This window comes from Flagellimonas algarum (genome assembly GCF_040513375.1).
In the GTDB taxonomy this organism is placed as follows: Bacteria; Bacteroidota; Bacteroidia; order Flavobacteriales; family Flavobacteriaceae; genus Flagellimonas_B; species Flagellimonas_B algarum.
The window spans coordinates 56917-114587 of record NZ_JBEVTG010000003.1; the positions used below are offsets into that span (position 1 = coordinate 56917).

General features: G+C 47.6%; 53 protein-coding genes and 1 other RNA gene (2 of these 54 only partly in view). 32 read left to right on the top strand and 22 right to left on the bottom strand.

Annotated elements, in window-relative coordinates:
* The 6 genes from ABV409_RS13955 to ABV409_RS13980 form a co-directional block, all read left to right on the top strand.
* Positions 1-744: the 3' end of an alpha-1,4-glucan--maltose-1-phosphate maltosyltransferase gene (locus tag ABV409_RS13955; protein ID WP_353878236.1), read on the top strand. The gene continues 1194 nt to the left of window position 1, outside the view; the window shows 744 of its 1938 coding nt (coding positions 1195-1938); its start codon lies beyond the left edge, outside the window; the stop codon is at positions 742-744.
* A gap of 2 nt (positions 745-746) precedes the next feature.
* Positions 747-2372, top strand: a complete 1626-nt coding sequence (locus tag ABV409_RS13960; RefSeq protein ID WP_353878237.1) for a maltokinase N-terminal cap-like domain-containing protein — start codon at positions 747-749, stop codon at positions 2370-2372.
* 9 nt (positions 2373-2381) lie between these two features.
* Positions 2382-4277 (top strand): 1,4-alpha-glucan branching protein GlgB, encoded by a 1896-nt coding sequence (gene glgB, locus ABV409_RS13965; protein WP_353878238.1) that lies wholly within the window; start codon positions 2382-2384, stop codon positions 4275-4277.
* 100 nt (positions 4278-4377) lie between these two features.
* On the top strand, positions 4378-6777 hold the full coding sequence (locus tag ABV409_RS13970; RefSeq protein WP_353878239.1) for a glycoside hydrolase family 31 protein: 2400 nt from the start codon (positions 4378-4380) through the stop codon (positions 6775-6777).
* Positions 6778-6810: 33 nt separating this feature from the next.
* Entirely contained in the window at positions 6811-7620 is an 810-nt protein-coding gene (locus ABV409_RS13975) for a M48 family metallopeptidase (RefSeq protein ID WP_353878240.1), read from the top strand.
* Positions 7621-7681: 61 nt separating this feature from the next.
* Positions 7682-9010, top strand: coding sequence for an MFS transporter (locus ABV409_RS13980; RefSeq protein ID WP_353878241.1), 1329 nt, complete (start codon positions 7682-7684; stop codon positions 9008-9010).
* A gap of 65 nt (positions 9011-9075) precedes the next feature.
* On the opposite strand, the gene ABV409_RS13985 is transcribed toward ABV409_RS13980, so the two are convergent.
* From ABV409_RS13985 to ABV409_RS14005, 5 genes are read right to left on the bottom strand one after another with little or no spacing between them, the layout of a single operon-like run.
* The gene (locus ABV409_RS13985; RefSeq protein WP_353878242.1) at positions 9076-9798 is read right to left on the bottom strand and encodes a head GIN domain-containing protein; all 723 of its coding nucleotides are present in this window, start codon (positions 9796-9798) and stop codon (positions 9076-9078) included.
* A gap of 24 nt (positions 9799-9822) precedes the next feature.
* Entirely contained in the window at positions 9823-10545 is a 723-nt protein-coding gene (locus ABV409_RS13990; protein ID WP_353878243.1) for a head GIN domain-containing protein, read from the bottom strand.
* A 22-nt stretch (positions 10546-10567) separates the two neighbouring features.
* On the bottom strand, positions 10568-11665 hold the full coding sequence (locus ABV409_RS13995; RefSeq protein WP_353878561.1) for a DUF4097 family beta strand repeat-containing protein: 1098 nt from the start codon (positions 11663-11665) through the stop codon (positions 10568-10570).
* Positions 11646-12206 carry a hypothetical protein gene (locus tag ABV409_RS14000; protein WP_353878244.1) on the bottom strand — a complete coding sequence of 187 codons (561 nt, stop codon included), beginning with the start codon at positions 12204-12206 and terminating at the stop codon, positions 11646-11648. The genes ABV409_RS13995 and ABV409_RS14000 overlap by 20 nt, the downstream gene beginning before the upstream one ends.
* Before the next feature lie 2 nt (positions 12207-12208).
* A complete protein-coding gene (locus tag ABV409_RS14005; RefSeq protein WP_353878245.1) occupies positions 12209-12766 on the bottom strand; it encodes an RNA polymerase sigma factor in 558 nt (185 codons plus the stop codon).
* Positions 12767-12988: 222 nt separating this feature from the next.
* Between ABV409_RS14005 and lon the strand changes: the two genes are divergently transcribed.
* Both lon and cmk read left to right on the top strand, forming a co-directional pair.
* Positions 12989-15439: an endopeptidase La gene (gene lon, locus ABV409_RS14010; protein WP_353878246.1), complete on the top strand. Its 2451-nt coding sequence runs from the start codon at positions 12989-12991 to the stop codon at positions 15437-15439.
* A gap of 68 nt (positions 15440-15507) precedes the next feature.
* Positions 15508-16200, top strand: a complete 693-nt coding sequence (cmk, locus tag ABV409_RS14015; protein WP_353878247.1) for a (d)CMP kinase — start codon at positions 15508-15510, stop codon at positions 16198-16200.
* Between the two features lie 47 nt (positions 16201-16247).
* On the opposite strand, the gene ABV409_RS14020 is transcribed toward cmk, so the two are convergent.
* A complete protein-coding gene (locus ABV409_RS14020) occupies positions 16248-16628 on the bottom strand; it encodes a LysM peptidoglycan-binding domain-containing protein (RefSeq protein ID WP_353878248.1) in 381 nt (126 codons plus the stop codon).
* Between the two features lie 258 nt (positions 16629-16886).
* Here ABV409_RS14020 and rpsA point away from each other — a divergent pair, with 258 nt between their 5' ends.
* The 8 genes from rpsA (at position 16887) to ppk1 (ending at position 24857) form a co-directional block, all read left to right on the top strand.
* Entirely contained in the window at positions 16887-18761 is a 1875-nt protein-coding gene (gene rpsA / locus ABV409_RS14025) for a 30S ribosomal protein S1 (RefSeq protein WP_353878249.1), read from the top strand.
* Positions 18762-18873: 112 nt separating this feature from the next.
* Positions 18874-19413 (top strand): bifunctional pyr operon transcriptional regulator/uracil phosphoribosyltransferase PyrR, encoded by a 540-nt coding sequence (gene pyrR / locus ABV409_RS14030; RefSeq protein WP_353878250.1) that lies wholly within the window; start codon positions 18874-18876, stop codon positions 19411-19413.
* Positions 19414-19416: 3 nt separating this feature from the next.
* Positions 19417-20343 (top strand): aspartate carbamoyltransferase catalytic subunit, encoded by a 927-nt coding sequence (locus ABV409_RS14035; RefSeq protein ID WP_353878251.1) that lies wholly within the window; start codon positions 19417-19419, stop codon positions 20341-20343.
* Between the two features lies 1 nt (position 20344).
* Positions 20345-20677, top strand: coding sequence for a ribonuclease Z (locus ABV409_RS14040; protein WP_353878252.1), 333 nt, complete (start codon positions 20345-20347; stop codon positions 20675-20677).
* Positions 20674-21582 (top strand): ribonuclease Z, encoded by a 909-nt coding sequence (locus ABV409_RS14045; protein WP_353878253.1) that lies wholly within the window; start codon positions 20674-20676, stop codon positions 21580-21582. The genes ABV409_RS14040 and ABV409_RS14045 overlap by 4 nt, the downstream gene beginning before the upstream one ends.
* A 59-nt stretch (positions 21583-21641) precedes the next feature.
* Positions 21642-22289 carry a pyridoxamine 5'-phosphate oxidase gene (gene pdxH, locus ABV409_RS14050; protein ID WP_353878254.1) on the top strand — a complete coding sequence of 216 codons (648 nt, stop codon included), beginning with the start codon at positions 21642-21644 and terminating at the stop codon, positions 22287-22289.
* A 2-nt stretch (positions 22290-22291) separates the two neighbouring features.
* On the top strand, positions 22292-22780 hold the full coding sequence (locus ABV409_RS14055) for a SixA phosphatase family protein (RefSeq protein ID WP_353878255.1): 489 nt from the start codon (positions 22292-22294) through the stop codon (positions 22778-22780).
* A 1-nt stretch (position 22781) separates the two neighbouring features.
* Positions 22782-24857, top strand: coding sequence for a polyphosphate kinase 1 (ppk1, locus tag ABV409_RS14060; protein WP_353878256.1), 2076 nt, complete (start codon positions 22782-22784; stop codon positions 24855-24857).
* Here ppk1 and ABV409_RS14065 read toward each other — a convergent pair whose 3' ends face one another.
* Positions 24858-25439, bottom strand: a complete 582-nt coding sequence (locus ABV409_RS14065) for a MiaE family protein (RefSeq protein ID WP_353878257.1) — start codon at positions 25437-25439, stop codon at positions 24858-24860. It abuts the gene before it with no gap.
* Between the two features lie 126 nt (positions 25440-25565).
* On the opposite strand from ABV409_RS14065, the gene ABV409_RS14070 reads away from it, so the two are divergent.
* The 7 genes from ABV409_RS14070 to ABV409_RS14100 are packed head-to-tail and all read left to right on the top strand — an operon-like array spanning position 25566 to position 32327.
* The gene (locus tag ABV409_RS14070) at positions 25566-26423 is read left to right on the top strand and encodes an EboA domain-containing protein (RefSeq protein WP_353878258.1); all 858 of its coding nucleotides are present in this window, start codon (positions 25566-25568) and stop codon (positions 26421-26423) included.
* 1 nt (position 26424) lies between these two features.
* The gene (locus ABV409_RS14075; RefSeq protein WP_353878259.1) at positions 26425-27333 is read left to right on the top strand and encodes a TatD family hydrolase; all 909 of its coding nucleotides are present in this window, start codon (positions 26425-26427) and stop codon (positions 27331-27333) included.
* Positions 27333-28220, top strand: coding sequence for a UbiA-like protein EboC (gene eboC / locus ABV409_RS14080; RefSeq protein ID WP_353878260.1), 888 nt, complete (start codon positions 27333-27335; stop codon positions 28218-28220). The genes ABV409_RS14075 and eboC overlap by 1 nt, the downstream gene beginning before the upstream one ends.
* 21 nt (positions 28221-28241) lie before the next feature.
* Positions 28242-29399, top strand: a complete 1158-nt coding sequence (locus ABV409_RS14085; RefSeq protein WP_353878261.1) for a 3-dehydroquinate synthase — start codon at positions 28242-28244, stop codon at positions 29397-29399.
* A 1-nt stretch (position 29400) separates the two neighbouring features.
* Positions 29401-30591, top strand: a complete 1191-nt coding sequence (eboE, locus tag ABV409_RS14090) for a metabolite traffic protein EboE (protein ID WP_353878262.1) — start codon at positions 29401-29403, stop codon at positions 30589-30591.
* On the top strand, positions 30592-31971 hold the full coding sequence (locus ABV409_RS14095; RefSeq protein ID WP_353878263.1) for an alkaline phosphatase family protein: 1380 nt from the start codon (positions 30592-30594) through the stop codon (positions 31969-31971).
* Positions 31968-32327: a transmembrane 220 family protein gene (locus ABV409_RS14100; RefSeq protein ID WP_353878264.1), complete on the top strand. Its 360-nt coding sequence runs from the start codon at positions 31968-31970 to the stop codon at positions 32325-32327. The genes ABV409_RS14095 and ABV409_RS14100 overlap by 4 nt, the downstream gene beginning before the upstream one ends.
* Here ABV409_RS14100 and ABV409_RS14105 read toward each other — a convergent pair.
* The gene (locus tag ABV409_RS14105; protein WP_353878265.1) at positions 32316-34115 is read right to left on the bottom strand and encodes a DNA polymerase III subunit gamma/tau; all 1800 of its coding nucleotides are present in this window, start codon (positions 34113-34115) and stop codon (positions 32316-32318) included. The genes ABV409_RS14100 and ABV409_RS14105 overlap by 12 nt on opposite strands.
* Before the next feature lie 106 nt (positions 34116-34221).
* Here ABV409_RS14105 and rnpB point away from each other — a divergent pair.
* Positions 34222-34539, top strand: an RNA gene (gene rnpB, locus ABV409_RS14110) — RNase P RNA component class A.
* Here rnpB and ABV409_RS14115 read toward each other — a convergent pair.
* From ABV409_RS14115 to ABV409_RS14125, 3 genes are read right to left on the bottom strand one after another with little or no spacing between them, the layout of a single operon-like run.
* Positions 34535-35068, bottom strand: coding sequence for an RsmD family RNA methyltransferase (locus ABV409_RS14115; RefSeq protein ID WP_353878266.1), 534 nt, complete (start codon positions 35066-35068; stop codon positions 34535-34537). The genes rnpB and ABV409_RS14115 overlap by 5 nt on opposite strands.
* 4 nt (positions 35069-35072) lie before the next feature.
* Positions 35073-35900 (bottom strand): DUF3822 family protein, encoded by an 828-nt coding sequence (locus ABV409_RS14120; protein WP_353878267.1) that lies wholly within the window; start codon positions 35898-35900, stop codon positions 35073-35075.
* On the bottom strand, positions 35881-36528 hold the full coding sequence (locus ABV409_RS14125) for a hypothetical protein (RefSeq protein WP_353878268.1): 648 nt from the start codon (positions 36526-36528) through the stop codon (positions 35881-35883). The genes ABV409_RS14120 and ABV409_RS14125 overlap by 20 nt, the downstream gene beginning before the upstream one ends.
* Before the next feature lie 102 nt (positions 36529-36630).
* Between ABV409_RS14125 and ABV409_RS14130 the strand changes: the two genes are divergently transcribed.
* Genes ABV409_RS14130 through ABV409_RS14155 form a run of 6 tightly spaced genes read left to right on the top strand, consistent with a single transcriptional unit; the run spans position 36631 to position 41784 of the window.
* Positions 36631-38070: an ATP-dependent DNA helicase gene (locus tag ABV409_RS14130; RefSeq protein ID WP_353878269.1), complete on the top strand. Its 1440-nt coding sequence runs from the start codon at positions 36631-36633 to the stop codon at positions 38068-38070.
* Between the two features lie 24 nt (positions 38071-38094).
* Entirely contained in the window at positions 38095-38661 is a 567-nt protein-coding gene (locus ABV409_RS14135) for a DUF4126 domain-containing protein (protein ID WP_353878270.1), read from the top strand.
* A gap of 26 nt (positions 38662-38687) precedes the next feature.
* Positions 38688-39401 carry a 3-deoxy-manno-octulosonate cytidylyltransferase gene (gene kdsB / locus ABV409_RS14140; protein WP_353878562.1) on the top strand — a complete coding sequence of 238 codons (714 nt, stop codon included), beginning with the start codon at positions 38688-38690 and terminating at the stop codon, positions 39399-39401.
* Positions 39392-40090 (top strand): HAD family hydrolase, encoded by a 699-nt coding sequence (locus ABV409_RS14145; protein WP_353878271.1) that lies wholly within the window; start codon positions 39392-39394, stop codon positions 40088-40090. Before kdsB ends, ABV409_RS14145 begins: the two co-directional genes overlap by 10 nt.
* Entirely contained in the window at positions 40091-41218 is a 1128-nt protein-coding gene (locus tag ABV409_RS14150) for an iron-containing alcohol dehydrogenase family protein (protein ID WP_353878272.1), read from the top strand. It abuts the gene before it with no gap.
* Positions 41218-41784, top strand: coding sequence for a 1-acyl-sn-glycerol-3-phosphate acyltransferase (locus tag ABV409_RS14155; protein WP_353878273.1), 567 nt, complete (start codon positions 41218-41220; stop codon positions 41782-41784). The genes ABV409_RS14150 and ABV409_RS14155 overlap by 1 nt, the downstream gene beginning before the upstream one ends.
* On the opposite strand, the gene ABV409_RS14160 is transcribed toward ABV409_RS14155, so the two are convergent.
* From ABV409_RS14160 to thrA, 9 genes are all read right to left on the bottom strand, one after another.
* Complete coding sequence (locus ABV409_RS14160) at positions 41771-42262, bottom strand: hypothetical protein (protein WP_353878274.1); 492 nt, start codon at positions 42260-42262, stop codon at positions 41771-41773. The two genes, ABV409_RS14155 and ABV409_RS14160, sit on opposite strands and share 14 nt — an antisense overlap.
* A 55-nt stretch (positions 42263-42317) precedes the next feature.
* The gene (locus tag ABV409_RS14165) at positions 42318-43028 is read right to left on the bottom strand and encodes a YebC/PmpR family DNA-binding transcriptional regulator (RefSeq protein WP_353878275.1); all 711 of its coding nucleotides are present in this window, start codon (positions 43026-43028) and stop codon (positions 42318-42320) included.
* A 46-nt stretch (positions 43029-43074) separates the two neighbouring features.
* Positions 43075-43362: a 4a-hydroxytetrahydrobiopterin dehydratase gene (locus tag ABV409_RS14170; RefSeq protein ID WP_353878276.1), complete on the bottom strand. Its 288-nt coding sequence runs from the start codon at positions 43360-43362 to the stop codon at positions 43075-43077.
* 17 nt (positions 43363-43379) lie between these two features.
* Positions 43380-44204: a sugar nucleotide-binding protein gene (locus ABV409_RS14175; protein ID WP_353878277.1), complete on the bottom strand. Its 825-nt coding sequence runs from the start codon at positions 44202-44204 to the stop codon at positions 43380-43382.
* 3 nt (positions 44205-44207) lie between these two features.
* Positions 44208-45122, bottom strand: coding sequence for a glutaminase (locus ABV409_RS14180; protein WP_353878278.1), 915 nt, complete (start codon positions 45120-45122; stop codon positions 44208-44210).
* A complete protein-coding gene (gene gcvT / locus ABV409_RS14185) occupies positions 45122-46207 on the bottom strand; it encodes a glycine cleavage system aminomethyltransferase GcvT (protein ID WP_353878279.1) in 1086 nt (361 codons plus the stop codon). Before gcvT ends, ABV409_RS14180 begins: the two co-directional genes overlap by 1 nt.
* A 90-nt stretch (positions 46208-46297) precedes the next feature.
* A complete protein-coding gene (gene thrC / locus ABV409_RS14190; RefSeq protein ID WP_353878280.1) occupies positions 46298-47593 on the bottom strand; it encodes a threonine synthase in 1296 nt (431 codons plus the stop codon).
* Entirely contained in the window at positions 47590-48519 is a 930-nt protein-coding gene (locus ABV409_RS14195) for a homoserine kinase (protein WP_353878281.1), read from the bottom strand. The genes thrC and ABV409_RS14195 overlap by 4 nt, the downstream gene beginning before the upstream one ends.
* Before the next feature lie 2 nt (positions 48520-48521).
* A complete protein-coding gene (thrA, locus tag ABV409_RS14200; protein ID WP_353878282.1) occupies positions 48522-50966 on the bottom strand; it encodes a bifunctional aspartate kinase/homoserine dehydrogenase I in 2445 nt (814 codons plus the stop codon).
* A 242-nt stretch (positions 50967-51208) separates the two neighbouring features.
* Between thrA and ABV409_RS14205 the strand changes: the two genes are divergently transcribed.
* Positions 51209-52753, top strand: coding sequence for an NAD(P)H-hydrate dehydratase (locus ABV409_RS14205; RefSeq protein ID WP_353878283.1), 1545 nt, complete (start codon positions 51209-51211; stop codon positions 52751-52753).
* On the opposite strand, the gene ABV409_RS14210 is transcribed toward ABV409_RS14205, so the two are convergent.
* On the bottom strand, positions 52750-53166 hold the full coding sequence (locus ABV409_RS14210) for an STAS/SEC14 domain-containing protein (protein ID WP_353878284.1): 417 nt from the start codon (positions 53164-53166) through the stop codon (positions 52750-52752). The genes ABV409_RS14205 and ABV409_RS14210 overlap by 4 nt on opposite strands.
* Before the next feature lie 177 nt (positions 53167-53343).
* Positions 53344-55893 carry an ATP-dependent Clp protease ATP-binding subunit gene (locus tag ABV409_RS14215; protein ID WP_353878285.1) on the bottom strand — a complete coding sequence of 850 codons (2550 nt, stop codon included), beginning with the start codon at positions 55891-55893 and terminating at the stop codon, positions 53344-53346.
* A 257-nt stretch (positions 55894-56150) separates the two neighbouring features.
* On the opposite strand from ABV409_RS14215, the gene gyrA reads away from it, so the two are divergent.
* On the top strand, positions 56151-57671 hold the 5' portion of the coding sequence (gene gyrA, locus ABV409_RS14220) for a DNA gyrase subunit A (RefSeq protein ID WP_353878286.1). Its footprint extends 1011 nt past the window's final position; 1521 of the gene's 2532 nt are visible here — the first part of the coding sequence; it begins with the start codon at positions 56151-56153; its stop codon lies off the right edge, out of view.

Genomic DNA, 57671 nt, shown 5'->3' on the forward strand with positions numbered 1-57671 from the left:
CCTGATGTGCTGTTCTTGGCCGAAGCCTTTTCGAGACCCAGGGTCATGCAACAATTGGCCAAGCAAGGGTATTCGCAATCGTATACCTATTTTACCTGGCGAGTGGGCAAGCATGAACTCATGGAGTACATGATCGAACTGACCCAATCGGAAATGAAGGAGTATTACCGTCCGAATTTTTGGCCCAATACCCCTGATATCAATCCATACCACCTGCAAGGCGCTAACGAGGCCATGCATTTGATACGCTATGCCTTGGCAGCCACCCTGAGCGGTAACCTCGGTATTTACGGCCCGGTTTTCGAATATATGGTGACCGATGCCATGCCGGGTAAGGAAGAATATTTGGATTGTGAGAAGTATGAAATCCGACACTGGGATTGGTCGATCGAAAACAAGATCACCCATTTGATGACCAAGATCAATTGGGCGCGCAAAAGCCATCCTTGCTTGCAACAGACCAACAACATCCATTTCTGCGCCATCGAAAACGAGCACATCCTTGCTTTTTACAAATGGGATGATGATCGAACCGATGAAATGCTGATCGTCATCAGCCTTGATGCCCATAACCGCCAACAGGGTATGGTGCAACTGCCCTTGCACTTGCTCGGCATACAGGCTGGACATACGGTGGTGGTCAATGATATGATTACCGAGACCGGATACCACTGGCATGACGAGTGGAACTTCGTTGATTTGAATCCGGCGCTACCGTTCCACCTATTCCAAATAACGAAATAAGCATGGCCAAAAAGGAAGACAAGGCCCCGAAAGGGACCACCTATGAATTCAATGTCGCTTGGGAGCAATTACTCGATGACGCCACCTTCGTCAAAGCCTTCCTTTCGGATGTCTTGGAATCGTACATCCAATCACAACGTTGGTATGGCGGTAAAGCCAGCAAGCTGAAGTATATCGAACTGCAAGAGTATTTCCGTATCCAACAACACGGTGAAGTGTACTATGGGCTGCTTTTGGAGGTCAATTTCGAAGAGGCCTTTTATCAGCATTACTTTTTGCCGATCGCTTTTGTGTCCGATGAGGGTTTTGCCAAAAAAGACCGTATCCTATCCTTGAAGTTGAATGGGCAAGACGGCTTTATCATCGATGCCCTCAACCTAGAATCGTTTCGGAAATTGGTCTTTGAACGGATCGCCACGGCCGAACCCCATGATATTACCAAGGTGCGTTACCACAAGAGTACCGAGTTCCATGAAAACGAATACCGATCTTCACGCTTCATGGGGCTGGAGCAGAGCAACACCTCGATCATCATCAACGATAGTTTGGTCATCAAGTTCTTCAGGCGCATCTATGCCGATAAGAACCCCGACTATGAGATGAGTCGTTTTCTAACTGAAAAAAAGGGCTATCGGAACACCCCTGCCTATCAAGGAAGTCTAAGCATCATCGATACGGATAACGCCAACATCACCATTGCATTGATGCAAAAATTAGTGTCGAACGAGGGTGATGCCTGGGAATACATGTTGAAGGAACTTGATATCATCTTCGGATGGTTGCAGAACAAACAGATCGCCATCGATTCGCTCCCCAGTGTGGGTTTGTTCGAACGATTGGAAATCAAGGACGTACCCCCTGAGATCATTGACTGGGCCGGGTTGAACATCTTCCTTAAAATGCAGAAACTCGCCCAACGAACGGCTGAAATGCACATCGCCCTGGGTTCTGAATTCGAAGATACCGCCTTTACCCCCGAGCATTTCAATGGGGACTATGAGGTTTGGTTGAAAAACCGCTTGTTGTACCAATTCCAAAATCGGTTGAATACCGTGGAGAACAATTTACACCGATTGGAAGGGCTCTCGTTGGAGTTGGCCAAGGAGTTTTTGGAACGCAAAAATGCCATACGGAAACGTTTCGTGAATTTCGATTGGACGAAATTGAAAGGAGAACGCTTGCGGGTACATGGTGATTACCATTTGGGTCAAGTATTGGTGCAGGGTGACGATTTCTTTTTACTCGATTTCGAAGGGGAACCTGAGAGTACAATCCGCGATAGAAAGGTAAAACAACCGCCCTTAAAGGATATCGCCGGTATTTTCCGTTCGTTCCATTACGCGGTTTATGCCACCATTTTCAACCATGGAGGGAAATACCCCTATAGCCAAGAAGAACTTTTCAGGGCAGGTGAAATCCTCTATGGATATTTCATAGGGGTCTTTTATGCGAAGTACGTATCGATGATCCAGGAAAACAACATCAACATCGGATACACCCAAGAGCGTATTTTCTTGTTGGAATACTGCATGCTTGAAAAAGCGGTGTACGAATTGGGGTATGAAATGAATTCAAGGCCCCAGTGGGCGGTGATTCCCTTACGGGGCATCATGAGTATTATGAACTAAAATCAAAGCATGGCAAACGTTGTACCACATAGTCTGTTTACAGATTTCGATATCGACCTGTTCAAAGGGGGTAAGCACTTCAGATTGTATGAAAAGTTAGGGTCGCACCTTATTGAGGTCGATGGGGTCAAAGGAACCTATTTCGCGGTTTGGGCCCCTTCGGCCAAAGCCGTCTCCGTAGTCGGTGACTTCAATTATTGGCTTGAAGGCGACCATAAATTGAATGTACGCTGGGATGAAAGCGGCATCTGGGAAGGATTCATACCCGGTATCGATAAAGGGACCAAATACAAGTACAAGATCCATTCGCACAACAATGATATCAAAACCGAAAAGGCCGATCCCTTCGCGCGATATTGTGAAGCACCCCCGAAGACTGCCTCGTTGGTCTGGGATGCCCCGCATGAATGGAAAGACGCTGCGTGGATGGACAGTCGCGAAAACCACAACGGACTCGATAAGCCCTATTCGGTCTATGAAGTGCATCTCGGTTCTTGGAAAAGGAAGAACGATGATAACTTCCTCTCTTACGTCGACTTGGCCGACGAATTGGTCGCCTATGTCAAGGATATGGGCTTTACCCATGTGGAGTTCATGCCGGTAATGGAATATCCTTACGATCCTTCTTGGGGGTACCAACTCACCGGTTATTTCGCTCCGACTTCAAGGTTCGGAAAACCGGAGGATTTCAAATTGCTGGTCGATAAATTGCACCAGGCCGGAATCGGGGTGATTTTGGATTGGGTTCCCTCACATTTTCCGGAAGACGCCCACGGTTTGGGCTTTTTCGATGGTTCGAACCTGTACGAACATCCCGATAGGAGACGGGGTTATCACCCCGATTGGAAGAGTTTGATCTTCAACTACGGCCGTAATGAAGTACGGGCTTTTTTGATCAGTAACGCGGCATTTTGGCTAGACCAATTCCATGTTGATGGCTTGCGGGTCGATGCCGTCGCTTCCATGCTATACCTTGATTACTCCCGTGAGGATGGCGAATGGGAACCGAACATCTATGGCAATAACGAAAATCTGGAGGCCATGTCGTTCTTGCGCGAAATGAACCAAGAGGTATATGCCAGTTTTAAGGGAGTCCAGACCATAGCCGAAGAATCGACGGCCTTTAATGGGGTGTCCAAACCCGTGCATTTCGGCGGACTTGGTTTCGGAATGAAATGGATGATGGGGTGGATGCACGATACCCTGGAGTACTTCAAGAAAGAGCCGGTATACCGCCGACACCACCAAAACGATATCACCTTCAGTCTCACTTATGCCTTTACCGAAAATTTCATGCTGCCCTTTTCACATGATGAGGTGGTCTATGGCAAGCAGTCGTTGGTGTACCGTATGCCCGGTGACGAATGGCAACGATTCGCCAACCTGCGATTGCTTTTCGGGTACATGTTTACACATCCTGGGAGCAACTTGATCTTTATGGGTGGGGAATTCGGACAGACCTCGGAATGGAATTTCCAGCAAAGCCTGGACTGGCATTTGTTACAGTACGACTTCCATTCAGGGATTCAAAATACCGTAAAGGCCCTGAATACCCTTTACAAAAAACAACCGGCATTGCATGAAAAACAGTTCAGTCCCGATGGGTTTCAGTGGATCGATTATGGCGATCATGAAAACTCGGTGTTGACCTACATTCGTAAAGGCTTGCAAACTAAGGACGATTTGATCATTGCGATCAATTTTACCCCGGTACCACGTGAGAATTACCGATTGGGCGTACCGAAGACCAAACAACTCAAATTATTGTTCAATAGTGATGCGAACGATTACGGGGGTAGTGGTGTCGGTAAAAAGACGGTCAAACCCGTAGCTAAACCTTCACACGGGTACGAAATGTCGGTTGAACTGAACCTTCCACCCCTAGGGATCCTGGTTTATAAATAGAAAGATCGATACTACAACGTTGTAGTGAAGGTTGTTGGGAAATCCGTTTCATTATTTGCCCCCAAAGTGTTTTTTTTGTGGGTCTTAAGAGTAGTGTACTATGATTACGAATACCGAAGTCGAACGGAGGGGAAATCTGTATCCCAACCAAATCGTAGACTTTAGACAAGATAAAGACCGGGTTTATTTTACCTCACAAAACGGGGTCATTTTAGAGATTACGGTATTGCGCGATAGCGCGTTGCGTTTCAGATATGCCACCGAACATGTGTTCGAACCTGATTTCTCTTACGCCCTGGATGACGATATCAGTTTAGGATACAACGAGCTAGAGGTTAAGGACGAGATCCCGGAATATGTCATCGTTACGGCTAAGCTGCGCATTTATGTGAACAAGGAAACGATGAAGGTGCAGATCGCTGATTTGGATGACTTGGTCATCAATGAAGATGAGACCGGTTTCCACTGGGAAGAAAACTTCGATTATGGCGGTAATATCGTCAAAATGAGTAAGGTCACCCAGTCAGGTGAAAGTTTCTATGGTATGGGGGATAAGGCTTCCCACACCAATTTGAAAGGAAAGCGGGTCAACAACTGGGTCACCGATTCTTATGCCTATGGCAAAGACCAAGAACCCCTGTATAAAGCGATCCCTTTCTTTGTCGGGTTGCATAGTGGGGCGGCTTATGGGATATTTTTCGACAATTCGTTCAGCACGTATTTCGACTTTGCCCACGAACGCAGGAACACCACCAGTTTCTGGGCCCATGGCGGTGAAATGAACTATTATTTCTTTTACGGTCCGAAGATCTCACAAGTAGTCGAAGCCTATACCGATTTGACCGGGGTTCCTGAGCTCCCTCCATTATGGGCCTTGGGTTTCCACCAATCGAAATGGAGCTACTATCCTGAGAAAAACGTACGCCAACTGGCGTCGAAATTCAGGAAACTTGAAATTCCATGCGATGCCATATACCTCGATATCGACTACATGCAAGGCTTCCGTTGCTTCACTTGGGACAACCGTAGGTTTCCCAACCCGAAGAAAATGATCGCCGAACTGCTCGAAGATGGTTTCAAAACGGTAACGATGATCGATCCAGGTATCAAGATAGATCGCGACTATTGGGTATACCAGCAAGCCATGGACAACGGATTTTTCTGCCGACGCGCCGACGGCCCCCACTTTAAGGGGAAGGTTTGGCCAGGGGAATGCAAGTTCCCTGACTTTACGAATCCGGAAGTCCGCGAATGGTGGGCCGGACTGTATAAGGAAATGATCGAGGAAATGGGGGTCAGTGGGGTCTGGAACGATATGAACGAACCGGCCGTTATGGAAGTTCCGACCAAGACCGCCAATTTGGATGTGCGCCATGATTACGACGGCCATCCGTGTAGCCACCGTAAAGCCCATAACGTCTATGGCATGCAAATGGTTCGTGCTACCTATGACGGCATCAAGAAATACACCTTCCCCAAAAGGCCGTTCGTCTTGACCCGTGCGGCTTATTCAGGCACCCAGCGGTATTGTGCCACCTGGACGGGAGATAATGTCGCCACTTGGGAACACCTTTGGATCGCCAATGTTCAAATGCAGCGCATGTGTATGAGCGGTTATTCATTCGTAGGTTCCGACATTGGTGGTTTTGCCGAGCAACCCAATGGGGAGTTGTTCGCAAGATGGATACAATTGGGAGTGTTCCATCCCTTCTGTCGCGTGCACTCGAGCGGCGACCATGGAGATCAAGAGCCTTGGTCTTTCGGGGAGGAAATCACGGATATCGCTCGAAAATTCATCGAATTGCGGTATGAACTGCTACCGTATTTGTATACCATGTTCTACAAATACATCAATCAAGGCCTGCCCATGCTACAGTCATTGGTGTTTTATGACCAAGAAGACGCTCAGACCCATTTCAGGACCGATGAGTTCCTATTCGGGGAACAGATCTTGGTGTGCCCGGTGCAAGAGCCCAACGCCAAAGGACGTCGTATGTACATCCCCAAAGGAAAATGGTACAACTATTGGACGGAGGAGCTTGTGGAAGGCGGCGTCGAAAAATGGGTATCGGCCGATATCGATAAAATCCCGTTGTTCATCAAAGAAGGGGCGATGATCCCAAAATATCCGGTACAACAGTATGTGGGTGAAAAAGAGATCACTGAATTGAAGATCGATGTGTACTACAAAGATGGCCTTGAGAATTCAATGATCTATGAAGATCAGCAAGAGGGCTATGACTATAAGAAAGGGCGTTATAGTTTGCGCAAGTTCCGTTTGAGGGGAAAGAAAAAAGACCTGATCATCCAGCAGTTCAAGGATGGAAGTTTCATTACCTCTTACAGCACTTTCAAACTGCAATTCCACGGACTTCCTTTTAAAATCGGTTCGATTGAAATCGACAATGAAGTAGTCGATTTGGCCGCTGTGAAATTCGATGGGGCGAACTCCATTGAGGTCACCAAGGATTTCACCTCACTCCACCTCATTGGCATATAATTTGTAATTTCAAGGGTGTAAACACTAGACATTATGAAAAAAATCAATTTGGCCGTCATCCTTTTTTTGGCCGTTGCCGCCTGTAAAACGAATCCGTTTACCGGAAAATCGGTGCTCAACTTTTATGGGAACCATCAATTGTTCCCCATGGCGTTTGCGCAGTATGATCAGTTTTTAACCGATAATAAGGTGGTGAAAGGCACGGCCGATGCCGAAATGATCACCAAGGTGGGACAGCGTATCGCTTCGGCCGCAGAACGTTGGTTGGACGCCAATGGATATCCAGGCTACCTCAAGGACTACAAATGGGAATACAACCTTGTTGACGACAAAACCGTTAACGCTTGGTGCATGCCTGGGGGCAAGATCGTATTCTATACCGGAATTCTACCCATTACCCAAACCGAAACCGGCGTTGCCGTGGTCATGGGCCATGAGGTCGCACATGCTTTGGCCGACCACGGGGCCCAACGGATGAGCGCAGGAACCTTACAGCAAATCGGTGCAGTGGCAGGTAATGTGGCCATTCAAGACCCAAAGGCACGTAATGCCTTTAACCAAGCCTATGGCATCGGATCGACCGTAGGGGTCATGTTGCCTTTCAGTAGGGGACATGAGACCGAAGCCGATCGCATCGGACTCCAGATCATGGCGATTGCCGGATACAACCCGGATGAAGCGGCCAACCTTTGGAGAAGGATGAAGGCCAATTCAGATGGCCAGGCCCCACCTGAATTTTTAAGTACCCACCCTTCAAACGACACACGAATCGCGAACCTGACCGCTTGGGCGCCCCAAGCCAAACAGGAAGCGGCGAAATTCGGGGTGACATCCTTCAGATAAGGAAGCTAAAAATAACCAATGGAAAGCTGCTTTTTAAGGCAGCTTTTCTATTTTTATGACTATGGTAAAAGCAATCGCACTCAAAGGAAGCAAGAAATTATTGAACGCTTGGGCCTTTTATGATTGGGCCAATTCGGTGTATAGCCTGGTCATTTCCTCCGCGGTATTCCCCATTTTCTATGGTGCCTTGTTCCGGGCAGCCGAAATCGAAAAAGTAAGCGTTTTCGGAGGTGAGATCGCCCGTGCCCCCTTGATCAGTTACGTGACATCGGCCGCCTTCGTCTTTATTGCCTTAGTGACCCCTTTGGTAAGCGGAATCGCCGACTATTTGGGCAACAAAAAGGTATTCCTCAAGTTCTTCTGTTACCTAGGTGCCGTCTCCTGTATCGGTTTGTATTGGTTTTCACTGGAAAATATTTATTTCGGCCTGATCTGTTATTTCTTCGGTTTGGTCGGATTCTGGGTAAGTTTCGCGATCAACAATTCATATTTGCCCGACATTGCCTATCCCGAACAGCAAGACGGCGTAAGCGCCAAAGGATTTTCATTGGGCTATATCGGCAGTGTGATCCTCTTACTGTTCAATTTGGCCATGGTCATGCAACCCGATCTTTTCGGGATTACGGATAATGGAGGTGAGGTCGCCGAGATCAAGGCCATGAAGTACTCTTTCGTCACCGTGGGTATTTGGTGGATCGTTTTCAGTCAGTACACCTTCAAGTACCTGCCTAAAGGAAACAAATCGGCTGGCGGACAATCGAACATCATCTTGAACGGTTTCAAGGAATTGCGTGGGGTTTGGCACCAATTGGGCAACGAACTGCGTTTAAAACGCTATCTAGGGGCCTTTTTCGTCTACGCCATGGCCGTTCAGACCATAATGTTGATCGCTACCTATTTTGGAGAGGAGGAAATCAATTGGGGTACCGACGGGGAGCGAACGACCGGATTGATCGTGAGTATCTTGGTCATCCAGGTGGTGGCCATAGCTGGTGCGACATTGACCGCAAAGGCCTCCAAACGTTTTGGTAACATCAAGACCCTGATCGTGGTCAATGTCATTTGGGTATTGCTTTGTGTGTACGCCTATTTTTTACAGACCCCAACGGATTTCTATATCGCGGCCGGATTGGTCGGTATCGTGATGGGCGGTATACAGGCATTGTCAAGATCGACCTATTCGAAATTTCTACCCGATACGGACGATACGACCTCCTTTTTCAGTTTTTATGATGTGGCCGAAAAAATCGGGATCATCATCGGTACCTTCCTTTACGGATTTATCGCCCAAGCGACGGGAAGTATGCGCAATGCGACCATAGTTTTAGGTCTCTTCTTCGTAGTTGGGGCCATCTTGTTACTGCGTGTGGAAAAACGTGAAAACGCATAAAAAAAATCCCGGTTTTCGCCGGGATTTTTTCATTGTTTACTTTTTGATTGGTGAATAACTCCTGTTCAGTAGCTGGTAATATCACCGGAACCTGAACTTTTGGTGTCTATTTTCTTTGGATTGCCCTTGTAGCTGATATCGCCGGATCCCGACACACGGGCTTTTAACGATTGCTTTGCGGTCACCCTGATATCGGCCGAACCGGATACTTGGGCATCGACGAAATCGGCTTCCAGTCCATACGCTTTGATATCACCCGATCCCGAAACCGAGACGGTAAAATCCGTGGCCTTTCCGGCCAAGTTGATATCCCCGGAACCCGACATGGAGGCTTTGACCTCGTTGGCTTCGACTTCAAGGCTGATATCGCCAGATCCCGAGATACTGGTTTTGAATTCATTCGATTTTAGCACGGTCTTTCCGACGATATCACCGGATCCCGAAAGCGAAACCCCACGCACGCTTTCTACGGGTACGATGATAAGGATGCCATCTTTCCAGTTAGAGGGCTTGAGGTTCACCCCACGCTTGGTCTTGATGGTCAATTTTCCGTCTTTGACCTCCGTTTTGATGTATTCCAATAGGTTTTCCTCTCCTGTTAGGGTCAGCTCCCCTTCTTGCCCCTCGACGAGTTCAACGTCGAACCATCCGGCCAAGGCGACGACATCGTAATCGCCTACGGAACGTTCGATGGTTACGACTTTTCCGTTTCCTTTAACCCTTTTGCCCCATTGCGCACAAGCTACGATAGTGCAAAGGACCATGCTCAGTGTCAGTAGTTTTTTCATGATTTCGTGTTTTGGTTTATGGATTTAATAACTTGATATGTCACCGGATCCAGCGGTTTTGCTATCGACTTTGCCCGGGTTGCCCTTGTAGGTAATATCTCCTGAACCTGCGACCCGCGCCCTGATGGCTTGGTTGGCCGTCACTTTTAAATCGGCCGAACCGGAAACATTGGCTTCGACGTTTTCCGCTTCAAGATCAAACGCCTTGATATCACCGGATCCCGCAACTGAAACTACGAAATCTTTGGCATTTCCGGTAAAGACCATGTCGCCCGAACCGGATAAGGAGGCCTTGAAATAATCGGCCTCTACCGAAAGATCCACATCGCCCGATCCTGCTAAGGAGGCATTGAAGCGTTCTGCTTTGAGCGTGGTCTTCGAAACGACATCACCCGATCCCGAAAGGCTTACCGAGTTGACTTGCTCGACGGGCACGGTAATGATGATGCCCCCTTTCCAATTGGATGATTTCAAGTTGACCCCTTTTTCCTTTTTGATGGTCAGGGTACCGTTTTTGACTTCGGTCTCGATGTATTCCAAAAGGTTTTCTTCACCTTTTAAGGTCAATTGACCTTCTTTGCCATCAACCAAGATGACATCGAACCATCCGGCGGCCGCAATGGCATCGTAGGATCCCACATTGCGTTCAATAGTGACGACATTGCCGTTTCCCTTGATTCGTTTTCCCCATTGGGCACTTGCCGAAATGGTGACTAAAGCTAAAATAAGTACTGGTAGTTTTTTCATGATCGATTCGTTTTTTGATGTATTAATTTTGATAGAAGGTGATGCCACCATACTCGCTGTTGATGGTCACGTTGTTACCGGAGTTCTGTTTGCCTCGGTAGCCCTTGTAATATTTTTCACTTGATTTTTCCTTGCTGATGTTGATCTCGAAATCGTCCTTACCGCTTACTCCTGCATATTCGGTGGTGATTTCAAAATCAAAATAGTACGATGGGTTGTAGCCGATCTTGATACCGGTGTAATCGGAACGTACGTTGATATTACCGGCATCAGAGGCCATTTCTGCGATTTTCAACGACCCGTAGTCGGAAGTCACATCGACATTACCGTGTACTTCACCAAGCTTGACACTGATGTAGTCACCCACACCCTCGACATTGCCGACATTGCTGATCTCCATAGACCCATAGTCAGAGGAATATTCCAAATTGGCCATTTCTTTGACGATGGCCGTGGTGTAATCGGCCTTGATGTTCAAGTTACCCGCCTTGTCGACGGTAAACCCAGAGTAATCGGCAATGATCTCGGCACTGTTGATATACTCGAAAGTGGAACGGGAGGTATAGTCGAACCGCAGTTCGTTGTTCCTACCGCGTAGTTCGCCGATTTCCATTTTTCCGTAATCGCAACTGATCTTGGCATGCCCGTCGATACGATCGAGAATGATGTTGCCGTAATCATTGCTGAGGTTGACGCTGTTCTTTACGGGCAATTTGACGGTGTAGTTGACCTGAACGCTGACATTGTTGCGTTTTCCCCAACTCCATCCCCAATTGCGCCCCCGATCACCGAACCTGGTGATGGCCGATACCAAGCTACTGCTGTTCTCGAAATCCACATCGATTTCGTTCAATCGATCTTGCACCTTGGTTTCATTGTTGCCATTGGTTTTGACATGCACCTCGATCATGATTTTGTCTTGATCCCATGAAGTGATGTTCAGGTTGCCATAGCTATTTCGCACTTTGAACAAGGCGTCGGCATTGACGCTGAATTCTTTTTTAATGGTTTTTTCTTTGGTGTACTTGCCTTTCATGCCACCTCCGGTGACACTTGCCGACAGGGCAAAGGGAACCAATAAGAGGCTCAGGGTGATATATTTAAATAGTAAAGTTCGCATCATTGTTGTTTTTTAGGTTTTTAATCGCTTCGATATTGGTCAATACTTCCTTCAAAAGGTCGATCCTGGTTTGGAAATTGGTGATCATCGCGTTCAAGATGAACTTGCTGTTGCCCCCGTTGATCAATTCTTGTTCCAATTGGCCGTAGTTGGTTTCGAGTTTGGCCAGTTGGATCAGGGCGTCGTCGACCAATTTCGCAGTCTCGGGCGTCCGTTCATCGTTCAAGAGCTGCACTTGTTCTTCGATCAAACTTGCGAAGTAGAATTCCGTTTCGGACACTTCAGGCGCGATTTCGACGACTTGTTCCTTGATATTCGGCCCTGGGCCGAACACTTGGAGGCCGACCACGCACAACAAGGCGATCGAGGCGGCGATGGACAATGGTTTCCACCAGTTCGTTTTTTTAGGTTGAAGGCCCACAACCCCGTTTTGTTGGTTCAGTTTCTGTAGAAATCGTTCTTGATGGCCGACTTGTGGCTCTTCAAAATCAAATCCATCTTGAAGTCTTTCAAACAGTTCGTTAATTCTATCCTTTTCCATAACTAAACATTTACGGTCAATTTTTTCCGAAGGCTTTCCTTTGCCCTTGAGATGGTCGTTCTACAATTCGCATAGCTCATATCCATGATTTGGCTGATCTCTTCGTAGTCGTACCCTTCGATTAGATGTAAGGTCAAAGAAACTCTGTAGTTATCTTTTAGACTTTTCATGGTCTCCATCACTTTTTGAGCCTTCAGTTCTGTGTAACCATCTCCATCCAAAGCAACCCCATCATTATCTTCGACCTTGTACATTACATCATCTAAATCAACAGCTTGGTTTTTTTGCTGCTTCTTGTAATGATAAATACTGTTGTTGATCACGATTCGTTTCAACCATGCCCCGAAGGTCACTTCACCCTTGAATGTATGCAGTTTCGTAAACGCGTTCAAAAACGATTCCTGCATGACATCCTCGGCTTCCGCAGTGTGCTTTACAATGCGTAAGGCGATGTTGTACATGGCCTTATAGTAGCGATTGTAAATCTCTAACTGTGCACTTTGTCTTCCTTCAAGACACCATTGCACCAAGGTGTCAGTATGTTCATTTTTGTGGCTCAAAAAGTGGAATGGTTTGTTCTATAGAGCATGCACTTTACCGATTGTTACAGTTTTGTCAACTTTTTTTTAGATCGCTGTGGCATAACAATTGCTTAAATTAAGATAAAATGAACGGTGTTTTCATGATAAGGCCCGATTTACAAGGGTTTGAACCGAAAAGGCCGCCAATGATGCAACCTAAAATGGCCTTGATTGAATGACAGAATGGCCGAAAACGAATGTATGGGAGAATTGAAGTTTACGAATTTTGACAATATGTCTTTACAGGGTATCGATGAAGAAGCCGAGTTGATTCCGTTGTTGACCCCTGAAGATGAAGAGGAAATGAACAATGAGGTGTTACCGGAGACCTTGCCGGTGCTGCCCTTACGCAATACCGTTCTTTTTCCGGGGGTGGTTATCCCGATAACAGCCGGCCGTGATAAATCGATCAATTTGATCAAAGACGCCAACAACGGTTCCAAGACCATTGGAGTGGTTTCACAAAAGGATGAAGAAACCGAGAATCCTGGGGTTAACGATATCAATACGCTGGGCACGGTGGCCCGGATCTTGCGGGTGCTGCAAATGCCCGATGGCAATACCACGGTCATCATCCAAGGAAAGAAACGGTTCGAGATCTCGCAGGTGATTACCGAAGAACCTTATATGACCGCGACCATCCGCGAAGCTGAAGAGGTGCGCCCCGATCAAAACGATGAGGAATTCATCGCCATCATCGACTCGATCAAAGAATTGGCCTTCAAGATCATCAAAGACAATCCGAACATCCCATCTGAAGCGACCTTTGCGATCAAGAATATCCAAAGCAATTCGTTTTTGATCAATTTCGTTTCCTCGAACCTGAATTTAGGTGTGGCCGAAAAGCAAAACCTACTTGAGATCCAAAACCTGCAAGAACGTGCGCTAACCACCTTGAAGTACATGAATACCGAACTTCAAAAATTGGAGTTGAAGAACGATATCCAATCCAAGGTGCGTCACGATATGGATCAGCAGCAGCGCGAGTATTTCCTGCACCAGCAGATGAAGACCATACAAGAAGAGCTAGGCGGTATTTCTTATGAAGAAGAGGTCGACGAGATGCGCGAACGGGGCCAGAAGAAAAAGTGGGGCAAGAAGGTGAAAACGCATTTTGAAAAGGAATTGGCCAAAATGCAACGGATGAACCCACAAGTTGCCGAATACTCCATCCAACGCAATTATCTGGACCTTTTCCTAGACCTGCCATGGAATGAATACTCCAAAGACAAATTCGACCTTAAACGCGCCCAGAAGATTCTGGACCGCGACCATTATGGATTGGAAGATGTCAAGAAACGGATTATCGAATATCTAGCGGTATTGAAACTGCGTAATGATATGAAATCACCCATCCTTTGCCTATATGGCCCTCCAGGAGTAGGGAAGACCTCGTTGGGGAAATCGGTTGCCGAAGCCCTTGGAAGGGAGTATGTGAGGATGTCTTTGGGCGGATTACGTGACGAAGCCGAGATCAGGGGCCATCGAAAAACCTATATCGGGGCGATGCCCGGCCGTATCGTGCAGAGCATCAAGAAAGCGGGCACGTCGAATCCGGTATTTATTTTGGATGAGATCGATAAATTGGGTGCCAGTCATCAAGGTGATCCTTCTTCGGCCATGCTCGAAGTGCTCGACCCGGAACAGAACAACGAATTCTACGATAACTTCCTCGAAATGGGATACGACCTTTCGAAAGTCATGTTCATTGCCACTGCGAACAATTTAGGTTCCATACAACCCGCTTTGCGTGATCGAATGGAAATTATCAATGTGACCGGGTATACCATAGAGGAAAAAGTGGAGATCGGGAAAAAACACCTGTTGCCAAAGCAGTTGGAAGAACACGGCCTCGATACGGCCCATTTGAAGATCGCAAAACCGCAGTTGGAAAAAATCGTGGAAGGCTACACCCGCGAATCGGGAGTGCGTAGTCTTGAAAAGCAATTGGCCAAAATGGTGCGGTACGCCGCCAAGAACATCGCTATCGAAGAAACCTATGATGTCAAGGTATCGAACGCTACCATCGACGAGGTGTTGGGCCCCCCGCGTTTAGAACGTGATAAATATGAGAACAACGAAGTGGCCGGTGTGGTCACCGGATTGGCCTGGACCAGTGTTGGGGGCGATATCCTTTTCATCGAATCGATATTATCGAAAGGAAAAGGGAGCTTGAATATCACCGGGAACCTCGGAAAGGTGATGAAGGAATCGGCGACCATTGCTATGGAATATATCAAATCGAACGCCAATGAATTCGGTATTGATCCCGAAGTATTCGATAAGTACAACGTACACATCCACGTGCCTGAGGGCGCGACCCCGAAAGACGGCCCAAGTGCCGGTATTACCATGCTGACTTCCTTGGTGTCGTTATTCACCCAACGAAAGGTAAAAAAGAGCTTGGCCATGACCGGCGAGATCACCTTAAGGGGCAAAGTGCTTCCGGTCGGTGGAATCAAAGAGAAGATCCTCGCCGCCAAAAGGGCACGGATCAAAGAGATCATCCTTTCCGAAGACAATAGAAAGGACATCCAGGAAATCAAGGCGGAATATTTAAAGGGATTGCAATTCCACTATGTATCGGACATGAGCGATGTCATCGCGTTGGCCATTACCAAGCAGAAGGTGAAAAAGGCCAAAACCTTGTAAAAACACCTTTTTTTAGAAAGGGGCGATCCAACACTGCATATTCGTGAAGCATTCCCTATTTTTGGACGATGCATAAAATCACTATTGCAATTGACGGATATTCCTCTACGGGGAAAAGTACCATTGCGAAACAATTGGCCAATGCCCTAGGCTATGTGTATGTCGATACCGGTGCCATGTACCGCGCGATTACCTGGTGGGTCTTGAACGAAAAGATCGCTATCGAAACGGAAGCCGGAGTAAAGGCATTATTGGAAGCGCTGCCTGACTTGAACCTTCAATTCAAACCGAATTCGAATACCGGGCGCTCCGATATCTACCTGAATGGGGAAAATCTTGAACCAAAGATCCGTACAATGGAAGTCTCGCGCTCGGTCAGTAAAGTAGCCACCATCGAAGCGGTACGCGAACAATTAGTGGCACAGCAACAAAAAATGGGACTGGACAAGGCCATCGTTATGGACGGTCGTGATATCGGCACCGTGGTCTTCCCGGATGCTGAATTGAAGATCTTTATGACCGCATCACCCGAGACCCGTGCACATCGACGTTACAAGGAACTGTTGGATCGTGGTGAGCAGGTCAGCTACAACGAAGTGTTGATGAACGTTAAGGAACGCGATTATATCGATTCACACCGCAAAGTTTCTCCCCTCCGCAGGGCCGATGACGCCATTGAATTCGATAATAGTGATATGGGGTTGGAAGAACAGTTCGAACGCATCCATAATTTCGCTTTACGGATCATCGATAAACAATAAAGGCATCCTAGTGGGATGCCTTGAATGGAAACGGTGTTTCTGGTAATTTATAAGTTCGGGATCACCAGCTCCTGGTCAGGATGGATCAAATCCGGATTCTTCAAAATATTCGTATTCGCCTCGAAAATCGCCTGGTACTTCATCGGATCGCCGTAGTAATGTTTGGCGATTTTGCTCAACGACTCCCCGCTTTTAACTGTGTGGCGGTGATAGACGGAGTCGTCCCCAACGGTAATATTGGCTTTGATATCGGAAGGACTATCGCCTCCGATTTCCTTGATTTTATCCCAGATGACGTTCTTTTCATATGGGGTGGCCGCTTCTCCTTTAATCTTCAATACGCCTCCGTCCTCGGAAACGTCGCCTCCTTTGATACCCAATTGTTGGCCAAGCTCCAATACGGCTTGATATTTTGCTTTTGCGCTCATAATGCTCTAAAGTTTTGTGTTTAATTCTTTGACACAAGATACTTATAAAAGTCACAATGACTCCTATTTTTTTCGGGAATGGGGTAGTGGGATAGTACCTTGTGTCCCAAAGGTTTGTAAACCCGGAAATTAGTTGTATTTTTGCACTCCTTTTCCGGTAAAACACGAGAGGAAAAGGAATTTGAAAAACAAGATGAATCACTTCTGCGGTCTTTTACCGACTCTCGTGAGCCCGTAGGATACAAAAAACGTCAGCACATGGCTGAAGAAAAAAAAGCAGCGGCAGCACCTGCAGCCGAAGAAACTGCAACACAGACCGCCGAAACTACTCAAGAAGGCGGTAGCACAAGCAAAGAAACCAAAGCAGAACCGAAACAAGACCCAAAAGAGTTTCTTGCCCAGTTTGATTGGGACAAGTACGAAGAAGGTATCGAAAAGGTCGATGACAAAAAATTGGACGAGTTCGAAAAGCTCGTCGAAGAGAATTTTGTCGATACGGCTGATTCAGAGGTTGTCAAGGGGAAGGTCGTACACATGACCGATCGTGAGGCGATCATCGATATCAACGCGAAATCGGAAGGGGTCATCTCATTGAACGAATTTCGATACAATCCTGACCTAAAGGTCGGTGATACCGTCGAAGTACTTATTGATATCAGGGAAGACAAAACCGGGCAATTGGTTCTATCGCACAGAAAGGCAAGAACCATCATGGCTTGGGATCGTGTCAACGATGCCCATGACAAAGAAGAAATCGTCCAAGGTTTCGTCAAGTGCAGGACCAAAGGGGGAATGATCGTCGATGTCTTCGGAATCGAGGCTTTCTTGCCAGGTTCGCAGATCGATGTCAAGCCGATCAGGGATTACGATCAATACGTCGGTAAGAATATGGAATTCAAAGTGGTCAAGATCAACCACGAGTTCAAGAACGTCGTTGTTTCGCACAAAGCATTGATCGAAGCCGATATCGAAGAACAGAAGAAAGAGATCATCAGTCAACTTGAAAAAGGACAGGTCTTGGAAGGGGTCGTCAAGAACATTACTTCTTACGGTGTCTTTATCGACTTGGGTGGTGTTGATGGATTGATCCACATCACCGACCTTTCTTGGAGCCGTATCAACCACCCGAACGAGGTTGTTGAACTTGACCAGAAGATGAATGTCGTTATCTTGGATTTCGATGATAACAAATCAAGGATCCAATTGGGTCTTAAGCAGTTGGAGAAACATCCTTGGGATGCCTTGGGTGATGAGATCAAGATCGGTGACAAAGTCAAAGGAAAAGTCGTGGTCATTGCCGATTACGGTGCCTTTATCGAAGTTGCCGAAGGCGTCGAAGGTTTGATCCACGTTTCTGAAATGTCATGGTCTACCCACTTGCGTTCGGCCCAAGATTTCGTCAAAGTTGGCGATCAAGTCGACGCGGTAGTATTGACCCTGGATCGTGAAGACCGCAAGATGTCTTTGGGGATCAAACAATTATCTCCAGATCCATGGACCGATATCACTTCTAAATATCCTGTAGGTTCACGCCACTCAGGTATCGTTCGCAACTTCACCAACTTTGGTGTCTTTGTTGAAATGGAAGAAGGTATCGACGGGTTGATTTACATTTCAGACCTTTCATGGACACGTAAGATCAAACACCCATCAGAATTCGTAAACGTAGGTGATACTTTGGAAGTGGAAGTATTGGAATTGGATGTTGATGGCAGAAAATTGAGTTTGGGCCACAAGCAGACGACCGAGAATCCATGGGATAAGTACTCGACCGAATTCGCTGAAGGAACCGTTCACAAAGCAGCGGTTTCCGAAATCGTTGACAAAGGGGCCACGGTTGCCTTTAACGATGACATCGTCGGATTCATCCCTTCCCGTCATATGGAGAAGGAAGATGGCAAGAAATTGACCAAAGGAGAAGAAGTGGATTTCAAGATCATTGAATTCAACAAAGACTTCAAAAGGGTCGTTGCCAGCCATACGGCGATATTCAGGGAGCAAGAAGAACGCAACGTTAGATCTGCCAGAAAGAAAATGGCAGCATCCGCTGAGGAGTCCGCACCCACCATTGGTGATGCGAACGCCCAACTACAAGCGTTGAAGGATAAGATGGAAGCCGACGCTAAAAAGTAAGGCTTTCCCTTAAACCCAATACTTTGAGCCCTTGGTCTTGTGCCAAGGGCTCTTTTGTTTTCGGTTCTTAAGAATTGATTACTTTTGTACTCCAAACAGGCGGAAATCATCCATGAGCCAACGCATTCTTCTATCGGCAAAAGAAATCAACATCATCCTGCATCGTTTGGCTTGTCAATTGCTTGAGAACCACTTGGATTTTAGTGATACCGTACTCATCGGACTTCAGCCACGCGGCATTTTTTTGGCCAATCGATTGGCAAAGATCCTTAAAGAGGACTACAAGGTCAAGAACATCGATTTGGGATCGCTCGATATCACTTTTTATCGCGATGATTTCAGGAGGGGCGAAAAGACATTACAGGCCAATGCCACCTCAATAGATTTTCTCGTAGAAGATAAAAAAGTAGTCTTTATAGACGACGTACTGTATACCGGTCGTAGCATTCGTGCCGCATTGACAGCCGTACAATCGTTCGGTAGACCGATTGAAATCGAGCTGTTGACATTGATCGACCGGCGCTTTAGTCGGCATTTGCCCATCCAACCCAATTATAGGGGGAGGCAGGTCGATGCCATTAATGAAGAAAAGGTAAAAGTGCTCTGGCAGGAAAACGAGGGCGAGGATGTGGTTTATTTAGTCAGCGAGTAGGTTATGGGCGAATTGAGCGTAAAGCATTTACTGGGGATCAAATATCTGAACAAATCGGATATCGATCTCATTTTCGAAACCGCAGATCATTTCAAAGAAGTCATCAACCGTTCGATAAAAAAGGTACCTACCTTACGTGATATCACGATTGCCAATATCTTTTTTGAAAACAGTACGCGAACGAAACTTTCCTTTGAACTGGCCGAAAAGCGGTTGTCTGCCGATGTGGTGAATTTTTCGGCATCCCAATCGTCGGTTAAGAAAGGAGAGACCTTGATCGATACGGTCAACAACATCCTTTCGATGAAGGTTGACATGGTCGTCATGCGCCATCCGAACCCCGGAGCCGGGGTCTTCTTATCGCAACATGTGAACGCCGCGATCGTCAATGCTGGTGACGGGGCCCATGAACACCCGACCCAAGCATTGCTCGATACGTTTTCGATTCGGGAGAAATTCGGCGAAGTGGCGGGCAAAAAAGTGGTTATCGTCGGTGATATCCTGCATTCAAGGGTGGCCCTTTCGAATATTTTCGCCCTGCAATTGCTTGGGGCCGAAGTCATGGTATGCGGGCCAAAAACTTTAATACCGAAATTCATCAATGGCTTAGGGGTCAAGGTAGAGACCGATTTGAGAAAAGCCTTGCAATGGTGTGATGTGGCCAATATGCTCCGGGTACAGAACGAGCGCATGGCCATCAGTTACTTTCCGACCACCAGGGAATATACCCAACAATATGGTGTCGATCGTGAATTGCTCGATAGTTTGGACAAGGAAATCGTGATCATGCACCCAGGACCGATCAATAGAGGCGTCGAAATAACCAGTGATGTGGCCGATTCACAACAATCGATTATCTTAGAGCAAGTAGAAAACGGCGTTGCGGTACGCATGGCGGTAATTTATCTGCTCGCTTCAAAAATAAAATAAGATGATTTTCGATAAAGAAGGCAACACCACTATCGTGCTCCAAGAGCATAGTGACCTTGCCACTTTTTTATCCAATTTGAACGGGGCATACGAACAGCTAAAAAACGATCATATCATCGTGAACCTCTTTTCGTTCGATACCTTGTCGGCCAATGATGTTCTCGAATTCCTTGAATTATCGGCCAAGCACCGAAATGCAAAAAAGTCCTTTGTTTTGGTGACCGATCGGGTGTCCTATGATGCCGTTCCGGAATCGATTTGCCTGGTTCCCACGATACAAGAGGCCAAAGACCTGATCGAAATGGAGGAAATCGAGCGCGACCTTGGTCTATGAAATTGACGATTCTCGGCTGCTATTCGGCCACACCCCGCACGTTGACCAACCCTACGGCCCAACTTTTGGAAATCAGGAACCACATGTTTTTGATCGATTGTGGCGAGGGTACGCAGGTGCAATTGCGAAAGCGAAAAGTCAAGTTTTCTAGAATAAAACACATTTTCATATCCCACTTGCATGGCGATCATTTCTTCGGATTGCCTGGCCTCATTTCGACCTTTCGCCTGTTGGGAAGGGAAAAGGAACTGCACGTATATGGGCCAAAAGGGATCAAGCAAGCCATTACCATGTTACTCAAATTAGGGGATTCTTGGACGAATTATCCTTTGTATTTCCATGAGTTGGAAGGTAGCGAGCCTACCGTGATCTTTGAAGACGATACCCTTACCGTCACCACGGTACCCTTGGTACATAGGGTGTATACCAATGGTTTCCTCTTTGAAGAGAAACCGGCGAAACGCACCTTAAACCATGAGGCCGCGGTTTCTTATGGTATCGACAAAAGCCAGTTCAACAACATCAAAAATGGGAAAAGCGTGGTTCTTGAAGATGGTACGACCATCGCGAATTCGGAAGTGACTTTGGACCCCCCGCCCCCGAAGCGCTACGCATTCTGCAGTGATACCGCCTATCACGAACCTTTGGTCATGCAGTTGAAGGGGATAGACATGCTCTATCATGAATCGACCTTTTTGGAAGCCGATGCACATTTATGCGCCAAGACCAAGCACTCCACTGCCAAACAGGCGGCCATGATCGCCAAAAAAGCCCAAGTGGGCAAATTGATCCTAGGGCATTATTCCACCCGCTACAAATCGATCGATCTTTTCTACGAGGAAGCCGAAAAAGTCTTCGAAAACGTTGCACTGGCCGAAGACGGAAAAGTTTTTGAACTGAAATAAGGCCTTTCCGTTTTTGCTTCTGCCTTCTTTTGTTGAACTTTGTATAGATACCGACTGCAATGGAAAAAGACCTAGGGGCATATCGCAAATCGTATGACAAAAGCGCGCTATCGGAACAGGATGTTCCGGATAATCCCATGCAGTTGTTCCAGCAATGGTTCTATGAAGTCGAAGCTTTTGACGGACCCGAAGAACCGAACGCCATGACCGTTTCGACCATTGGGTTGGATGGTTTCCCGAAGAACCGTGTGGTGCTCATGAAAAAGTTCACTCATGAGGGCTTTGTTTTCTACACCAATTACAACAGTGAGAAAGGGAAGGCCATTACAGCAAACCCGGCGGTCGGCTTGTCTTTTTTCTGGCAAGCCTTGGAACGCCAGGTCATCATCAAGGGATCGGCTTCGAAAATCGCGGCCAACCTTTCCGATGGCTATTTTGAATCGCGGCCTCGGGGCAGCCAATTGGGTGCGGTGGTATCGGAACAAAGTGCCCCGATTGCCCGTCGTGAACTGCTCGAAGAACGATTGGCCGAGCTCGAAGATACACACCAAGGCCAACCTATCGAACGACCCGAGTGGTGGGGTGGGTATTTGGTGCGACCGGTTTCGATTGAATTTTGGCAGGGTAGGCCGAATCGACTTCACGATAGATTGCGGTATACCTTGATGGAAGATTTGAATTGGAACCTAGAACGTTTACAACCTTAGAAATGGCGAAGCATATCATTTTTGTACGACACGGCAAATCGTCTTGGGAACTTGAGGTCAACGATAAAGACAGGCCATTAAAGGAACGGGGTATCAAAGATGCCCATTTGGTAGCCCAAGAGATGAAATCACTTGGCCTTGATATCGATGCGGTATTCTCAAGCCCTGCCAATAGGGCACTGCATACCTGTATGATCATAATGCGACGTTTGGAGCTCGATTTGGGATTGGTCAAAGTAACATCGCGCGTATATGATTTTTCAGGGGCCGAGCTATTCGATTTTTTGAAAAGCCTACCCGATACCTTGACCACGGTCATGGTTTTTGGGCATAATTATGCCTTTACGAACCTGGTCAATCAGCTGGGGAATAAGTATATTGAAAACGTACCCACGAGTGGTATGGTCAAGATCGATTTCGAAATCGAGCACTGGAAGGATCTGGCCGATGGCCAAACCCGAAAAACCATTTTTCCTAAACAATTGAAATAACATGACGAGACCCGACAACGAATACATCAATAGAGAGATCAGCTGGTTGCATTTCAACGACCGGGTACTACAAGAAAGTGCCGATAAGGATGTGCCCTTGATCGAACGTCTTCGTTTTTTGGGGATTTTCAGCAACAACCTCGACGAGTTTTTCAAAGTCCGTTACGCCACGGTCAAACGGATCGTCGATGCCGGAAAAAGTGGTAAAAGCGTCCTGGGAGGACAGGTGGCAAAGGATCTATTGGAAGAAATCACCAAAATAGTCATTAGCCAACAAGCTAAAAGCCAAGAGATATTAAAAGCCATTGAACGGGAGCTAGCCACGGAGAACATCTTTATTGTTGACGAGTCCCAAGTGGTCGATGACCACGAGAATTTTATCAAGGATTATTTCATCCGAAAAGTAAACCCTGAGCTTACGGTTATCATTTTGAACAACCTTCGTGAGTTCCCCGTTTTAAAGGATACCGCGGCCTATTTGGCGGTACGGATGGCCTTGAGAAAGGAATCGAATGGCTTTTTACGGAAGCGTAGTGATATTCAATATGCCTTGATCGAAATACCGAAAGGTGTCGATCGGTTCGTGGTGTTGCCCGAAGTAGACGGGCAGAATTACATCATGATTTTGGATGACTTGATCCGGTACTGCCTGGATAGCATCTTTACCATGTTCGATTACACGGAGATCTCTGCCCATATGATCAAGATCACCCGGGATGCCGAATTGGATATCGATAATGATTTGAGCAAGAGTTTTATCCAAAAGATCTCATCTAGTGTAGAGCACCGTAAAATCAGCAATCCGGTCCGCTTTGTTTATGACAAACGCATCAAAATCGATACGCTTCGGTATCTGAGGGAAAAAATGGGGATTGGGGAGACCGATAGTATCATTCCGGGGGGTAGGTATCATAACCGACGCGATTACATGGGCTTTCCGAGTTTGGGAAGAACCGATCTACTCTACGAGAAAATCACGCCTCTACCGGTAAAGGGCCTTAGTCTTGAAGGCAGTATTTTCGACCGGATATCGAAAAAGGACTATATGATCTACACCCCGTACCACACCTATGCGTATGTGATCAAGTTCTTGAAGGAAGCTGCTTTAGATCCCATGGTCAAAACCATACAGATCACGGTCTACCGCTTGGCCAATGATTCGCAAGTAGCCGCGGCCTTGATCAATGCGGCCAAGAACGGGAAGCAGGTTACCGTACAGATCGAATTGCAAGCCCGATTCGATGAAAAAGCGAACATCAAATACGCCAATCGACTTCAAGAAGAAGGCATTCGTTTGATTTTCGGGGTACCCGGACTGAAAGTCCACAGCAAGATTTGTGTGGTCGAACGAAAAGTAGGGAATAGTGTGAAGCGTTTCGGTTTCATCAGTACGGGTAATTTCAATGAGTCAACAGCAAAGATCTATACCGATTATACGCTGTTTACTGCCCATGATGGTATTCTCAAGGAGTTGAACAAGGTGTTCGGCTTTTTTGAAACGACCTACAAGATCAACAAATACAAACATCTGATCGTCTCACCCCATTATACGAAGAATGCCTTTAGCAAGCTGATCGATAATGAAATCGCCAATGCCTTGGTCGGCAAGGAAGCCTACATTAAGATCAAGATGAACAGCTTTACCTCCTACAAGATGGTCGATAAATTGTATGAGGCCAGTAGGGCAGGGGTGAAGGTCCAATTGATCATTCGCGGTATCTGTTGTTTGATTCCCGGCGTGGAGGGCATGAGCGAGAACATCGAGGCCATTAGTGTGGTCGATAAATTTTTAGAGCACCCCCGTTTGTTCATTTTCGGCAATGGTGGCGACCCCAAGGTCTACATTTCTTCAGCCGATTGGATGACCCGGAATTTGGATTACCGGGTCGAGGTTGGTTGCCCGATTTACGATGCGGAAGTCAAACAAGAACTCCTTGATACCTTCCAAATCAGTTGGGACGACAACATCAAGGCGCGCGTATTCTCCAAAAAACAGGACAATGCCTATAAGGACGATGATAAACCGAAGGTCAGATCGCAATTCGCGCTATACGATTACTATTTGAAAAAGAAGTGATCAGCCGTGCATGGTCTCTTTCTTGCCCAAGCTTTTCATCAGTTCGGCCTCATAGGCCAAAAGGTCTTGCCATTTTTGGTCGACTTCTTCGCGCACTCCATATTTTCTAGCGAACTTTAAGAACATGGTGTAGTGGTTGGCTTCACTGACCATTAATTTTTGATAAAAATCGGCCAATTCAGGGTCGTTGATGTTTTCCGAGAGTAATCGGAAACGTTCACAGCTGCGGGCTTCGATCAGGGCAGCGTAAAGGAGTTTGTGGACCAAATGGGTTTCACGGCTTCCCCCTTTCGGGAAAAACCGCATCAAGGCGATGACATACTCATCCTTTCGTTCGCGACCCAAAATCCAGCCACGCTCCAACAGCTTGTCATGTACCATATTGAAATGCCCCATTTCCTCACGTGCCAATGCGGTCATTTCCTTCACCAATTCCGATTTTTCCGGAAAACCGATAATCAGCGAAATGGCAGTGCTGGCGGCCTTTTGTTCGCAATAGGCGTGGTCGGTCAAGATTTCCTCAATGTTCTTTTCGACGATATTCACCCATCTCGGGTCGGTCGGTAATTTAAGTCCCAACATATGATCAAACGGCTTTTTACCGCTAAAGATACGCTTATTGGGTTGCATGATGGAACAAAATCCTAAGGCTATGGTTATATTTGTAGTGCATAACCTCCCCCTTCGGTTATGGGTAAAACAGCTTCAATGCCTTATCAGGATCTGTACCAAGAAATAGTCTTGGTTTTTGAACGAAATATAGCTGCCGAAACCAAAAATTGGTTCGATGGACAGGTGCGATCCATTATTGATGAAAGGTCGGCCCGAAAGCTATATGTCACCCACAGTCTATGCAGTACCAAAGTATCGAAAGATCCTATCGCATTGGAGGGAATGCCCAATGGGCAATTGCGGAACTACTTGGAAACCCATGCCACCACCTATGCTGAACTTTCACGCTTGTTGCTGTTGATTCAAGTCTTGCATGCCGATAGCTCTTTTTTCAAAGACAAAGTGGCGAAATTGATCGAAGTGGCCGACAATGACGAGCTTGCTACCTTCTTGAAATATCTGGTGTTTTTACCAGAACCTGAAGACTATCATTTTGTGGCTGTTGAAGCCCTGCGCACGAATGTTGCTACCATTTTCGACGCCATAGCATTGAACAATCCGTATCCGGCTGCGCATTTCGACGAACAGCAGTGGAACCAGATGTACCTGAAAGCGGCTTTCATGCAACGTGATTTGGGGAACATCCAAGGGGTCGAAGAACGTGCGAATGCGAATTTAACACGGATTATTTCGGACTATGCCCATGAACGATGGGCTGCCCATCGTACCATTGACCCCGAAATCTGGCGACCGACCTCGCCCTATATCGATTCCGTACTATTGAAAGATATGGAGCGTTTGTTCCAAAGTGGCTCGCTAGCTGAAAATAGGGCGGCGGCTTTGGTTTGCAAACGATCTGGGCATGAAGGGGCCACGACTTTATTGGATGCACACCCTGAATTGAAACACGCCATGGAAACGGCACAATTTACCTGGGAAAATTTTAAAAATTGATATGAAAGAAACCTTACATTTTATCGATCCGCATATTCATATGACCTCCCGCACCACGGATGACTATGAGGCCATGGCTGCTGCAGGGGTCGTTGCGGTTATCGAACCCTCCTTTTGGCTGGGGCAACCGCGAACCCAAATCGGATCTTTCCAAGACTACTTCAGTAGTTTGGTGGGCTGGGAACCCTTTCGGGCCAGCCAATTCGGTATCAAACACTATTGTACCATCGGTTTGAACTCCAAAGAGGCGAATAACGAGGCCTTGGCCGAACAGGTCATGGAACTCTTACCCTTGTACTTACACAAAGAAGGGGTGGTCGCCATCGGCGAGATCGGCTATGACGACCAAAGTCCGGCCGAAGACAAATATTTCAGGGAGCAATTGGAATTGGCCAAGGAATTCAACATGTTGGTTCAGGTACACACCCCACACCGCGACAAGAAGGCGGGTACTATCAAAAGTATGGAGGTGTGTTTGGAACACGGCCTGGATCCTTCGAACGTGGTCATAGACCACAACAATGAAGAAACGGTACAAGAAGTCTTGGATCGCGGTTTTATCGCGGCTTTCACCATTTACCCTAAGACCAAAATGGGAAATGAGCGCATGGTCGAGGTGGTCAGGCGTTTCGGAAGTACCAACATCATCGTAGACAGTTCGGCCGATTGGGGCGTGAGTGATCCCTTGGCAGTTCCGAAAACAGCCAATTTGATGCTCAATAGGGGTATTGACCGTGAGGATGTGGTCAAGACTTGCTATCAAAATGCGTTGGACATGTTCGGTAAATCCGGAAAGATGAAAGAAGAACATTGGTTGAACGCTGAGGCTATCGATCAACGAAAATTGTTCCACGACAATAGTGTACTTCGGGGTCAGGCGCCCAAGGTGGAGAACGATAGCATTTCTTGATGGACGTTTTTTTGGGGTACTTAAGGCTATGCAGGCCTGCGAATCTACCCACCGCTGCGGCCGATATCTTGGCCGGTATGGCGTTGGCCGGTACATTCGATGCCACGGGCATTGTGGATAGCTCCTTGACCGAAATCGGTTTTTTGGTACTGGCCTCCATATTCTTATATGCCGGAGGTGTCGTTTTAAACGATGTTTTCGATGCCCGGTTGGATGCCGTTGAAAGACCCGAACGCCCAATCCCTAGTGGACTTGTATCAAAATCAAATGCCGCTTTGTTCGGGTTTGTAATGTTGGTTCTTGGGGTCGCTTTGGCCTTTTGGACCAGTAAGCTTTGCGGTGGTATCGCACTTGCCTTGGCCGTTTCAATCGTGCTCTACGATGCGTTCTCAAAAAACCATGCCTTTCTCGGCCCGGTCAATATGGGCCTGTGTCGCGCTCTGAACCTGCTCTTGGGAATTGGCTTTTTAGGAAATCTGGAACAATGGCCCTATGCCTTGGTGCCTTTGTTCTTTATCGGGGCGGTTACCTTGGTTTCAAGGGGTGAGGTACATGGAAACAACAAAAAAAACATCATTCTTGCCGGTTTGCTATATGCTTTGGTCATTTTGTACGTTACCTATGTACATCTGCAGTATGCCGATGGTTGGATAACGGCAATGCCGTTTTTAGTGGTTTTCGCTTTGATGGTATTGATACCCTTGGGGCGTAGTTTTAAGGTGAATTCACCGACCAACATCAAGAAAGCGGTGAAAGCCGGGGTTTTATCCATCATCATTTTGGATGCTGCAATGGCAACGGCCTACACGGATTGGTATTTTGGAGTCGCAATGCTTTTATTGCTTCCCCTATCCTTTGCGCTGGCCAAAATATTTGCCGTAACTTAAATTTTTCGATTCGGGGCGATGATGAAAGCAATAACAAAAAAATTCACGGTCGATTACCAATACAGCCTGCAGTTTACCGACGGATTGTTCGATACGGGCAACAGGCTATTGGCATCCTTGTTGGAAACGGAAGGGGCAACGCCGACGAAAGTGCTGTTCGTGGTGGATGATGGCGTGGTCGAGGCCCACCCCAGATTGATCCGCAAAATCGATCGCTACTGCGAAACCCATGCTAAAGCAATCGCATTGCGCGACACCTTGGTCTTAACCGGTGGGGAAGCAAGTAAAAACGAACCCAAAGCCATAGCACAAGTACTCGCTGCGATCAATGACCGGGGCATCTGCCGACATTCCTTTGTCGTGGCCGTTGGTGGTGGTGCCTTGATCGACATGGTCGGGTATGCTGCGAATACCGCCCATCGGGGGGTGAAGTTGATCCGTGTACCCACGACCGTTTTAGCACAGAACGACGCCTCAGTGGGGGTCAAGAACAGTATCAACGCCTTCGGAAAGAAAAACTTTCTGGGCACTTTCGCCCTGCCATACGCCATTATCAATGACTACTCGTTTTTGGCAACGTTGGAACAACGGGATTGGATATCGGGCATCGCCGAGGCGATTAAAGTGGCCTTGATCAAGGATTCCGATTTTTTTGATTTTATAAAAACCAATGCCAACGCCTTGGCAGAACGTGATAAAGAGGCCATGCAGACTTTGATCCATCGCTGTGCCGAAATCCATATGGACCATATTGCCGGTAATGGAGATCCTTTTGAAAGTGGTTCCTCAAGACCGCTTGATTTTGGCCATTGGGCTGCCCATAAATTAGAGCAGATGACCGCTTACAATCTGCGCCATGGCGAAGCGGTAGCCATGGGCATCGCCTTGGACGTGACCTACAGCCATGCGGTCGGATTGATCGACGGAGCGACCATGGATTTGATACTCGAGGTTTTTGAAACGGTCGGTTTCGACATCCGCTTGCCGATTGAATCCGATAACGATTGTGACGAATTGTTGAAAGGATTGGAAGAATTCAGGGAGCATCTCGGGGGCAGACTTACCATTACGCTGATATCAGGAATCGGTAAACAACACGATGTGCATGAGATCGATCATACCAAGATGCGCGAAGCCATAGCGGTACGAAGCGGGAAAAAAGAAGAACTATCGTGTTAATATGCTGATTTCCGATCGTTTCCACGTGTCCTATTGCACCAACATACACCCCGGTGAGAATTGGGAAGTGACCTTCGCACACCTTAAGGCCAACGTACCCAAAGTCAAACAACGCATAGCCCCCGATACCGATTTCGGGCTAGGATTGCGACTTTCCAACCGTGCCAGTGAAGAACTGGAACAAGGAACCCATCTTCAGGAATTCAAGCAATGGTTGCTTGATGAAGGCTGTTATGTCTATACCATGAATGGGTTCCCCTATGGCAATTTCCATAACGAAAGGGTAAAAGACAAGGTGCATCAACCTGATTGGACCACCATGTCGCGCGTACACTATACCCAAAGGCTATTTGAACAGTTGGCCCATGTACTGCCTAAAGGTTTGGACGGCAGTATTTCTACCTCTCCGATAAGTTACAAACATTGGTTTGAAACGCCTGAGGCCAAAGAAGCGGCAATGCGGACCGGTGCAGACCATATGCTCGAGCTGGCCGTTCAGTTATATCGAACGGAGCAAGCATCAGGGCGTTATTTAAATCTGGCCATCGAACCGGAACCGGATGGAATTTTGGAGAATAGTGCCGAAGTGATCGCTTTTTTCAAGGACTATTTGGTGCCGCAGGGTCAAGAACGGTTCGGAAAAGAGTACGGTTTCGACCCCGAAAAGGCGGCATATTTGGTAAAAAGGTACATTACGGTATGTTACGACGTATGTCATTTTTCCTTGGCCTACGAAGCGCCTGAACGAACGTTCAAGGCTTTTAAGGAACAAGGCATCAATATCGGTAAGATCCAGGTAAGTTCAGCCTTGAAGATAAGGCTGGATGGGGATGTTGACGGAATTTGGAAGGCCTTGTCGGCCTTCGATGAGCCGACCTATCTCCATCAGGTTACTGAAAAACGGGACGGAAAAGTGGTCACCTATGCCGATTTAACCGAGGTGTTGGGAAAATCCGATACCGGAAAAGAATTAAGGGCCCATTTCCATGTGCCGATTTTCTTAGAGGATTTTGGGATGTTAGGTGCTACCCAAGACCAGATTTTGGAAACACTGGATTGTCTGAAAGATTCCGACATTTGTGATCATCTTGAAGTGGAAACCTATACTTGGGACGTACTACCGGATGGCTTAAAATTCGATTTGGTCGATAGTATCGTACGCGAATTGGATTGGTTGATCAAAAAACTATAATTGAAAAAGACCGTTGTCATAAATGTGGTGGGTTTAAGCCCCCGACTGATCGGGGAACATACCCCCTTTATCAAAAGTTTCATGGACTCGGGTACCCTGGCAACCGTCACTCCCGTTGTACCGGCAGTGACCTGTACGGCCCAGTCGACCTATTTGACCGGAACCCGACCTGCTACACACGGAATCGTCGGCAACGGTTGGTATTTCAAAGACGAATGTGAGGTCAAATTCTGGCGGCAATCCAACAAACTGGTCACGGCCCCGAAACTTTGGGAGCAATTGAAATCCGAAGATCCCGAATTCACTTGTGCCAACCATTTCTGGTGGTATAATATGTATTCAACGGTCGATTTCAGTGTGACCCCCCGGCCGAATTACTTGGCCGATGGTCGAAAGATCCCTGATGTCTATAGCCATCCTGCTGACCTTCGAACCCGCCTTCAAAACGAATTGGGGACTTTTCCGCTATTCAATTTTTGGGGGCCGAAGACATCCATCGCCTCCAGCCGATGGATCGCCGATGCCGCGATGCTGACCGATACTTGGCACGATCCTACCCTGACCCTGATTTATCTGCCCCATCTCGATTATAACATCCAACGCCATGGCGTTGATTTCAAGATAATCGCCAAAGATTTGAACGAAATCGATGAGGTGGTCGAAGGCCTGGTCACCTATTACCGTGAAAAGGAAACCCAAGTCGTATTGCTATCGGAATACGGTATAACCGATGTAGATCGCCCCGTTCATTTGAATCGCGTTTTTCGGGAGCAGGGTTGGTTGGCCACCCGGGTTGAGCGTGGACTCGAATTATTGGACTGTGGAGCCAGTCAAGCCTTTGCCGTAGCCGATCATCAATTGGCCCATATTTACCTTAACGACAGATCGATTATGGACGAGGTTATCGCCGTTTTACAAGCAACCCCTGGAGTCGAACAGGTATGGACGGCCTCCGAACTCGTCGAGCAGGGGCTCGCGCATTCCAGAAGTGGTGATATTGTAGTGGTCTCGGATAACCACTCTTGGTTCACCTATTATTTTTGGACGGATGATGCGAAGGCACCCGATTATGCCAGAATGGTCGACATCCACAAAAAACCCGGATACGATCCCGTTGAAATGTTCGTCGACCCGAAAGACCCGTTCGTAATGCCCAAGATCCTTTGGAAACTCCTTAAAAAGAAAATGGGATTTCGAACGGTGATGGATGTTATTCCCTTGCAGGCCGAATTGGTCAAGGGATCCCATGGGCGGATTCCCGATTCCACCGAAGATTATCCGGTGTTCATGACCGATGTCAAAGATATATTGGAATCCGAATGTATCGAGGCCACCGAAGTTTTTAGTAATTTGTTACGGATTTTGAACCGACCGACATGAACAACTTCTTTAAAATATTAGGATTCGTTTTTGCAGCGCTGTTTATCTATGCGGCTGCCGTACAATACAATGATCCCGATGCCTACCGATGGTACGTTATTTACGGAATGGCGGCCTTGGCTTCCCTGCTCTTCGCACTCAACCGAATGAAATTGTTATGGGCCCTGTTCTTATTTGGGTTTTACCTTGGGATGGGCATTTACAATTGGCCCGAAAAATTCGAGGGTTTTACCATTGGTGAAGGCGATATTGTCAATATTGAAAGAGGTCGTGAGGCCTTTGGGATGTTGATCGCTGCACTGCTTATGGGTATTTATGCCGTTCGCATTTGGAAGGGCCGTACCTCACAGGTCTAGATCGAATTCTTTACGTAGCAGTTCGATGGCCGGGTTTTTGGCCTTGAGTTTTTCGTATTTTTCTTCAGGGGTAAACGCGAATTTTTGCGCAACGGTCTCATTCACCGTGACCGTTAAGGTTATGGCATAGTTCTGCAGTTTTTCCCTCAGATAGGTCAATAGACCGCCCTGACCCCGTTCAACTTCCTTTTTCATGGTGCTGTTGGGCAATTCGATCCAAATCGTATGGGCATCCTTAAGCTTCGGCGTATCCGTCTGAAGGTTGGAAGCCATGATCTTTTGCCCTTTTCCGTCGATCAGTGCCACATAGTCGTTCCAATGCTGTTGCATGCTGGCCAAATCAAAAGGCATTTCGGGTAATTGGGCCGCATCGGCTTGTTCTTTAACGGTATTCTTATGTTCTTTTCTTGTCTTCAGACTGGATATGGACAAGCCGGATACCCTTTTGTTCGATGGGTTCAATTCGATTTTTGGAAGTTCCCCAACGGTTTGGCCCGGGTCGACTTCCGATGATGGTGCTTCTTGGGTGGCCTGCGGTATTTCGGTATGGGGCTCCTTCTCCAAAGTCGGAACGGAAGCTTCATGAGGTGCTGTATCCGCCGGTTGGGGCGGTTGGGGGCTAACAGGTTCCGGAATGGAAGGAATTTGGGGAGAGACCGGGGCGGCTTGTTCTCGAGGGGCCGCCTTGGAAACCCTCGCCGGGATTATGGCGTTAGCTTTTTTTTTTTCGACCTCGAATGAAATTGAGGCCATTTGCATTAAGCAGAGTTCGACCAACAGGCGTTGGTTTTTACTGGCCTTATACTTCAAGTCTGCTTCATTGGCCAATTCCAAGGCTTGGAGCAAAAAGGCCTTTGACGTCCTTTTTGATTGCTCAAGGTACTTCTGCCGCGCATCGGATCCGACTTCCAACAACGCCTGGGTTTTTTCGTGTTGGCAAACCATCAAATCGCGAAAATGCGAAGCCAGGCCAATAACGAAATGATGGCCGTCAAAACCATTGGCCAGAATGGTATTGAACTGCAATAATAAATCAGGGATGGCCTGATCTAAGATAAAATCCGTCGCCTGAAAATAAGTATCGTAATCAAGAACGTTCAAATTTTCGGTTACGGCTTTTCGGGTAAGTTCCTTTCCTGAAAAACTGACGACCCGGTCGAAAATCGATAGGGCGTCCCTCATGGCACCATCTGCTTTTTGGGCAATGATATGCAATGCGCCTTCTTCGGCATTGACCCCCTGTTCGGTGGCGATATATTTCAGATAACCTACGGCATCGGCAATGGTGATTCGTTTGAAATCGAAAATCTGGCAACGCGATAGGATCGTGGGTATGATCTTATGCTTTTCCGTGGTGGCCAAGATGAAAATCGCATGCTTTGGCGGTTCTTCCAAGGTCTTTAGAAACGCATTGAAGGCCGACTGCGATAGCATATGGACCTCATCGATGATGTACACCTTGTATGATCCCACCTGGGGCGGAATGCGTACTTGGTCGATCAGGCTACGAATATCGTCAACGGAATTGTTCGAGGCCGCATCGAGTTCGAAAATATTGAAAGCGAAATCCTCATCGGCGGACTCCGAACCGGTCTGGTTGATTTTTTTGGCCAGAATGCGGGCGCAAGTCGTTTTTCCTACACCCCTTGGACCACAGAACAATAATGCCTGGGCCAGATGATCGTTCGATATTGCACTGGTCAAGGTATCCGTAATGGCCTTTTGGCCAACGACATCCTTGAAGGTCTGGGGCCTGTATTTGCGTGCCGATACGATGAATGGTTCCAACGGTATGCGAATTCGTGAACTACAAATATAAAAATAGGATGGCCCAAAGTGATTTTGACCTGGGCCGTACTGTTATTTTTTATTAACAAAACAACCTACATTTGCACTTGCAGGCCACCTTATCGCTCTTTTCGTGAAAAGAGAGGAAAGTCCGGACACCACAGTGCGGTATAGCGGGTAACACCCGTCGCCCGATTTGATCGGGAAGGACCAGTGCAACAGAAAGCAAGTACAGTTCGGCTGTAGTGAAATCAGGTAAACTCTATACGGTGCAACGCCATGTAAACCGATGTTTGAGGGCGGCACGCCCGAATCGGAGGGTAGGCGGTTCGAACTTTTGGGTAACCAAAAGTCCAGATAAATGATAAGGATCCGTAGACCTCGGTCTTTCGGAACAGAATCCGGCTTATGGCCTGCTTTTATTTTTTGAAAAAACTAAAGACGCTTCCCCCGTACTTTCGCGCTTCATCAAAATAGGGATGGGTACTCAGGTCGGTTTGCTCCGCATGCTCGATGACCACCAACACCTCGGGGTCGGTAGCCCGTTGCAGCGTAAGATCGACCAGCTCCTCGAATTCCGCCAAGGACAACTTATAGGGCGGATCCGCAAAAATGAACTGCTGGTGTAGGTTGTTCTTTTTCAAATATCCAAAAACATTGGCTTTGACGACTTTGATCGAAAATCCTAAGGTTTTCGAAGTCTTGCTGATAAACTGCACACAGTGCATGTTTTGATCGATAGCGGTAATGTCATCGGCACCCCGGGAAGCAAATTCATAGCTGATGTTCCCACTACCCGAGAAGAGGTCCAATACCGATAAGGAGGCGATATGAAGTCGGTTTTGAAGGATGTTGAACAGCCCTTCCTTGGCCATGTCGGTGGTCGGTCGAATGGGAAGTTTTTTCGGTGCTTGGATACGCCTTCCGCGATGGGTTCCTGAAATGATGCGCATTTCGTCAGCCTAAAAGGGTCAAATCAATGGATCGCTCTGGGTCGATGCCCATATCGGTCAGGCCTTCATGGGGCATGAAAACCGCGACCTTTTTGATGTACTCATGGCAAATCGAAAAGTGCTCGTCGCCATCTTCAACCGCTCCGAAAAGGCGTAGCTTGATGGTTTCGGGATCCAATTGCAATTGTTCGTAAGTGAACAAGACATAATAAAGCAGGTCTTCTTTGGAGCCGAATTCGAATTGATTGTACAGCAATACCTTTTTTTGTTCAATGACGGCAAGGCTCATACTTCTGTTCGCAATATGGACATAGCACACCGCCTTGTTGCTCGGTTTCTGTTTGAGCAGCAACTGGATCAAATTGGTACTTTGGTGTGAAAAATCAAAAGGGCCGAAGAGGTCGAACAGGTAGTTGTTGATGTTCGTAAAAGGAACATAGACACAGTTCATTTCGCAATTGGGGAGTTCATCAAAAACGATTTCATCACTCGCCAATAGTTTGGTGTTGAATTTCAGGTAATTGGGTAGTTCCTCTTTTTGGAACAGCGCGCGGGGTACCAGACAATAGAAATCATTGCAGTGGATTACGGAAACCGAGGCGTACTGCCCATCGGCCACCTTATGGGTCTCGAATTGGGCCTTGAGCTCTTTCAAGACCAAATAGGGGGTCGAAGCCGATTTGAAGGGGATGGTTTCCGATCGTTCGATCGTATTGCCGATCGTATCTATAATACAAAAAGAAAGTCCATTCAAGCTCACTTGAATGGACAGTTTCTTATACGGATGCGAAGCTGTCGCCCCTATCTCGGTATTAGTTGTCTTTTCTGTCATAAATTGGGGGCCAGTTCCCGTTGGTGCTGACATCGGTCATCGACCCGACCTTGATTTCGGTTCCATTGACCTCCTCAACACTATTGCGTTCGTTCTCTTGGTCCAATAGGTCTTTAGGCTGGTCGGAAAGTACGACGTTCTTTTTCACCTTGGCCTCGAAAACTGGGGCATTATAACCTCCTTTGTTGATGATATCGGCCTTCATTTCGAATTTTTCGTTGTTCAGGGCGAACGGCACGTCCATCATGGATTTGTAACTGTCATCGTTCTTGAAGAGCGAATCCTTTACTTTTACCATACCCAAGGTATCGATGATCACCGTGTCGACCTGCAAGTCGATTTGGTATACTTTGTTGTATCTCATGAATGAAGAATCACGCTGCTGGGTGATGGTGTAATTGCCCGTATCGACGAATTTGATCAAACTCTCGAAATTGGCAGCGTATTTGCCATTTACCGATTTGTAAGCTTCTTGGGAATCCCGAATGTCCTTAAGCTTGGTAATAACCGCGGAAAATCGTTCTTGGCGTACTTTTTTGAATTCAATCGGTGCGTTGACGGATTGATAGATCAAATAGGCCAGTAGCCCGCAAACCAACCAGAGAACTATTTGTAAGATGGTCTTCATTTTATAGGAGTTAATTAGAAATTGTGGTTATTCACAAATCTACAATTTTTTTTGAATCACAAAAGTTTTTGACTTAAAAATGATGGCTATCTTTGAATGCTTATGAGCCATCCCGAAACCCCTGATTTTTATAGGATTTTACTCGAAAAGTTTCCTTTCGAACCCACTGAAATGCAGCGCTTCGCACTGCAGAAATTAGCGGGTTTCGCCACGGCCAAAAAAAGCGATAAAATCTTTTTGCTCAAGGGGTATGCCGGTACCGGAAAGACCACCTTGATCGGTGCCTTGGTGAAACATTTATGGCATATCAAGAAAAAAGCCGTGTTATTGGCCCCGACCGGCCGTGCGGCAAAAGTTATGACCGGGTATGCGTCGAGTACGGCCTTTACCATCCACAAAAAAATATACTTCCCCAAGAAGCAATCCGGGGGCGGGGTACAATTCGTTTTGGCCCCGAACAAGCATCGGCATACCTTGTTTATCGTAGACGAAGCCTCTATGATACCCGATGCCCCTGCCGATTCCAAGCTTTTCGAAAATGGGTCCTTGCTCGACGATCTCATCTTTTATGTGAATTCAGGCTTTGGTTGCAAATTGGTGTTGATCGGTGATACGGCCCAATTGCCCCCAGTGCGTTTGGAACTGAGCCCTGCACTTGACGAAAATAAATTGGCGCTGAATTACAACAAGGAAGTCGAGACCATCGAATTGAACCAAGTCATGCGTCAGACCGAAAATTCGGGTATCCTACAAAACGCTACCTTGATAAGGGAACAATTAAAGGCGGGTTTGTTCGATACCTTACAATTCCGGCTAAACCCTTTTAAGGACATCGTAAGACTGATCGATGGCCATGAGATCCAAGAAGCCATCGATGGGTCGTATTCCGAATTCGGCCGCGAGGAAACGGTGATCGTCGTACGCTCGAACAAGAGGGCCAATCTCTACAATAAGAACATACGCGAACGCATCCTATTTTTGGAAAACACCATCGCCACCGGTGACTATATGATGGTGGTGAAGAACAACTATTTCTGGCTGCGACCGAATTCGGAGGCCGGGTTCATCGCCAATGGGGATATCATCGAGGTGTTGGAGTTGTTCGGCATCAAGGAACTGTATGGGTTTACCTTTGCCGAGGTCAAGGTGAAAATGGTCGATTACCCCGATCAAAAACCCTTTGAAACGGTTTTGCTGCTCGATACCATCGATGCCGAATCCCCTTCGCTATCCTATGAGGAAGGCAATCGGTTGTATCAAGAGGTGGCCCAGGATTATGCCCATGAAAAATCGAACTACAAACGGTTTTTGGGGGTTAAGAACAACCGGTATTTCAATGCCCTGCAGGTGAAGTTTTCCTATGCGGTCACCTGCCATAAGTCACAAGGGGGGCAGTGGGAGCAGGTGTTCGTCGAACAGCCTTATTTGCCGAACGGTATCGACCGTGATTATTTGCGATGGTTGTATACCGCCGTTACCCGGGCCCGCAAAAAACTGTACCTGATCGGTTTCAAGAATGATTTTTTTCTTGATGGCGAATAGGCTAATTTCGTAGAAAGCATTGGCATGACTCCAGAGACGGTACTCAGTATTTTTTTAGGTGTGGGCTTGGCGGCCTCGGCCGGTTTCAGGGTTTTCTTGCCGCTTTTCGCACTGAGTTTGGCGGCTTATTTCGACGTTTGGGAACTCAATGAAAGCTGGCAATGGATCGGTAGTTTGGCGGCGGTATTGACCCTAGGGATTGCCACATTGGTCGAAATATTCGCCTATTTCATTCCATGGGTCGATAATGCACTCGATACCATCGCCTTGCCGTTGGCAGCAATCGCAGGAACCGCCGTGATGGTTTCGACCATTGCGGATTTAGATCCGGTCATCACTTGGTCGTTGGCCATTATTGCGGGCGGGGGCACGGCCTCGGCCATCAAAGGGGCCAATGCGGCCGGCAGGTTGACCTCGACGGCGACCACGGGCGGGGTGGCCAATCCGGTCGTAGCAACCGTTGAAACAGGCACGGCTGTAGCCGTTACCACTGCATCCATATTCGCTCCAATTCTCGCTGCCGTTTTGGTCATCGTTATTCTTATCGTTATTTTTAGGATCTATCGTAGATTGCGACCTAAACGAGATTAAAATCGAATTCCGTGCGAGTAATTTCCATGATTCCGGCGCGTTACAAAGCCTCGCGGTTTCCGGGTAAACTAATGCAAGATCTTTCGGGAAAACCCGTTATCCAGCGTACCTACGAAGCGGTACGCGATACCGGTTTGTTCGATGCGGTCTATGTGGTGACCGACAGCAAAATGATCTACGAGCTGATCATCGGAATCGGTGGCCAAGCCATCATGAGTAAGGGAACCCACGAAAGTGGTTCGGACCGTATTGCAGAGGCCGTAATGGATCTCGAGGTGGATATCGCCATCAATGTTCAGGGTGATGAACCCTTTATCGATAAAGCCAGTCTTGAAAAGGTCATTGATGTTTTTCGGCATGACGATCGATCTGAAATCGATTTGGCATCCTTAATGACCCCCATTACCGACTGGGCCGAAATCGAAAACCCGAATACCGTAAAAGTGATAGTCGATAACCGTAATTTCGCTTTGTATTTTTCACGCTCCCCGATTCCGTATCCTCGCGATAAGGGTGTCGAGACCACCTATTACAAACACAAGGGCATCTATGCCTTTCGAAAAAGGGCCTTGGAAGATTTTCAACGTTTACCGATGTTGACCTTGGAGGCGACCGAAAAAATTGAGGCCATTCGCTATTTGGAGTACGGAAAAAAAATAAAGATGGTGGAGACCCACGTCACGGGTATCGAAATCGATACGCCTGAAGATCTCGAAAAGGCCGTAAAGGAATGGAAGTGAACTTTGACAACATAAAAACCATAGCATTCGACGCCGATGACACCCTATGGGTCAACGAGACTTATTTTCGGGAGACCGAGGAGAAGTTTGCCGATCTGCTTCAAGGGTTCGAAACCAAGAACAAGATCGATCAGGAGTTGTTCAAAGTGGAAATGGATAATTTGGCCTTATACGGGTACGGGATCAAAGGTTTTGTGCTCTCCATGGTCGAATCGGCGCTCGACCTTTCGAACCATACCATACCCCAACAAACGATCGGTGAGATCTTGGACTTGGGCAAGCGTATGATCGACCACCCCGTCGAATTGCTCGATGGGGTTGAAGAAGTGCTGGAAGCATTGTCGAAAAGCTACCGACTGATCGTATTGACCAAAGGTGACCTGCTCGACCAAGAACGTAAATTGGAACGCTCCGGTTTGTCGAAATACTTCCAACATGTCGAGGTTTTGAGCGATAAGAAAGAAGTCAACTACAGCAATTTGCTTTCCCATTTGAATATCGATGTCAAGGAGTTCATGATGGTGGGCAATTCACTGAAGTCCGATATATTGCCCGTTTTGAATATTGGGGCCAGGGCCGTTCATATTCCGTTCCATACCACTTGGGCACATGAGATGGTGGCCGAAGAACAGGTGAACGGGCACATGAAGTTGGGCGGTATCAAAGAACTATTGACCTATTTGAATTGAATGAAGACCGAGAACGATAGCAACCAAAATCAAGGAATCCTGCACGAAAAGACTACATACCGTAATTTTCCAATGGTGCCTAGGGTGGTATTCGGACGGGGGTCTTTCGGGCAATTGGCCGATATTCTGCTGCCAAAACGCAAGAATTCCGATGCGCCGATGATTTTTTTGGTCGATGCTTTTTTTGAAGGTAGCGAGTTCGCACAGCGTATTCCGTGGTTATTCAATGATAAAATCATCTTCATCCCAGCCGATGAGGAACCCAAAACCGCCCAAGTCGATGCTTTGGTGGCCGCGATCAAAGAAGAATTCGACGAAACGCCATCAGGGATCATCGGAATCGGCGGGGGTACCTTACTCGATTTGGCTAAGGCAGTGGCTTTAATGATGACCAATGCGGGTAGTGCGGCAAACTACCAGGGTTGGGATCTGGTTGGCAAACCCGCTTTGTATCACGTGGGCATACCCACCATCAGTGGTACCGGTGCCGAAGTATCGCGCACCACCGTGCTGATGGGGCCTGAAAAGAAGCTGGGGATCAACTCCGATTTTACGACCTATGATCAAGTAGTCCTTGATCCCAATTTGTTAGCCACGGTTCCTAAAGCACAATGGTTTTACACGGGTATGGATTGCTTTATCCACTGCGTGGAGTCGTTGAACGGGACCTATTTGAACGCCTTTAGCAAGAGCTATGGGGAAAAAGCGATGGATCTTTGCCTTGAAGTCTTTTTGGGCGATGGTTGCGAGAAAGACAAAGAAGAACAACTCATGATGGCCTCTTGGCATGGAGGTATGAGCATCGCCTACTCACAAGTGGGGATCGCCCATGCTTTGAGTTATGGCTTATCGTATGTGCTGGGGGTCAAACATGGTATCGGCAATTGTTTGGTGTTCCAACATCTTGAAGCCTATTATCCAGAGGGCGTGGCCACCTTTCATCGCATGATGGACAAACACGGTATTTCATTGCCCCAAGGGCTTTGTTCGGGGCTATCACCGGAACGCATGGATACGATGATCTCAGTTGCCCTCTCTATGGCCCCACTTTGGGAGAATGCTTTGGGCCAGGATTGGGAGGCCAAGATCGATCGGGATACCCTCCGCAGCATTTACCAAAAAATTTAATGATCCACCAGTTTTCAAAATTCATATTTTACAAGCTGATGCGTTGGCAGCTCATCGGGCGTTTTCCGGAGCTGAAGCAATGTGTGGTGATCGTCGTACCCCATACGCACTGGCTCGATTTTCCTTTAGGGCTAATCGTCCGTAGTGTCGTCAACCAGCAAATTAACTATATCGGTAAGAAAAGCCTGTTCAAACCCCCTTTCGGATGGTTTTTCAGAATCACCGGCGGCGCCCCGGTAGATCGCAGTGCGGCCAATAACTCCGTCGATGCCGTGGTGAACCTCTTCAAGCAGCGGAAGATCTTTCGTTTCGCTTTGGCTCCTGAAGGCACCCGAAAAAAGGTGAAGGCACTGAAAACGGGCTTTTATTATATCGCCAAAAAGGCCCAGGTCCCCATTGTGATGGTGGCCTTTGATTTTGGTAAAAAACAAGTGAAAATTTCCGAACCCTTTGAAACCACCAACGATATCAACCGTGATTTTCGGAAGGTCCGCAAGTTTTTCGAAGGGGTTCAAGGGAGGGTGCCCGCCTATAGTTTCGGGGTTTCCGAAGCTACGTCTTCTTAAGGACTTTGGGTTTGGGCGACTCCTTTTTGTTCGAATTGCCCGGAAAAACGAGGTTGGTACTCGAATACGAACCTCCGAACGTCAGCGCCGCCGCATAAACCTGTTGAATGGCATCGATGACCTGGGCCTCCGAAAGTTCCCTTAGAGGGTGGGCGTAGACCGACCAAATGATTTCATCACTTAGGGCATACTTTACATCCAAGGCCGAATGGAAATTGGCGACCAGGGCGTTGAGCAGCTCATCTTCGGTCAGTTTTTCACGTTCGATTATCGGGGATATGATCCGCATCCGGTTCGCATTGACATCGTAAATCGAAATCAACATGGTCTCATTAAATAGGAATTGGATCGAATTACCCTGTTGGATCGTGGTGTCCGCTTCCTGTTCGATGATGGCCACTAATTTTTCAGCGGTCATGTTTTGCGCCATAACACCCAAGCTGAGACAATAAAAAACCAGAGCGATACGTAATTTCATGGGAGTGCTTTTTGGTTTCGTCGATTAAAACGGCTAAAAATAACAGCGATTCCGGTTATTCTTGCATCGTATGGTAGACGTTCTGCACGTCATCGTCTTCCTCGATTTTCTCTAGAAGTTTTTCGACATCGGCCACTTGTTCTTCCGATAGCGTTTTGGTCACTTGCGGAATACGTTCGAAACCGGAGGACAGGATTTCGATTTCACGTGATTCCAATTCCTTTTGGATGTCACCGAAAGATCCGAAAGGGGCATAGATCAAAATCCCGTCATCATCAACGAACACCTCTTCGGCACCGAAATCGATCATCTCCAATTCAAGTTCCTCTGGGTCGATGTCTTCGGCATTGATCCTGAAATTACAGGTATGGTCGAACATGAACTCTACCGAACCAGAGGTGCCCAAACTGCCGTTGCATTTGTTGAAATAGCTTCTGATATTGGCAACGGTCCGGGTATTGTTATCGGTAGCGGTTTCGATCAAAATAGCAATGCCATGGGGGGCATAGCCTTCGAACAAGACTTCCTTATAGTCGCCTTGGTTTTTGTCCGATGCCCGTTTGATCGCCCTTTCGATGTTGTCTTTGGGCATATTGACGGCCTTGGCATTCTGGATGACCGCCCTTAACCGTGAATTGGCATCGGGATCGGGTCCACCCTCCTTGACCGCCATGACGATATCTTTTCCAATGCGCGTAAAGGCCTTTGACATTGCGGCCCATCGCTTCATTTTCCGTGCTTTTCGAAATTCAAAAGCTCTACCCATGTGCTACGTTTTGGTTTGAAAAAAACAAAGTTACATAAAACGGCGACTACCCGCCTTGGGTAATACGCTCAATGCAAGCTGCCAAATCGAAATCGTTTTGGGTGATACCGCCGGCGTCATGGGTATTCAGTTTGATCGTCAATCGATTGTACACATTGAACCATTCGGGGTGGTGGTTCCGGGCTTCGCTCTCAAAGGCGATATGTGTCATTACCGCGAAAGCCTCTTTGAAATCCGTAAAGGTGAAGGTTTTGGTGATACTGCCTTCTTCGAGGGTCCAGCCCGCTAAGGAAGTCAGCCCTTGTTCTATTTCCGTTTCGGTCAATTTTGTCATACCTAAAGGTAACAAAATCAGTCGACCATGATGTGGTGGTCGATGATTTCCTGAAAACCGACCCGGAGGTTTTTAGGGAGGAGGTTTTCTTTTGGTAAGGCGGCGAGATAGCGATCCGAATTGGTAGTGTATACTTTTTTCAGGACGGGATGGTAGTTGCCCAATCTCGAGATGACTTCCTTAATGAAATCCTCATGGTGTACCAGATCGGCACTGCCCAAATGGAAAATTCCCGAACGGTTGCGGTTGATGAGGTAATGGATCTGCTGGCAGAGCCGATCATCGTTGATCACGTTGATGATCAGATTCGGAAAAACCTCGATTGGTTCGTTATGTTCCAACTGGCCCTTGATCTCTTTGATCCTTGGCGAGCTGTTGCCAAAGACCATAGGTACCCTTAGGATCCCGATCTTCGATTTCGGTACCCGCATCATCATGTTCTCGATTTTGATCTTCAGTCGGCCATAAACACTTTCAGATAAGGTCTTGTCACTTTCGTAAGACGGATATTTGCTGTAGGCATCGAAAACATTGGCCGAAGAAATGAAGTAGAGTTTACAGGGATGCTTGACCACGTACTCCAAAAGATGGCCATGCGCTTGTACTTGGGCGGCAAAATCACCGCGAAGGGCCGAAATGATGAAGTCGGGCCTCGTTTTTTCAACAACCCTGAAAATATCGTCTTCCTGTAAGTCGTATTGGATGAACTTTTGATTGTTGGCGAAACTAGGGTTCGTAAAATAAGTGCCATAGGTGTCGAAGTAATTACACAACTCCTTGTATAGGGCGTTTCCGATAAAACCACTTGCTCCTAAGATGAGGATCTTCTTCTTTTTTTCCAAGGTCTAGAAAATTGAAAGGCCGCTATCGGTCGTTAATTTTTCGAGTGCGAACATCCCGAGTTTCGAATTTCCTTTGGCATTGAGTCCGGGTGACCAGGTGGCCACAGAGAAACGTTCGGGATAAATGGCGACGATACCCCCGCCAACGCCGCTTTTTCCGGGCAGGCCTACCCTAAAGGCGAATTCTCCCGCTTCATCATAAAACCCACAACTCAGCATGATGGCGTTGATCCGTTTGACCTGGCTCAAGCTAAGGTAGGGGAGCTGTTGCAGACACTTGCCCCGGTTCGCGAACACGTAAAAAGTGTTGACCAGTTGTTCGCAACTCATGTGCAAGGCACATTGATGAAAATAGAAATCGAGGACCTCGTCGACATCGTTCTTCAGATTGCCGAAAGACTTGATGAGGTTGGCCGCGGCGAAATTCCGGAACCCAGTCGCTTTTTCGGATCGGGCTACTTCGGGATCGTAGTCTATGGTGGGGTCGTTGGCCAGTTTTCTGACAAAATCCAAAAACTCGGCCTTCGGGTCTTGAAATTCACTGACCAGGATATCGGCGATGGTGATGGCCCCAGCATTGATCAACGGATTTCTTGGAATGCCGTTTTCCTGCTCGAGCAGTGATAGGTGATTAAAGGGATCCCCAGAGGGTTCGAAACCCACCCGTTCCCAAACGGAATCACCCAAACGCTGAAAGGCTAAAGCAAGGGTCAGCACCTTGGAAATACTCTGGATCGAAAACGCCTCTTGGGCGTCACCCGCGGTATGCAGTTCGCCCGAACCGTCTAACAACGCCATGCCGAATTTCGAAGCATCGATGCAGGCCAATTGTGGAATATAGGAAGCCACGACGCCTTTATCGGCCGCTTTACGGGCTTCGAGGGCAATACGATCAAGAATAGTTTGGAATTCCGACATCAAGGTTTATAAAATGGAGGTCTGGTCACTACCGCCCGAACCGTTTTTTTACGGATTTGGATAAAAACCTCCGTGTCTTGTGTCGAAAACGCTTTGGATACATAACCAAGACCGATCCCTTTTTCCAAGGAAGGTGACATGGTGCCTGAGGTGACCTTGCCGATTTCGCTCCCGTTTGCGTCAACGATGGGATAAGCTTGACGGGGGATACCGCGTTCGGTCATTTCGAACCCGACAAGTTTGCGATCGACCCCATTGGCCTTTTGCTCGGCCAAGGCATCAGCGTTCACGAAATCCTTGGTGAATTTCGTGATCCAACCCAACCCGGCTTCCAAAGGGGAAGTGGTATCATCAATGTCATTGCCATAAAGACAGTAGCCCATTTCCAAGCGTAACGTATCACGGGCCGCGAGTCCTATCGGCTTAATACCGTAGGCTTTACCGGCCTCGAATACCCGGTCCCAGACTTGTTGTACTTCATCGTTCTTACAGTAGATTTCGAATCCACCGGATCCTGTATAACCCGTGGCCGAAATGATAACGTGGTCGATTCCCGCAAAATCACCGACGACGAAGTTGTAGAACTTGATGTCGGCAAGATCATGCGAACTTAGGGGTTGCATAGCTTCGACGGCCTTGGGCCCTTGAATGGCCAGCAAGGAATACCCCTCACTGATATTGCGCATTTCAGCCCCGAACGAGGCATTATATTTCGCGATATGGTTCCAGTCTTTCTCGATATTCGCTGCGTTGACGACCAACAGATAGGTGGCTTCCTTGACCCGGTAGATGATCAAGTCATCGACAATACCCCCGGTTTCATTCGGCATACAACTGTACTGGGCCTTACCGACCGTTAGTTTGGAGGCATCGTTGGAAGCGATTTTTTGGATCAGATCAAGTGCTTTAGGTCCTTCAATCAAGAATTCACCCATATGCGAAACGTCGAAAACGCCGACCGATTCACGAACGGTTTGATGTTCTATGGTTACCCCATCATAAGAAACGGGCATGGAATAGCCTGCAAATTCGACCATTTTCGCCCCTAGGGCCTTATGGGTCTCGGTAAGTGCGGTATTTTTCATCTCAATAAATTAGTCGGCGCAAATTTATCGAAATAAAAAGACCTACTTATGGCTGCTGCCATTTGTTTTGAACACGAATGGTAGAATCGATCAGCCTGCCGTTAAAAAGGATTTCAATTCGTCATAAGAGGCGATGGCGGTAGCCTGTTTTGGAAGGTGCATCAACCGTTGGATCTGTTCAGGGATGGCTGGGACTTTTCCCAAAGCGGCTTCGACTACATCCAAGAACTTGACCGGGTGGGCCGTTTCCAAGAAAATGCCGTAGTGTTCGGGATGCTTTTCCAAATACTGCCGTAATCCGAGGTAACCTACGGCCCCATGGGGGTCGGCGATGTACCCGGATTCCTTATCCAATTCGACCATGGCCGCTTTGGTCCGTTCATCACTGAAAGCGAAAGAGGACAATTGTTTTTTCAATTGATCGAAATCACGAGCGAACAGCTCTTGGATCCTGATAAAGTTGCTGGGGTCACCAACGTCCATGGCATTCGATATGGTCGCTACCGAAGGTTTGGGTTCGTAGCGGCCATGATCCATGAAGTGGGGTACCACATCATTGCTATTGGTGGCGGCGATGAATTGTGCGACCGGCATTCCCAATCGCTGGGCAACCATACCGGCACAGATGTTACCGAAATTGCCCGAAGGAACGGAGAACACGATATTGCGATGTTCTTGTTTGACTTGTTGGTACGCCAGCATGAAGTAGAGCATTTGCGGGAGCCACCGGGCTACGTTGATGCTATTGGCCGAAGTCAATTTGCGCTGATCGGTGATATCGGTATCCAAAAAGGCGGTCTTGACCATTTTTTGGCAATCATCGAAGGTGCCGTCCACTTCGAGGGCCGTAATATTCCGTCCTAAGGTAGTCAGCTGTTTTTCTTGGATGTCACTCACCTTGCCGCTGGGGTACAAGATGACCACTTTGACACCTTCAACCCCCAAGAACCCATTGGCCACGGCACCTCCGGTATCGCCCGATGTGGCAACCAATACGGTGACCTCACTACTGCCTTCCTGGGAAAAATAGCCCAAGCAATTGGCCATAAATCGGGCACCAACGTCCTTAAAGGCCATGGTGGGGCCATGAAACAGTTCCAAGGTTCCGATGCGTGGTGTGATCGGGACTACCGGGAATTCAAAGTCCAAGACTTTGGCCAAAATGGATTCCAATTCGGTTTCGGGTAGGGCGTCTTCGGTGAATTGCCGCATCGCCTGTTTGGCCAGCTCCAATTTTGAAAGTGAGTTGATCTGCTCAAAAAATGCAGCGGGTAGGGGTTCGATACGCTCCGGGAAATACAAACCCTTATCCGGCGCGATACCTCGGATCACCGCTTCACGGAAACCGACGTTCGGGGCTTTGCGGTTTAGGCTATAATAGGTCATTGATCGGTTGTTTTTCGAGTGCCTTGGACGGCTATTTTTGAAACATGGATTTCGAAAGGAACATCTAACCCGGAATAAAATCCAGCCATTCGTTCCGCAATTTTTTCGGCATCGGAAGCTCCATTTGCCAAAGCGAATATTGAAGGTCCCGATCCAGAGATGCCTACTCCCAAGGCATTGGCCTCAAGGGCGGCTTTTTTCACACCATCGAATCCAGGTATCAGAATGGACCGTATCGGTTCGACGATATGGTCTTCCAAAGAGCGTCCAATGAGGTCGTAATCCTCGGTGAAAAGACCGGCGATCAATCCACCCAAATTCCCCCACTGCCGAATTCCTTGGTTCAGGGTAATGTTGGTCTTCAATATTTTTCGCGAATCGGATGTTTTAACTTCGATCTGTGGGTGCAATACCACTGCGTGCAAGGCATCGGGTACCGGAATCGGCACGATGTCAAGGGGATCGTAGCTCCGTACCAGCGTAAAGCCCCCGAAAAGTGCAGGGGCTACATTGTCGGCATGGGCTACTTGACTGGCCAATTCTTCACCCTTCATGGCGAAACCTACCAATTGCAATGGTGTAAACGGACGGCCCAAAAGTTCGTTGATGCCCCAAACCGCCCCAGCGGAACTGGCGGCACTACTGCCGATCCCACTTCCAGGTTTGATTTTTTTATGGATTTCGATAGAAAAACCCCCTTGATGGTCCAAGGTTTCAAGCAAAGCAAGTGCAGCGACACCAGCAACGTTTTTTTCCGTTTCAAGGGGAAGGTCCTGACCGCTGATCTTGGTGATCCGAACCCCAGGTTTCGGATCTTTCCGAATGATCATTACATCACCTACCGATTGTAAGGCCAAACCCAGTACATCGAAACCGCAAGAGACATTGGCTACGGTCGCCGGGCAAAAAACACGAATGGATTCCATACTCAAAAATTACCAATTCTTATGATGTCGGCAAAAATTCCGGAAGCGGTAACCGCGGCCCCGGCTCCGGCGCCCTTGATGATCAAAGGTTGATCGCTGTAGCGTTCTGTGAAGAAGAGGACGATATTGTCACTTCCCTCCAGATTATAAAAATCATGACCTTCGGGGATTTCTTTCAAGCCTACCTTGGCGTTCCCATTTTCGAATTCGGCCACGTATTTCAACCGGCAGTTCTTGGAAGCCGCATTTTGGTAAAGCGATTGAAAGGCCGCCTCATGCTTTTTCAGCGATTCAAAAAACGCTTCGTTCGATTCGGCTTCCAAGCTTTCTTGTGGCAAGAAGCCCTGGTTCTCAATGTCGTCGATTTCCAATTCAAAACCGCTTTCACGCGCCAAGATCAATATCTTTCGCATCACATCGATGCCGCTTAGATCGATGGTGGGGTCCGGTTCGGTATACCCTTGTTCTTGCGCTTCCTTGACCACATCGTGAAAGGTGGTATCCGCCTTGAAGTTGTTGAAGACGAAATTCAAGCTCCCTGATAACACCGCTTGGATCCGTTGGATCTTATCACCTGACGCAATGAGGTGCTTCAAGGTATCGATGATGGGAAGGCCGGCACCGACGTTGGTCTCGAACAAAAAGGGTGCACCGTATTTTTTTGACAAGGTTTTCAATTCGCGATACCCCGCGTATTCCGAAGAACAGGCGATCTTATTACAGGTCACGATCGAAATGCTGTTTTTCAAATAGGCCTGATATTGGGCTGAGATGGCCGCACTGTCAGTGTTGTCCACAAAGATGCTATTGCGCAGGTTGAGCTGTTTCACGTTGTCAACGAAGGCCGAACTATCCGCTTTTGATCCGGAATCGAGTTTGGACTCCCATTGGTTCAAATCGATACCGTTTTCATCGAACACCATTTTTCGTGAATTCGAAATGCCGATAACCCGAACGTTCAATTCAAGTGCTTCTTTTAAATACGCCCCTTGTGATCGTATCTGTTCCAAAAATTTCGCTCCTACGTTACCAACGCCCATCACGAAGAGGTTCAGCTGTTTGACATGCGATTCAAAGAATGCTTCGTGCAGTGCGTTCAACGCTTTTTTGACATCCTGTTCCCCGATGACCGCTGAAATATTCCGTTCGGACGCCCCTTGGGCAATGGCCCTGATATTGACGTTGTTTCGGCCAAGGGTGCTGAACATTTTACCACTGAGCCCTTGGTGGCTCTTCATATTATCACCTACCAAGGCGATGATGGCCAAACCATCCTCAATACTAATGGGATATAGTGTTTTCGTACTGATTTCATAGGTAAAGGCCTCATTCAGGGCCGCAACCGCTTTGTCACAGTCTTTTTGCGCGATACCGACACAAATCGAGTGTTCCGAAGAGGCTTGGGTGATCATTACAACGCTAATGCGTTCTAAGGAAAGGGTCTCGAAAAAACGTTTCGAAATTCCGGGGACGCCAACCATTCCAGGACCTTCTAGGGATAACAGCGCAATCTCGCCGACATGGCTGATACCGCGAACGGTCTTCCCTTTACCGTTTTTATTCTTGGTGATCAGCGTACCTTCATCTTCAGGTGCGAAGGTGTTTTTGATGACAATGGGAATACCAAGGCTTAAGACCGGCTGTACGGTAGGCGGATACAGTACCTTCGCGCCGAAATGGGAAAGTTCCATGGCTTCTTCGTAGGAAATATGGGCCACTCGGCGCGCTTGGCGTACCAGCTTCGGATTCGCGGTATACATGCCACTCACATCAGTCCAAATTTCCAGGGACTCCGACTGGCAAGCCGCCGCCAAAATAGCGGCCGTGTAATCCGATCCACCCCGTCCTAAAGTCGTCGATTCACCGCTATGGGAAGAGGCCACGAAGCCGGGAACGACAACTACCTGTTCGTTGACATTATCGAAAAAATTCTTGCATTGTGTATTGGTTAGCTCGAAATCGACCCGCGCCTGTCCGAAGTTGGCATCGGTGGTGATGAGACGACGGGCATCCATCAAACAGGCATCGAGGCCCGCTGATTTGAAAAATTCACTGATGATGAACGACGAAAGCAATTCACCGTAACTCACCACCTTATCGGATAATTTCACGGTTTGTTCCCCGATGAGAAAAGCCCCTTCCAAAAGGGTTTCCAAGTCGTTCAACTCGGCCTTCACCTTACCCAAAATGCCGCTCTGTTCGGTAATCGGAAAGAGGGACTTGATCGTATCTATATGGCGTTCTTCGATTTCGGTCATATGGTTTTCATAGCCCAAATCACGGCTTGATGCTGTCTGTAAGGCATTGAGGAGTAGGTCGGTAACCCCACCAAGGGCAGAGACGACGACGGCGGTTTTTATGGCTTGGGTGCCTTCGACGATCGCTTTAACGCGCTGTATGTTTTCAGAATTGGCTACGGATGTTCCACCAAATTTTAAGACTTTCATGAGTCAACGGATTATGAAATGATAGCATGGATTGTACGGACGTGATATGAATAGTAGTTTACCCCAAAGGGGTAATACCGGTAATGGTGCGGGTGAAGAAGCTACCGATCGATGCTGGTTTTATGTCCGTTTGTTTAACTTGCATGACAAATGTGGCTTCAAATGTACCGCTTTTGCGAACCCTTGCCAATGTTTCCAAAATTTTTGTCAATTTGACAACAAACCCCTTTTAGAATTAGTAAATGAAGATATTTTCCGCCAATCAGATCTATGAAGCTGATAAATTCACAATAGCCGAACAGCAGATTTCAAGCGACCTCTTGATGGAGCGCGCTGCAGAGCGCATATTCGATTGGATCCATAAGCGAATGCAAGGGGCCCAGGTCAAGATACACTTGTTTTGTGGAATCGGTAACAACGGTGGTGACGGCATGGCGTTGGCCAGGATGCTTTTTGAAAACGGCTACAACTTCGATACCTATGTGGTCAATTACAGCGACAAAAGGTCGGCTGATTTTTTGACGAACCTGAGTCGTTTGAAAGAACGGAAAGTATGGCCCAATTTTTTGGAATCAGCCGCTTCCCTGCCTGAAATCGGTGTTGATGATATCATTGTTGATGCGATTTTCGGTATCGGTTTGAATCGCGCTCCAGATCCCTGGGTAGGGGAGTTGATTACCCACTTGAATGCGAGTAGGGCCTTCATTTTATCGATCGATATTCCTTCGGGACTTTTTATGGACCGGGTGCCCGAACATCCCGACCGGGTAATCAATGCCAATTATGTGTTGAGTTTCCAGGCACCGAAACTGCCCTTTTTCTTGCCCCAGACCGGGGTATATCTCAACCAATGGGAGGTTTTGGATATCGGTTTGTCGCCTACCTATTTGGGCAATACACAGACCGATTTCGGACTCATCGGCCGTAATGAGCTGCTGCCACTATATCGCCCAAGGTATAAATTCTCCCACAAGGGCACCTATGGGCATTCGTTGATCATCGGTGGGAGCTATGGTAAGATGGGTGCCGTACAACTCGCTGCGAACGCCTGTTTGAACGTGGGCAGCGGATTGGTCACCGCCCTGGTACCCGAATGTGGCTACCTTCCTTTACAAACCGCTTTGCCCGAAATCATGGTACAGGTCGACGATGGTGATGATCAACTCTCCGAGATCGATGTGGATGGTGATTTCAAAGCTATAGGTATCGGAATCGGTATGGGCACGGAAGCGACCACGCTTAAAGCATTCAAGGGGTTCTTGAAGAAGGTCCGGGCACCTTTGGTCATTGATGCTGACGCGCTGAATCTTTTGGCTCAAGACAAGAGCCTGCTCGAAGCCCTGCCCGAACATGCCATTTTAACGCCCCATCCCAAAGAATTCGAGCGTTTGGTAGGTGCGTGGAAGGACGATTTTGAAAAGGTGGCGAAAGCTGCCGAATTTTCAAAAGTCCATAAAGTTATTTTGGTCTTGAAAGGGGCCCATACCTTGGTTTTCGCCGATGGTATCGGCCATATCAACACCAGTGGTAACCCGGGTATGGCCACTGCCGGTAGTGGTGATGTATTGACCGGAATGATTACCGGTTTGCTCGCGCAAGGATATGAGGCCTTGGCCGCCGCTGTTTTCGGGGTGTTCCTACATGGGTTGAGTAGTGATATCGCGGCTGCCGAACATGGGTATGAGGCCCTTACCGCTACACGGATGGTAGCCCATATCGGTAAAGCGTATGCAGCCTTGTTAAAACCGCCAGAGGCGGCTCCTGCGGTAGATGGGGAGTCTGACTAGACCTTATTCGATTTCCTTCGCTTCAGGCGTTTTTTGATCCAAGCCACGGCATTTTCATATTCAATGAAAAACTCCATGTTCCTTTTGTAGAATAGTTTTTCGATCTTGAAGTTGTGCATATCGATTTCCTTCTTCGAAACGATGGCGAAGGCCTTGAGGTTTTCCAACCCCCTGATATAGGTGTATATGATCGGATCAACGGCATAAGAGTTCTTTCTTAAGCTGATATAACCGAATTCTTTTTGTCTAAAATGGATTTCCGAGATGCCGATGATCTGGTAAGCACGCTCGAGCGTAATCGTAGCCCCTTCTTCAAAGGTAGCGACCATGTAGTTATCGAAGACTTGGATCAGTCCGATATCCAATTGGTACTCCTTTACAACAATGGCTTTTTTGTTAAAACCAATTTTCATTCCCCAATGCGTTATAGTGTCGAGACGAAAATATGTTTAGGGCCCCTTAATCTGAAAAAAACTAGATTAAAAGCTTAAATATCGTTTATACTGTTAAAATTGGCGATGCGTTGGCTTTGCTCCATAAAAAAAGGCCGGTATCGAAACCGGCCTTTATCGCATGCGATGCTATCGCATTTATGCTTTGGAGGATTCCTCCGCTTTTTTGATTTTTATCGTGAGCTCTTCCTTTTTCGAATCGAGGTCCATGAAAATACTGTCCCCTTCGTTTAAATTCGAATTCACGATCTCTTCGGCCAAGGCATCTTCGATGTATTTCTGGATGGCACGTTTCAACGGTCGTGCCCCATACTGCTTGTCGAAGCCTTTCTCGGCGATATAGTCTTTCGCTTTTTCGGAAAGTTTCAAATCATAGCCGATATCCTTGATGCGCTTGAACAATTTATCCAATTCGATATCGATGATCTTGTGAATGTCTTCACGCTCTAGGGCATTGAACACGATCACATCATCGATACGGTTCAGGAATTCAGGGGCAAATGCCTTTTTCAAGGCATTTTCGATCACGCTTTTCTGGTGCGAGTCGGCCTGGGCTTTTTTAGCGGCCGTGCCGAAACCTACTCCTTGTCCGAAATCCTTCAACTGCCGCGCCCCGATATTCGAGGTCATGATGATGATGGTATTCCTGAAGTCGATTTTTCTTCCCAAGCTATCGGTCAAAAAGCCATCATCCAATACCTGTAAGAGCATATTGAAAACGTCGGGGTGGGCCTTTTCGACCTCATCCAACAAAATGACCGAATAGGGCTTTCTACGGACTTTCTCCGTAAGTTGTCCGCCTTCTTCGTATCCTACATATCCAGGAGGTGCCCCTACCAATCTCGAAATGGCGAATTTCTCCATGTACTCGCTCATATCGATACGGATCAAGGCATCTTCGGAATCGAAGAGCTCTTTGGCCAATACCTTGGCCAATTGGGTCTTTCCGACACCGGTCTGTCCTAAGAAAATGAAGGACCCGATCGGTTTGTTCGGATCTTTCAGTCCCGCACGGTTCCGTTGGATCGCCTTGGCCACCTTGACTACCGCCTCATCTTGACCGATAACGAAGTCTTTGATCAATTGGGGCAGTTCGGCCAATTTGTTGCTTTCGGTCTGTGCGATGCGATTCACGGGTATCCCGCTCATCATAGAGACCACATCGGCTACATTGTCCTCCGAAACGGTTTCGCGGTTCAGCTTGCTTTCTTCCTCCCAACGTTCTTGCGCTGAGGCCAAGTCCTTTTCAAGACGTTTCTCATCGTCACGCAACCTAGCGGCTTCTTCGTATTTCTGTTTTTTGACCACGCTATTCTTCAACTCGCGCACATCTTCCAACTGGCTTTCCAGTTCCAAAATCTGTTTTGGAACGTCCATATTGACGATGTGTACCCGGGATCCGGCCTCATCGAGGGCATCGATGGCCTTGTCAGGCAAAAAGCGATCGGTCATATAGCGGTTCGTCAATTTGACACAGGCAACGATGGCGTCGTCGGTGTAGTTGACATTGTGGTGATCTTCGTACTTTCCTTTGATGTTCATCAAAATCTCTATGGTTTCCTCCACCGAGGTAGGTTCGACCATGACTTTTTGGAAACGACGTTCGAGGGCCCCGTCTTTTTCGATGTACTGGCGGTACTCGTCAAGGGTAGTCGCTCCGATACATTGGATCTCGCCACGCGCCAGGGCGGGCTTGAACATGTTCGAGGCATCCAAACTGCCAGTGGCCCCTCCGGCCCCGACGATGGTATGGATCTCGTCAATGAACAAAATGATGTCATCGTTCTTTTCCAATTCGTTCATCACTGCCTTCATGCGCTCTTCGAACTGACCGCGGTATTTGGTTCCGGCTACCAAAGAGGCAAGGTCTAAGGTGACGACCCTTTTGTTATATAAGATCCGCGAGACCTTTTTATTGATGATGCGCAAGGCAAGCCCTTCGGCGATGGCACTCTTACCGACACCGGGCTCCCCGATCAACAAGGGATTGTTCTTTTTTCTTCGGCTCAAAATCTGCGAAACCCGCTCGATTTCCTTTTCCCTTCCGACCACGGGATCCAATTTGTTCTCTTCGGCCAACTTGGTCAAATCACGACCGAAATTGTCCAAGACCGGGGTTTTCGATTTTTTGTTGCCTTTTTGGCTGCCCGAGGCACCGAAGGTACTTTCCTTGGAATCGCCCGTTTCTTCGGGATCGCTAGGAAAGGATTCCGCACGCGGGGTATCCAAATAATCGTCGTCACTGGTGATCATCGATTTGAATTGCTCCTTGACATTGTCATAGTCGACCTTGAGCTTGTGCAGCAATTTGGTCGTTGGATCGTTTTCATTACGCAGGATGCAAAGCAACAAATGCGCCGTATTAATCGATGAACTCTGAAAGAGCTTGGCCTCCAAAAAAGTGGTCTTCAATGCCCTTTCGGCCTGACGGGTCAGGTGAAGGTTCTTTTTGTCTTTTTGAACTGAACTGGTATTCGGGTTGGCCGGACTCAGGATCTCGACCTTTCTGCGTAAGTGGTCGAGGTCGACGTCAAGGGCGTCCAAAATATTGATCGCCTTGCCATTGCCGTCGCGCAATAGGCCGAGCATCAAATGTTCGGTACCGATGAAATCATGGCCGAGACGCAAGGCTTCCTCTTTACTGTAAGCGATCACGTCTTTTACCCTTGGGGAGAAATTATCATCCATAGAAACTCTTTTCAGCAATTAAAATTAATAAAAGTATCGTAACGCTAGTCAAATACCGTACCCATATTCGATAAACACGGATGATTTGACGAAAAAAGGTCATTTTTCTTTGGTTTTTAACGATTCTTTAGGGGGGTAACTGCCAATATTCCGTGTTGATAATTTTTTTAATAAAGTATTGCCCCTGCGCTCTAAAAGGCCTGTTTTTTGGTATATTGCCATGATAATTTAACTACAAAATTTACAAGGATTTTAGCATGGCTGAAGGAGAAAAATTGATACCTATCAACATTGAGGATGAGATGAAATCTGCCTACATCGATTACTCGATGTCGGTCATTGTGTCACGTGCCTTGCCCGATGTCCGTGACGGCCTGAAACCAGTACACCGCCGGGTGCTTTTCGGAATGCACGAATTGGGGGTCAGATCGACCAGTGCCCATAAGAAATCGGCCCGTATCGTCGGGGAGGTACTTGGAAAATACCACCCCCATGGGGATACCTCGGTATACGACACCATGGTGCGGATGGCCCAGGAATGGAGTTTGCGTTACATGCTCATCGACGGCCAAGGAAACTTTGGATCGGTCGATGGTGACAGTCCGGCAGCAATGCGTTACACGGAAGCGAGAATGCGAAAGATCGCCGATGAAATGTTGGCGGATATCGATAAGGATACGGTAGATCATCAGCTGAATTTCGATGATTCGCTGCAAGAACCGACCGTACTACCCACCCGGGTACCCAACTTATTGGTGAACGGGGCTTCGGGGATCGCCGTAGGTATGGCGACCAATATGCCCCCGCACAACCTTTCAGAGGTCGTTGACGGCACCATTGCCTACATCGACAACAATGCCATTGAAATCGATGAATTGATTACCCATATCAAAGCCCCTGATTTTCCTACGGGCGGAATCATTTACGGTTACGATGGGGTCAAGGATGCCTTCCATACCGGTAGGGGCCGTGTGGTGATGCGGGCCAAATCGCATTTCGAGGAAGTTCAGGGTAGGGAATGTATCATCGTGACGGAAATCCCATATCAGGTCAACAAGGCCGATATGATCAAGAAAACCGCCGATTTGGTCAACGATAAAAAAATCGAGGGTATTTCCTCGATTCGCGATGAGTCGGATCGGAAAGGGATGCGCATCGTTTACATCCTGAAGCGTGATGCCATTCCGAATATCGTTTTGAACATGTTGTTCAAATACACGGCCTTGCAGTCGTCGTTCAGTGTGAACAATATCGCCTTGGTCAACGGGCGGCCGAAATTGCTCAATCTCAAAGAGATCATCCATCATTTCGTCGAACACCGACATGACGTGGTGGTGCGCCGTACGAAATTCGAATTGAAGAAGGCCGAAGATCGGGCACACATCCTACAAGGACTGATCATCGCCTCCGACAATATCGATGAGGTGATCAAGATCATCCGGGGCTCTTCGAATGTGGAAGATGCCCGGAACAGCTTGATGGAACGCTTTAAGCTTTCCGAACTACAGGCCAAGGCCATTGTCGAAATGCGTCTGCGTCAATTGACCGGTCTGGAACAAGACAAGCTACGCGAGGAATATGACGAACTGTTGAAGACCATCGAGGATTTGAAAGACATCCTCGACAAGAAAGAACGAAGGATGCAGATCATAAAAGATGAGCTGCAAGAGGTCAAGGACAAGTATGGCGATGAACGCCGCTCCGAAATCAACTTCGCAGGTGGTGACCTGAGCATCGAAGATATGATTCCCGACGAGCAAGTGGTCATCACCATCTCG

Coding starts and splice junctions, on each gene's coding strand:
- ABV409_RS14040 (WP_353878252.1), top strand. CDS start 20,345: ATGATTTTCGATAAAGAAGGCAACACCACTATCGTGCTCCAAGAGCAT.
- thrC (WP_353878280.1), bottom strand. CDS start 47,593: ATGACCTATTATAGCCTAAACCGCAAAGCCCCGAACGTCGGTTTCCGT.
- ABV409_RS14125 (WP_353878268.1), bottom strand. CDS start 36,528: ATGAAGACCATCTTACAAATAGTTCTCTGGTTGGTTTGCGGGCTACTG.
- eboC (WP_353878260.1), top strand. CDS start 27,333: ATGGACGTTTTTTTGGGGTACTTAAGGCTATGCAGGCCTGCGAATCTA.
- ABV409_RS14115 (WP_353878266.1), bottom strand. CDS start 35,068: ATGCGCATCATTTCAGGAACCCATCGCGGAAGGCGTATCCAAGCACCG.
- kdsB (WP_353878562.1), top strand. CDS start 38,688: ATGATTCCGGCGCGTTACAAAGCCTCGCGGTTTCCGGGTAAACTAATG.
- ABV409_RS13970 (WP_353878239.1), top strand. CDS start 4,378: ATGATTACGAATACCGAAGTCGAACGGAGGGGAAATCTGTATCCCAAC.
- ABV409_RS13960 (WP_353878237.1), top strand. CDS start 747: ATGGCCAAAAAGGAAGACAAGGCCCCGAAAGGGACCACCTATGAATTC.
- ABV409_RS14120 (WP_353878267.1), bottom strand. CDS start 35,900: ATGACAGAAAAGACAACTAATACCGAGATAGGGGCGACAGCTTCGCAT.
- ppk1 (WP_353878256.1), top strand. CDS start 22,782: ATGACGAGACCCGACAACGAATACATCAATAGAGAGATCAGCTGGTTG.
- ABV409_RS14135 (WP_353878270.1), top strand. CDS start 38,095: ATGACTCCAGAGACGGTACTCAGTATTTTTTTAGGTGTGGGCTTGGCG.
- ABV409_RS14085 (WP_353878261.1), top strand. CDS start 28,242: ATGAAAGCAATAACAAAAAAATTCACGGTCGATTACCAATACAGCCTG.
- ABV409_RS13985 (WP_353878242.1), bottom strand. CDS start 9,798: ATGAAAAAACTACTGACACTGAGCATGGTCCTTTGCACTATCGTAGCT.
- ABV409_RS14020 (WP_353878248.1), bottom strand. CDS start 16,628: ATGAGCGCAAAAGCAAAATATCAAGCCGTATTGGAGCTTGGCCAACAA.
- ABV409_RS14045 (WP_353878253.1), top strand. CDS start 20,674: ATGAAATTGACGATTCTCGGCTGCTATTCGGCCACACCCCGCACGTTG.
- ABV409_RS13975 (WP_353878240.1), top strand. CDS start 6,811: ATGAAAAAAATCAATTTGGCCGTCATCCTTTTTTTGGCCGTTGCCGCC.
- pyrR (WP_353878250.1), top strand. CDS start 18,874: ATGAGCCAACGCATTCTTCTATCGGCAAAAGAAATCAACATCATCCTG.
- ABV409_RS14000 (WP_353878244.1), bottom strand. CDS start 12,206: ATGGAAAAGGATAGAATTAACGAACTGTTTGAAAGACTTCAAGATGGA.
- ABV409_RS14145 (WP_353878271.1), top strand. CDS start 39,392: ATGGAAGTGAACTTTGACAACATAAAAACCATAGCATTCGACGCCGAT.
- ABV409_RS13995 (WP_353878561.1), bottom strand. CDS start 11,665: ATGCGAACTTTACTATTTAAATATATCACCCTGAGCCTCTTATTGGTT.
- ABV409_RS14160 (WP_353878274.1), bottom strand. CDS start 42,262: ATGAAATTACGTATCGCTCTGGTTTTTTATTGTCTCAGCTTGGGTGTT.
- cmk (WP_353878247.1), top strand. CDS start 15,508: ATGCATAAAATCACTATTGCAATTGACGGATATTCCTCTACGGGGAAA.
- ABV409_RS14180 (WP_353878278.1), bottom strand. CDS start 45,122: ATGTCGGAATTCCAAACTATTCTTGATCGTATTGCCCTCGAAGCCCGT.
- ABV409_RS14070 (WP_353878258.1), top strand. CDS start 25,566: ATGCCTTATCAGGATCTGTACCAAGAAATAGTCTTGGTTTTTGAACGA.
- ABV409_RS14165 (WP_353878275.1), bottom strand. CDS start 43,028: ATGGGTAGAGCTTTTGAATTTCGAAAAGCACGGAAAATGAAGCGATGG.
- ABV409_RS14210 (WP_353878284.1), bottom strand. CDS start 53,166: ATGAAAATTGGTTTTAACAAAAAAGCCATTGTTGTAAAGGAGTACCAA.
- ABV409_RS13980 (WP_353878241.1), top strand. CDS start 7,682: ATGGTAAAAGCAATCGCACTCAAAGGAAGCAAGAAATTATTGAACGCT.
- ABV409_RS14100 (WP_353878264.1), top strand. CDS start 31,968: ATGAACAACTTCTTTAAAATATTAGGATTCGTTTTTGCAGCGCTGTTT.
- ABV409_RS14150 (WP_353878272.1), top strand. CDS start 40,091: ATGAAGACCGAGAACGATAGCAACCAAAATCAAGGAATCCTGCACGAA.
- ABV409_RS14170 (WP_353878276.1), bottom strand. CDS start 43,362: ATGACAAAATTGACCGAAACGGAAATAGAACAAGGGCTGACTTCCTTA.
- eboE (WP_353878262.1), top strand. CDS start 29,401: ATGCTGATTTCCGATCGTTTCCACGTGTCCTATTGCACCAACATACAC.
- pdxH (WP_353878254.1), top strand. CDS start 21,642: ATGGAAAAAGACCTAGGGGCATATCGCAAATCGTATGACAAAAGCGCG.
- ABV409_RS14195 (WP_353878281.1), bottom strand. CDS start 48,519: ATGGAATCCATTCGTGTTTTTTGCCCGGCGACCGTAGCCAATGTCTCT.
- lon (WP_353878246.1), top strand. CDS start 12,989: ATGGGAGAATTGAAGTTTACGAATTTTGACAATATGTCTTTACAGGGT.
- ABV409_RS14065 (WP_353878257.1), bottom strand. CDS start 25,439: ATGTTGGGACTTAAATTACCGACCGACCCGAGATGGGTGAATATCGTC.
- ABV409_RS14075 (WP_353878259.1), top strand. CDS start 26,425: ATGAAAGAAACCTTACATTTTATCGATCCGCATATTCATATGACCTCC.
- ABV409_RS14055 (WP_353878255.1), top strand. CDS start 22,292: ATGGCGAAGCATATCATTTTTGTACGACACGGCAAATCGTCTTGGGAA.
- gcvT (WP_353878279.1), bottom strand. CDS start 46,207: ATGAAAAATACCGCACTTACCGAGACCCATAAGGCCCTAGGGGCGAAA.
- ABV409_RS14035 (WP_353878251.1), top strand. CDS start 19,417: ATGGGCGAATTGAGCGTAAAGCATTTACTGGGGATCAAATATCTGAAC.
- ABV409_RS14205 (WP_353878283.1), top strand. CDS start 51,209: ATGAAGATATTTTCCGCCAATCAGATCTATGAAGCTGATAAATTCACA.
- ABV409_RS14215 (WP_353878285.1), bottom strand. CDS start 55,893: ATGGATGATAATTTCTCCCCAAGGGTAAAAGACGTGATCGCTTACAGT.
- rpsA (WP_353878249.1), top strand. CDS start 16,887: ATGGCTGAAGAAAAAAAAGCAGCGGCAGCACCTGCAGCCGAAGAAACT.
- ABV409_RS14155 (WP_353878273.1), top strand. CDS start 41,218: ATGATCCACCAGTTTTCAAAATTCATATTTTACAAGCTGATGCGTTGG.
- glgB (WP_353878238.1), top strand. CDS start 2,382: ATGGCAAACGTTGTACCACATAGTCTGTTTACAGATTTCGATATCGAC.
- thrA (WP_353878282.1), bottom strand. CDS start 50,966: ATGAAAGTCTTAAAATTTGGTGGAACATCCGTAGCCAATTCTGAAAAC.
- ABV409_RS14130 (WP_353878269.1), top strand. CDS start 36,631: ATGAGCCATCCCGAAACCCCTGATTTTTATAGGATTTTACTCGAAAAG.
- ABV409_RS13990 (WP_353878243.1), bottom strand. CDS start 10,545: ATGAAAAAACTACCAGTACTTATTTTAGCTTTAGTCACCATTTCGGCA.